65 protein-coding genes and 2 pseudogenes (2 of these 67 cut by a window edge) are annotated in these 54,431 nt (G+C 51.7%); 20 read left to right on the top strand and 47 right to left on the bottom strand.

Annotation, left to right across the window (positions count from 1 at the left end):
• The 6 genes from HPS57_RS09740 to HPS57_RS09715 all read right to left on the bottom strand — a co-directional run.
• On the bottom strand, nt 1-1,640 hold the 5' portion of the coding sequence (locus HPS57_RS09740; protein ID WP_172182615.1) for a tape measure protein. It extends 34 nt beyond the left edge of the window; only the first 1,640 of its 1,674 coding nucleotides appear in the window; it begins with the start codon at nt 1,638-1,640; its stop codon lies beyond the left edge, outside the window.
• Between the two features lie 162 nt (nt 1,641-1,802).
• The gene (locus tag HPS57_RS09735) at nt 1,803-2,087 is read right to left on the bottom strand and encodes a hypothetical protein (RefSeq protein WP_172182613.1); all 285 of its coding nucleotides are present in this window, start codon (nt 2,085-2,087) and stop codon (nt 1,803-1,805) included.
• A gap of 46 nt (nt 2,088-2,133) precedes the next feature.
• Nucleotides 2,134-2,541 (bottom strand): hypothetical protein, encoded by a 408-nt coding sequence (locus HPS57_RS09730; RefSeq protein WP_135939137.1) that lies wholly within the window; start codon nt 2,539-2,541, stop codon nt 2,134-2,136.
• A 12-nt stretch (nt 2,542-2,553) separates the two neighbouring features.
• On the bottom strand, nt 2,554-3,747 hold the full coding sequence (locus HPS57_RS09725; RefSeq protein WP_172182609.1) for a DUF2586 domain-containing protein: 1,194 nt from the start codon (nt 3,745-3,747) through the stop codon (nt 2,554-2,556).
• A gap of 19 nt (nt 3,748-3,766) precedes the next feature.
• A complete protein-coding gene (locus tag HPS57_RS09720) occupies nt 3,767-4,669 on the bottom strand; it encodes a hypothetical protein (protein ID WP_172182607.1) in 903 nt (300 codons plus the stop codon).
• An 18-nt stretch (nt 4,670-4,687) separates the two neighbouring features.
• Nucleotides 4,688-5,791 carry a head maturation protease, ClpP-related gene (locus HPS57_RS09715; protein WP_172182605.1) on the bottom strand — a complete coding sequence of 368 codons (1,104 nt, stop codon included), beginning with the start codon at nt 5,789-5,791 and terminating at the stop codon, nt 4,688-4,690.
• 174 nt (nt 5,792-5,965) lie between these two features.
• Here HPS57_RS09715 and HPS57_RS09710 point away from each other — a divergent pair, with 174 nt between their 5' ends.
• The 7 genes from HPS57_RS09710 (at nt 5,966) to HPS57_RS09680 (ending at nt 12,586) form a co-directional block, all read left to right on the top strand.
• On the top strand, nt 5,966-6,409 hold the full coding sequence (locus HPS57_RS09710; protein ID WP_135939141.1) for a YfeC-like transcriptional regulator: 444 nt from the start codon (nt 5,966-5,968) through the stop codon (nt 6,407-6,409).
• Complete coding sequence (locus HPS57_RS09705) at nt 6,406-7,935, top strand: hypothetical protein (protein ID WP_172182603.1); 1,530 nt, start codon at nt 6,406-6,408, stop codon at nt 7,933-7,935. The genes HPS57_RS09710 and HPS57_RS09705 overlap by 4 nt, the downstream gene beginning before the upstream one ends.
• A 14-nt stretch (nt 7,936-7,949) precedes the next feature.
• Nucleotides 7,950-8,390 carry a DUF1320 domain-containing protein gene (locus HPS57_RS09700; protein WP_172182601.1) on the top strand — a complete coding sequence of 147 codons (441 nt, stop codon included), beginning with the start codon at nt 7,950-7,952 and terminating at the stop codon, nt 8,388-8,390.
• Nucleotides 8,391-8,534: 144 nt separating this feature from the next.
• The gene (locus HPS57_RS09695; protein WP_172182599.1) at nt 8,535-9,881 is read left to right on the top strand and encodes a phage portal protein family protein; all 1,347 of its coding nucleotides are present in this window, start codon (nt 8,535-8,537) and stop codon (nt 9,879-9,881) included.
• Nucleotides 9,882-9,970: 89 nt separating this feature from the next.
• The gene (locus HPS57_RS09690; RefSeq protein WP_172182597.1) at nt 9,971-11,380 is read left to right on the top strand and encodes a putative phage head morphogenesis protein; all 1,410 of its coding nucleotides are present in this window, start codon (nt 9,971-9,973) and stop codon (nt 11,378-11,380) included.
• Nucleotides 11,381-11,487: 107 nt separating this feature from the next.
• Nucleotides 11,488-12,099, top strand: coding sequence for a phage virion morphogenesis family protein (locus HPS57_RS09685; protein WP_172182595.1), 612 nt, complete (start codon nt 11,488-11,490; stop codon nt 12,097-12,099).
• Nucleotides 12,080-12,586, top strand: coding sequence for a hypothetical protein (locus tag HPS57_RS09680; protein WP_172182593.1), 507 nt, complete (start codon nt 12,080-12,082; stop codon nt 12,584-12,586). The genes HPS57_RS09685 and HPS57_RS09680 overlap by 20 nt, the downstream gene beginning before the upstream one ends.
• Here HPS57_RS09680 and HPS57_RS09675 read toward each other — a convergent pair.
• The 12 genes from HPS57_RS09675 to HPS57_RS09620 all read right to left on the bottom strand — a co-directional run bounded on the left by HPS57_RS09675 (nt 12,504) and on the right by HPS57_RS09620 (nt 19,259).
• Nucleotides 12,504-12,818, bottom strand: coding sequence for a transposase (locus tag HPS57_RS09675; RefSeq protein WP_216653398.1), 315 nt, complete (start codon nt 12,816-12,818; stop codon nt 12,504-12,506). The two genes, HPS57_RS09680 and HPS57_RS09675, sit on opposite strands and share 83 nt — an antisense overlap.
• Nucleotides 12,819-12,955: 137 nt before the next feature.
• Nucleotides 12,956-13,495 (bottom strand): host-nuclease inhibitor Gam family protein, encoded by a 540-nt coding sequence (locus HPS57_RS09670; RefSeq protein WP_172182591.1) that lies wholly within the window; start codon nt 13,493-13,495, stop codon nt 12,956-12,958.
• A 12-nt stretch (nt 13,496-13,507) separates the two neighbouring features.
• On the bottom strand, nt 13,508-13,957 hold the full coding sequence (locus tag HPS57_RS09665) for a DUF4494 domain-containing protein (RefSeq protein ID WP_172182589.1): 450 nt from the start codon (nt 13,955-13,957) through the stop codon (nt 13,508-13,510).
• 21 nt (nt 13,958-13,978) lie between these two features.
• On the bottom strand, nt 13,979-14,146 hold the full coding sequence (locus tag HPS57_RS09660; protein ID WP_172182587.1) for a hypothetical protein: 168 nt from the start codon (nt 14,144-14,146) through the stop codon (nt 13,979-13,981).
• A 1-nt stretch (nt 14,147) separates the two neighbouring features.
• Nucleotides 14,148-14,639 carry a hypothetical protein gene (locus HPS57_RS09655; protein ID WP_172182585.1) on the bottom strand — a complete coding sequence of 164 codons (492 nt, stop codon included), beginning with the start codon at nt 14,637-14,639 and terminating at the stop codon, nt 14,148-14,150.
• 1 nt (nt 14,640) lies between these two features.
• Complete coding sequence (locus tag HPS57_RS09650; protein WP_172182583.1) at nt 14,641-14,901, bottom strand: hypothetical protein; 261 nt, start codon at nt 14,899-14,901, stop codon at nt 14,641-14,643.
• Between the two features lie 17 nt (nt 14,902-14,918).
• Nucleotides 14,919-15,215 carry a DUF4406 domain-containing protein gene (locus HPS57_RS09645; protein WP_172182581.1) on the bottom strand — a complete coding sequence of 99 codons (297 nt, stop codon included), beginning with the start codon at nt 15,213-15,215 and terminating at the stop codon, nt 14,919-14,921.
• A gap of 30 nt (nt 15,216-15,245) precedes the next feature.
• A complete protein-coding gene (locus HPS57_RS09640) occupies nt 15,246-15,863 on the bottom strand; it encodes a DNA repair protein RadA family protein (RefSeq protein WP_172182579.1) in 618 nt (205 codons plus the stop codon).
• A 4-nt stretch (nt 15,864-15,867) separates the two neighbouring features.
• Nucleotides 15,868-16,737, bottom strand: a complete 870-nt coding sequence (locus HPS57_RS09635) for an AAA family ATPase (RefSeq protein WP_172182577.1) — start codon at nt 16,735-16,737, stop codon at nt 15,868-15,870.
• An 18-nt stretch (nt 16,738-16,755) separates the two neighbouring features.
• On the bottom strand, nt 16,756-18,855 hold the full coding sequence (locus HPS57_RS09630; protein WP_172182575.1) for a kinase: 2,100 nt from the start codon (nt 18,853-18,855) through the stop codon (nt 16,756-16,758).
• 25 nt (nt 18,856-18,880) lie between these two features.
• Nucleotides 18,881-19,069, bottom strand: coding sequence for a hypothetical protein (locus HPS57_RS09625; RefSeq protein ID WP_172182573.1), 189 nt, complete (start codon nt 19,067-19,069; stop codon nt 18,881-18,883).
• A gap of 13 nt (nt 19,070-19,082) precedes the next feature.
• Nucleotides 19,083-19,259: an ArsR family transcriptional regulator gene (locus HPS57_RS09620; RefSeq protein ID WP_172182571.1), complete on the bottom strand. Its 177-nt coding sequence runs from the start codon at nt 19,257-19,259 to the stop codon at nt 19,083-19,085.
• A 157-nt stretch (nt 19,260-19,416) separates the two neighbouring features.
• Here HPS57_RS09620 and HPS57_RS09615 point away from each other — a divergent pair, with 157 nt between their 5' ends.
• The 10 genes and pseudogenes from HPS57_RS09615 to HPS57_RS09570 all read left to right on the top strand — a co-directional run bounded on the left by HPS57_RS09615 (nt 19,417) and on the right by HPS57_RS09570 (nt 25,525).
• On the top strand, nt 19,417-20,067 hold the full coding sequence (locus tag HPS57_RS09615) for a S24 family peptidase (RefSeq protein ID WP_172182569.1): 651 nt from the start codon (nt 19,417-19,419) through the stop codon (nt 20,065-20,067).
• A gap of 1,814 nt (nt 20,068-21,881) precedes the next feature.
• Nucleotides 21,882-22,097 (top strand): hypothetical protein, encoded by a 216-nt coding sequence (locus HPS57_RS09610; RefSeq protein WP_172182567.1) that lies wholly within the window; start codon nt 21,882-21,884, stop codon nt 22,095-22,097.
• 11 nt (nt 22,098-22,108) lie between these two features.
• Nucleotides 22,109-22,330 (top strand): hypothetical protein, encoded by a 222-nt coding sequence (locus tag HPS57_RS09605; protein ID WP_172182565.1) that lies wholly within the window; start codon nt 22,109-22,111, stop codon nt 22,328-22,330.
• A 13-nt stretch (nt 22,331-22,343) separates the two neighbouring features.
• Nucleotides 22,344-22,760, top strand: coding sequence for a PcfK-like family protein (locus tag HPS57_RS09600; RefSeq protein ID WP_172182563.1), 417 nt, complete (start codon nt 22,344-22,346; stop codon nt 22,758-22,760).
• Nucleotides 22,757-24,049, top strand: coding sequence for a PcfJ domain-containing protein (locus tag HPS57_RS09595; protein WP_172182561.1), 1,293 nt, complete (start codon nt 22,757-22,759; stop codon nt 24,047-24,049). The genes HPS57_RS09600 and HPS57_RS09595 overlap by 4 nt, the downstream gene beginning before the upstream one ends.
• A gap of 24 nt (nt 24,050-24,073) precedes the next feature.
• A complete protein-coding gene (locus HPS57_RS09590) occupies nt 24,074-24,331 on the top strand; it encodes a DUF8466 domain-containing protein (protein ID WP_172182559.1) in 258 nt (85 codons plus the stop codon).
• A 20-nt stretch (nt 24,332-24,351) separates the two neighbouring features.
• Nucleotides 24,352-24,582 (top strand): DUF3873 domain-containing protein, encoded by a 231-nt coding sequence (locus HPS57_RS09585; RefSeq protein ID WP_172182557.1) that lies wholly within the window; start codon nt 24,352-24,354, stop codon nt 24,580-24,582.
• A pseudogene (locus tag HPS57_RS09580) lies at nt 24,579-24,824 on the top strand (DUF6956 domain-containing protein). Before HPS57_RS09585 ends, HPS57_RS09580 begins: the two are co-directional and overlap by 4 nt.
• A 53-nt stretch (nt 24,825-24,877) precedes the next feature.
• Nucleotides 24,878-25,186, top strand: a complete 309-nt coding sequence (locus tag HPS57_RS09575; RefSeq protein WP_172182555.1) for a hypothetical protein — start codon at nt 24,878-24,880, stop codon at nt 25,184-25,186.
• A gap of 120 nt (nt 25,187-25,306) precedes the next feature.
• Complete coding sequence (locus HPS57_RS09570) at nt 25,307-25,525, top strand: DUF7688 family protein (RefSeq protein ID WP_172182553.1); 219 nt, start codon at nt 25,307-25,309, stop codon at nt 25,523-25,525.
• 289 nt (nt 25,526-25,814) lie between these two features.
• On the opposite strand, the gene HPS57_RS09565 is transcribed toward HPS57_RS09570, so the two are convergent.
• The 19 genes and pseudogenes from HPS57_RS09565 to HPS57_RS09475 all read right to left on the bottom strand — a co-directional run bounded on the left by HPS57_RS09565 (nt 25,815) and on the right by HPS57_RS09475 (nt 40,084).
• The gene (locus tag HPS57_RS09565) at nt 25,815-26,342 is read right to left on the bottom strand and encodes a glycoside hydrolase family protein (protein ID WP_172182551.1); all 528 of its coding nucleotides are present in this window, start codon (nt 26,340-26,342) and stop codon (nt 25,815-25,817) included.
• Nucleotides 26,339-26,842 carry a DUF3872 domain-containing protein gene (locus HPS57_RS09560; protein ID WP_172182549.1) on the bottom strand — a complete coding sequence of 168 codons (504 nt, stop codon included), beginning with the start codon at nt 26,840-26,842 and terminating at the stop codon, nt 26,339-26,341. The genes HPS57_RS09565 and HPS57_RS09560 overlap by 4 nt, the downstream gene beginning before the upstream one ends.
• Nucleotide 26,843: 1 nt before the next feature.
• Nucleotides 26,844-27,729, bottom strand: a pseudogene (locus HPS57_RS09555) (DUF8464 domain-containing protein); the annotation flags it as partial.
• Nucleotides 27,726-28,145 (bottom strand): hypothetical protein, encoded by a 420-nt coding sequence (locus HPS57_RS09550; RefSeq protein ID WP_172182545.1) that lies wholly within the window; start codon nt 28,143-28,145, stop codon nt 27,726-27,728. The pseudogene HPS57_RS09555 and the gene HPS57_RS09550, both read right to left, overlap by 4 nt.
• Before the next feature lie 4 nt (nt 28,146-28,149).
• Nucleotides 28,150-28,725, bottom strand: coding sequence for a conjugal transfer protein TraO (locus tag HPS57_RS09545; RefSeq protein WP_172182543.1), 576 nt, complete (start codon nt 28,723-28,725; stop codon nt 28,150-28,152).
• 2 nt (nt 28,726-28,727) lie between these two features.
• A complete protein-coding gene (traN, locus tag HPS57_RS09540; RefSeq protein WP_172182541.1) occupies nt 28,728-29,717 on the bottom strand; it encodes a conjugative transposon protein TraN in 990 nt (329 codons plus the stop codon).
• A 47-nt stretch (nt 29,718-29,764) separates the two neighbouring features.
• Entirely contained in the window at nt 29,765-31,108 is a 1,344-nt protein-coding gene (traM, locus tag HPS57_RS09535) for a conjugative transposon protein TraM (protein WP_172182539.1), read from the bottom strand.
• Entirely contained in the window at nt 31,089-31,367 is a 279-nt protein-coding gene (locus tag HPS57_RS09530; protein WP_172182537.1) for a TraL conjugative transposon family protein, read from the bottom strand. The genes traM and HPS57_RS09530 overlap by 20 nt, the downstream gene beginning before the upstream one ends.
• Nucleotides 31,368-31,373: 6 nt before the next feature.
• Complete coding sequence (gene traK, locus HPS57_RS09525) at nt 31,374-31,997, bottom strand: conjugative transposon protein TraK (RefSeq protein ID WP_098032204.1); 624 nt, start codon at nt 31,995-31,997, stop codon at nt 31,374-31,376.
• A gap of 33 nt (nt 31,998-32,030) precedes the next feature.
• Nucleotides 32,031-33,035, bottom strand: a complete 1,005-nt coding sequence (traJ, locus tag HPS57_RS09520) for a conjugative transposon protein TraJ (protein ID WP_172182535.1) — start codon at nt 33,033-33,035, stop codon at nt 32,031-32,033.
• A 3-nt stretch (nt 33,036-33,038) separates the two neighbouring features.
• Nucleotides 33,039-33,668, bottom strand: coding sequence for a DUF4141 domain-containing protein (locus HPS57_RS09515; RefSeq protein WP_172182533.1), 630 nt, complete (start codon nt 33,666-33,668; stop codon nt 33,039-33,041).
• A gap of 22 nt (nt 33,669-33,690) precedes the next feature.
• Nucleotides 33,691-34,083, bottom strand: coding sequence for a DUF3876 domain-containing protein (locus tag HPS57_RS09510; protein ID WP_172182531.1), 393 nt, complete (start codon nt 34,081-34,083; stop codon nt 33,691-33,693).
• 33 nt (nt 34,084-34,116) lie between these two features.
• Nucleotides 34,117-36,621 (bottom strand): TraG family conjugative transposon ATPase, encoded by a 2,505-nt coding sequence (locus HPS57_RS09505; protein ID WP_172182529.1) that lies wholly within the window; start codon nt 36,619-36,621, stop codon nt 34,117-34,119.
• Nucleotides 36,618-36,950: a DUF4133 domain-containing protein gene (locus tag HPS57_RS09500; protein WP_172182527.1), complete on the bottom strand. Its 333-nt coding sequence runs from the start codon at nt 36,948-36,950 to the stop codon at nt 36,618-36,620. Before HPS57_RS09500 ends, HPS57_RS09505 begins: the two co-directional genes overlap by 4 nt.
• An 11-nt stretch (nt 36,951-36,961) precedes the next feature.
• Nucleotides 36,962-37,279 carry a DUF4134 domain-containing protein gene (locus HPS57_RS09495; RefSeq protein WP_172182525.1) on the bottom strand — a complete coding sequence of 106 codons (318 nt, stop codon included), beginning with the start codon at nt 37,277-37,279 and terminating at the stop codon, nt 36,962-36,964.
• Nucleotides 37,280-37,491: 212 nt separating this feature from the next.
• Nucleotides 37,492-38,220: a conjugal transfer protein TraD gene (locus HPS57_RS09490; RefSeq protein WP_172182523.1), complete on the bottom strand. Its 729-nt coding sequence runs from the start codon at nt 38,218-38,220 to the stop codon at nt 37,492-37,494.
• A 16-nt stretch (nt 38,221-38,236) separates the two neighbouring features.
• On the bottom strand, nt 38,237-38,590 hold the full coding sequence (locus tag HPS57_RS09485; protein WP_172182522.1) for a DUF3408 domain-containing protein: 354 nt from the start codon (nt 38,588-38,590) through the stop codon (nt 38,237-38,239).
• Between the two features lies 1 nt (nt 38,591).
• A complete protein-coding gene (locus tag HPS57_RS09480) occupies nt 38,592-39,032 on the bottom strand; it encodes a DUF3408 domain-containing protein (RefSeq protein WP_172182521.1) in 441 nt (146 codons plus the stop codon).
• A 2-nt stretch (nt 39,033-39,034) separates the two neighbouring features.
• Nucleotides 39,035-40,084 (bottom strand): ParA family protein, encoded by a 1,050-nt coding sequence (locus tag HPS57_RS09475; RefSeq protein WP_172182520.1) that lies wholly within the window; start codon nt 40,082-40,084, stop codon nt 39,035-39,037.
• A 421-nt stretch (nt 40,085-40,505) separates the two neighbouring features.
• On the opposite strand from HPS57_RS09475, the gene mobA reads away from it, so the two are divergent.
• The 3 genes from mobA to mobC are packed head-to-tail and all read left to right on the top strand — an operon-like array spanning nt 40,506 to nt 44,209.
• Nucleotides 40,506-40,934 (top strand): conjugal transfer protein MobA, encoded by a 429-nt coding sequence (mobA, locus tag HPS57_RS09470; RefSeq protein ID WP_172182519.1) that lies wholly within the window; start codon nt 40,506-40,508, stop codon nt 40,932-40,934.
• Nucleotides 40,913-42,169: a conjugal transfer protein MobB gene (mobB, locus tag HPS57_RS09465; RefSeq protein ID WP_172182518.1), complete on the top strand. Its 1,257-nt coding sequence runs from the start codon at nt 40,913-40,915 to the stop codon at nt 42,167-42,169. The genes mobA and mobB overlap by 22 nt, the downstream gene beginning before the upstream one ends.
• Nucleotides 42,170-42,199: 30 nt before the next feature.
• Nucleotides 42,200-44,209 (top strand): conjugal transfer protein MobC, encoded by a 2,010-nt coding sequence (mobC, locus tag HPS57_RS09460; RefSeq protein WP_172182517.1) that lies wholly within the window; start codon nt 42,200-42,202, stop codon nt 44,207-44,209.
• A gap of 66 nt (nt 44,210-44,275) precedes the next feature.
• Here mobC and HPS57_RS09455 read toward each other — a convergent pair whose 3' ends face one another.
• The 10 genes from HPS57_RS09455 to HPS57_RS09410 all read right to left on the bottom strand — a co-directional run.
• On the bottom strand, nt 44,276-44,881 hold the full coding sequence (locus HPS57_RS09455; RefSeq protein WP_172182516.1) for an RteC domain-containing protein: 606 nt from the start codon (nt 44,879-44,881) through the stop codon (nt 44,276-44,278).
• Nucleotides 44,882-45,132: 251 nt separating this feature from the next.
• Nucleotides 45,133-45,546, bottom strand: coding sequence for a dihydrofolate reductase family protein (locus HPS57_RS09450; protein WP_010801778.1), 414 nt, complete (start codon nt 45,544-45,546; stop codon nt 45,133-45,135).
• A 284-nt stretch (nt 45,547-45,830) separates the two neighbouring features.
• On the bottom strand, nt 45,831-47,153 hold the full coding sequence (locus tag HPS57_RS09445; RefSeq protein ID WP_172182515.1) for a sigma-54-dependent transcriptional regulator: 1,323 nt from the start codon (nt 47,151-47,153) through the stop codon (nt 45,831-45,833).
• Entirely contained in the window at nt 47,146-49,464 is a 2,319-nt protein-coding gene (locus HPS57_RS09440) for a hybrid sensor histidine kinase/response regulator (RefSeq protein WP_172182514.1), read from the bottom strand. The genes HPS57_RS09445 and HPS57_RS09440 overlap by 8 nt, the downstream gene beginning before the upstream one ends.
• Nucleotides 49,442-50,242: a twin-arginine translocase subunit TatC gene (gene tatC, locus HPS57_RS09435; protein WP_172182513.1), complete on the bottom strand. Its 801-nt coding sequence runs from the start codon at nt 50,240-50,242 to the stop codon at nt 49,442-49,444. The genes HPS57_RS09440 and tatC overlap by 23 nt, the downstream gene beginning before the upstream one ends.
• Nucleotides 50,243-50,246: 4 nt before the next feature.
• Complete coding sequence (locus HPS57_RS09430) at nt 50,247-50,450, bottom strand: Sec-independent protein translocase subunit TatA/TatB (RefSeq protein WP_172182511.1); 204 nt, start codon at nt 50,448-50,450, stop codon at nt 50,247-50,249.
• Nucleotides 50,447-50,959, bottom strand: a complete 513-nt coding sequence (locus tag HPS57_RS09425; protein WP_172182509.1) for an ECF transporter S component — start codon at nt 50,957-50,959, stop codon at nt 50,447-50,449. The genes HPS57_RS09430 and HPS57_RS09425 overlap by 4 nt, the downstream gene beginning before the upstream one ends.
• 11 nt (nt 50,960-50,970) lie before the next feature.
• Nucleotides 50,971-52,893 carry a TonB-dependent receptor gene (locus HPS57_RS09420; RefSeq protein WP_172182507.1) on the bottom strand — a complete coding sequence of 641 codons (1,923 nt, stop codon included), beginning with the start codon at nt 52,891-52,893 and terminating at the stop codon, nt 50,971-50,973.
• On the bottom strand, nt 52,890-53,306 hold the full coding sequence (locus tag HPS57_RS09415; RefSeq protein ID WP_172182505.1) for a DUF1893 domain-containing protein: 417 nt from the start codon (nt 53,304-53,306) through the stop codon (nt 52,890-52,892). The genes HPS57_RS09420 and HPS57_RS09415 overlap by 4 nt, the downstream gene beginning before the upstream one ends.
• Nucleotides 53,303-54,431 carry the 3' portion of an aldo/keto reductase gene (locus HPS57_RS09410; RefSeq protein ID WP_172182503.1) on the bottom strand. It continues 287 nt past the right edge of the window, so the window shows 1,129 of its 1,416 coding nt (coding positions 288-1,416); its start codon lies beyond the right edge, outside the window; its stop codon occupies nt 53,303-53,305. Before HPS57_RS09410 ends, HPS57_RS09415 begins: the two co-directional genes overlap by 4 nt.

The raw sequence follows: 54,431 nt of genomic DNA, 5'->3' as shown, positions 1-54,431 counted from the left end.
TGTAAAGTGAAAGAGTTGCATTTTGTGCTGCGTGTGCCTCCGGTGGCGAGTGCCTCTGCGGTCTTGCTGTGGCTGCCTTTGCCTTTCTGCCCTTTGCCTGATGATGCGGCATTGAAGGCAAACTCGCTTGCCGCGCTGCCTTTTGCCCCCGGTGTGGCAATCGCCGCATCTTTCGCCACACTCTGCTTCTGCACCCGGCTCTGTACGGCATAGTTCTTGGCGTACTCAGCCTTCACACCTGAGACAAGTTTTCCTGCCGCAGCGCGGGCTCTCTCCGCACTTGCCTGTGCAGTCATCTCCCTGACACCGCTGACGGCACTGCGCCATGCCCCTTTGAAATCCCCGGCGAAGAGTCTGGAGAACGCGTCGGAAAGCTTGCCTATGCCGCCGACAAGCGCTGTTATACGGTCAATGGCATAGTTCCTTATGATGTCACCGAAGCCTTTCACCGTGTCCCACATGGTGAGAATGAAAGCGCGGAAGCCGGCAAACTTGTTCCAGCAGTATACGACGGCAGCGACAAGACCGGCAATCAGTGTAATCACCAAGCCGATAGGATTGGCGTTCATGGCTATGTTCACAAGCCATTGCACACCTTCCCATATTTTTGTAACAGCCGTGACCGCCTTGACTGCTCCTGCGAGCCCGAATATTGCAACAGTGTTGAGATTGAATGCAACGGTACCCACTGCAACGACAGCAGCGAGAAGCCCAAGTTCCTCCTTCCAGTCAATGAGAAAGCCTGCCACTTTGCCGGCCACCTTGAAAATATCCTGTATGGCTGACGCTGCCGGCGGCACTATCATGATGAACAGGTCAAGCAGCCCGCTTATTACCGGCTTTATCTCCCCGAACATGTCCACGGCAGCCTGCTGCACGTTGCCGGCGAGGGTCGAGAACTTGCCGCTGACGGTCCGGCTGAGCTTGTCGCTCATTCCCGCAAATGCCCCGCCTTCATCCGTGGCGTGCCGGATGGCTGCCGCCACGGCGTCAAGACCTATCTGTCCCTTGCCCATCATGTCCTGAAGCTCACTGTATGTCTTGCCGGTCATCTTTTCCAGTTCCTTGAGAGGGTTGAAGCCTGCATTGATGAACTGCAGGAGGTCCTGTCCGCTCATCTTTCCCGCACTTGCCACCTGCCCGAAGACAAGGGACAGGCTGCCGAGCTTGTTCCTGTCACCGGCTGCGATGTCTCCCAGCTGTCTCAGGTAGCCGTTGACCTTGTCCGCCTCCACGCCGAAGTTCAGCATGGTCTTGGCATTGTCCACAAGGTCAAGGTTGGAGTATGGCGTCTTTGCCGCGAAATCATTTATCTGCGCAAGGATGCCCGCCGCCTTCTCCTCGCTGCCGACAAGCGTCGTGAACGCCACTGAGGTCTGTTCCGCCTGTGCTCCGAGACTTGCGACGGCGCTTATCCCTGCACCTGCAAGAGTGTACGGGTTGGTCAGGAACTGCATGCCCGGCACGGACATCAGGGAGTTCCCGAAATTGGATATGGAGAAGGCATTGCGCAGGCGGACCCCGACAGAAGCCGCCTTGCGCGAGACAGTGTCCAGCTGCTCGGAGGTGCGCCGCGCCACGTTGAGCACGTTGCCGCCGTCCGCCTGCAGTTTGATAAGAAATTTAAGAATGTTGTCCATTTGCAGCCTTCGCCTCCATTCGTCGGATGTCTATGAGATACCGGATAGTATGTGCCCACTCTTCGTCACTCAGTGTGTCGGGGTCCATGTGCATGTAATACCTCAGCATGGTGTTCAGGAACAGCACGTCCCCGTCCTCCGCCCCCGGAACCTCCGCATCCGCTAAAGTTTTTTTATCTGTGCCTCCTTTATTTTCATGACCTCCTCCAGCTTTGGGATTACAGGGAGGAAGTACTCATCATCCTCCTGTATCGCCGTGTCACCGTCAACCCACAGCTGGCGGAGCATCGTCTCGCTCATCTTTATAAGGTCCTTTATCACACTGAGGTAGCTCAAGTCCTTGCGTGTCGGCTTGCGCACTATGCAGCTCTTGCCGCCCACTTCTATCTCAAAGATGTCCCCGTGCTTCTTCTTCCATGCGGAGACCTGTTCTTTCGTATAAACCATTTTCAATTGCTTTTTGATTGTTGTCTGAATGCCGTTCGGACAGTGTTCAGGCTGTCTTCCTGTTGGTGAAGAGGAACGGCAGCGTTTTTTCCTGGAACTTGTCGCCCTGCTTCCACTCGGTGTTGTCCTCAGTGAATTCGCAGCCGACAATCATGTCCGTCGTTATCACGTCGCCCTTTGTCGGGTTGCCATAGGAGACGACCATGTCGAAGCTCGCGTCAAGGATGTCTCCGCCGCAAGCCTGCCGCAAAGCCTCATACTCGGACTGCAGGAGCGTAATCTCGCCCTCGTAGCTCTTGTTGCCGCGCTGTATGCTGTGCGGCTTGTTGCCCTTTGCATGCAGCAGCTCCTTCTCCTGCTTCGCGCTGTATTTCACGCCGCGAAGCCCTGTTATGGGACGGCCCGCCAGAACGACGCTGACGTCCGCCCATTCGTATTCTCTTGTATTGAACATATTGCTGTCTTTTTATGATGCTGACGCCACCAGGAATCCAAGGTCGACATCTATATAGCGCGCATAGCCGTGCGGGCGCACCTTGACCTGCACTTTGATGCGTGACGTGGCGGCAATGTCCTGCTTCTCGTCGATGTGGCACTTGCAGCCTTCACCGCTTGCGTCCGCACTCAGCTCGCCGTTTGCGGTCATCTGCCTGTTAAGGGCATTCTCGAACGCCTGCTGCCAGCTCTTCACGACGCCCAGCGCCATCGTGCCGTCGTCGTTAAGCTCTATCTCGTCGAGCAGGAAATCCAATGCTGTGTCATACACGACCCTGTACGCCTTGTCTATCACGCGCCGCATGGCAAGGTGCGCATAATCGTCCGTAATGTCGCATGCCATGCAGTCGTCTGTGAAGAAATATCCGCTCCTGCCGACATATTTGCGTGGTGTGATATACCCTTTTGAGTATATCTCTGCCACGGCGCTGCCGCTCTCATCCACTTTCCTGCCGCCGATGAACATTTCCAAAGGGAAGAGGCTGCCGTCCTTTACGCGGCCGATGTTGCGGTTCACAGGCACGGAGGCAGTACGCCCCAGCAATGTGCCGACGCATGCACCCTTGCCGTCCTGCAGCGTGTCACCGATCAGCACGCATACGCGGTTATAGTCCTCCTGTGTCAAATCCTTCAGGCTCTTCGGCGAACTGTAGCTGCGCCCCTCAATAACCATGAAGAGCGGGGCATAAAGCTCTGTGGTGCTCCATTCCGCAAGCTGCTGCGCTTTGGGGAGGGCGGAGTACACATCGGCGGCAAGGCCTTCGGAACCGGCGGCACCGTCACCGACATTGGCGATGGCGATGCCGCGAAGTGCACCGTTCAGCCTTGTTATAAGGTCACGTATGAAACCCTTGCCGCTTTCGGTGTAGTCGCAGAGGGCGGCCATCGTCTCACCGGTGGAAACCGGATACAGGACAAGCCTTGTGCCGTTGCCTGCCTCGTCGTAGAACTCCCTCACATGCTTGTGCAGCGCAGCGTTGTTCCCTGCTGTCACGCCAAGGGCGGTGAGGTCATCCATGCCGCTTATGGTGTACGGCTCGTTGAGTGCCATGGTGTCCCCGACAGCCTCCGCGCCGCACACAAGGGCCATAAGCCCGTCGGGACTCTCACCGACGGTGCCCAACTGGCCGTTAAGGAATTGTATCTTTACTCTTGGAAGTTGCATGATGATTCTTTTTTTTGCGTTAACCCGCTGCCTCTACCAGTGCAGCCACACCCTTCTTGTCATAACGGCGGTACTTGCCGCCTGAACGCATCAGGAAGGAATAGATGTCGCCATAATACTGAGGGTTGTCCATGGAGTCGAACATCTTGACCTCGCCCTGCGCGCGGCTCACGCACTGCTCCTGCCATGCAAGGCCTGCGGCACACTCTTCTGCGACAGCGTCCTTCTCCCATTCAAGGAGGGTGTTGCCGTCGCCTGCCATGCGGAGAACCTGGCTGCGCTCCATGATATGGAAGCTGAACAGCTGTCCGAGGATGCCTTTCTCCGTGTCGGCGGAGTTCTGGAACGCCCAAAGCTCTTTCTCTGAAAGGTCAGCGATAAGGTCTGCATACATCACACTGTCAAGGAGGAGGTAGCGGCCGTCCTTGGCGACATTGTCCTTGTTGAAGAGTATCATCAGTTCAAGGATGTCATCCTTCGTCACCTTCTTGCGCTTGCCGCTTGCTGTCCCGCTTGTGTGCGCGTCACGCGCCTCGCCGGTGGTCTTCACGATGTTGCCGCCGGTGAACCATTTGTAGAGAAGGTTCTGCTGCGCATTGCTCCTTAACGCCTCACGGTCGTTGGCAAGCACGCTGTTGCGCTTGTCGTAGCTGAGCTCCACAGTCTCGATGTGCGGAATGTATATCGGGTCTGTCGTCAGCTCGTCAAGGTCGTAGGTGAGGTCGTTGTCCGTGCGCTTCGTCACATCCGCAGGCACCTTTGAGCGGTTTATCTGCACCTTCGAAGGCGCACCGGCGTTTGGTATGTGTACGGTGTGGCAGCTGACGAACGCCGAGTCATCGACACTCTTCACCGCGAATGAGTTGTCCGGATAGAAGTTCTCCTGTATGGCGCTGAGCCAAATCTGTCTGTTTAATGCCATTTCTCTTTATGTGTTTTGTTAGTTCTTGTATTCGATGCCGAACTTGTCCTTGTACTTGGCCGCGAACAAGGCCGGGTTCTCGGACTTGAGCGAGGCAAGCATCCCGGCACGGTCAAGCTCGTCCCAGGACTTTCCCTCGAAGCCGCTGCCGCTGCCACGGTCTATGAAGTCTGCGGCACGGCGTGTCTCCTTGCGCGCCTTCATGCTGTTTATGAACTCTTCCGCGGCGGTGCGGTCGCTTGCCATGAGCTTCTTCATCGAGGGGAGCTGCTCCTTGCCGATCTTGCCGTCGGCAACCGCCCGGTTGAGGAAATTGTCCGCATCCTTCTCCTGAAGCTCCGCAATCTGAGCCTTGTATGCCTCGTTAGCTTGCCGGAGGGCTTCAGCGCCTGTCGCCTTGCTCTCCAACGATTTGATGTGCGCCACGATGGCGCCGGCATCCGCCTTGTCTGAAAAGGACGGGATTGCCCTGATGTCGTCTATTAATGCCATTTCATTGTCGTTTTTGGGCTCAAAGCTGAGCCTGTTATTGAAATAATGATAAATCTCCTCGTCTGTCTCCGGCCTGCCTTCATCGTCCTGCATGTCGTAGATGCTGTCGGCAAGCCCCATATCCAGAGCCTCGCCGGCGGTGAGCCAGTGGTCTGAACCGTCAAAGTATTTCTCAAGGACATCCGCCGACTCCATGCCGCAGCGCCCCGCAATCATCTCCGCAAGGTCCTTCTGCAGCCGTTCCATCTGGTCGGCAGTCTGGCGGAGGACGGAAGCATTGCCCCAGGTGCCGCCGCTCACACTGTGAAGCATCAGTTTCGCGTATGGGCTCATGTGGAGGGGCTTCCCGCAAAGGGCAATGATTGCGGCGATGCTTGCCGCGAGTCCATCAACGTATATCACAATCTCACTCTTCGACCGGCGGAGGGTGTTGTATATCGCCATGCCGCTGAACACATCACCGCCACGGCTGTTGATGCGCACATCGATGCGCCTGTACCGCGACTGCAGGGAAAGCAGCTCGCTCACGATGCGCCCGCTCTCCACTTTGTCGCCTTCACCGATGTCTCCATACAGAAGGATGGTGGCGCGGTCCTCTTCCGGAATTATGTTAAAGAACTGTCTGGTCATGTCATGCTCTGTTTTGGCTGCAAAGTTCACTAAAAAAAACGACACTGCAAAACGCAGTTTCCGTCATGTGCTTCACCGTGGACATGTTGCATCTCACCGGGTCAAACAGAAAAACATGGTTTTGTTTTATCGCTGAATATTAGGAACTTTGCACCGATTTTAAGCAAAAAGCACATGACAAAGACAAACATCGACAGAAAGGACATTGCCAAGTCCCTGTACCTCAACGGCAGCTTCACGCAGGAGGAGATTGCCGGGAAGGTGGGGACGACGCGGCAGACGGTGGCAAGGTGGGTGAAGGACGGCGGATGGGAGGAACTGAAGGCGTCACGCACAATCACACCGGCACAGATACTTGCCGGGCTGAACCGGCAGATAGTGGAGATTAACAACAACATCAACGGACGTGAGGAGGGAAAGAGGTTCGCCACCGTGGCAGAGGCGGACACCCTCGCGAAACTCGCGTCAGCGATAAAGAAGATTGAGAATGATGCTGGCATCGCCGACATCGTCAACGTGGCGATACGCTTCACGAACTGGCTGCGCCCGCTTGACCTTGACATGGCAAAGAGGTTCAACGACCTCCTCGACACATTCCTTAAAGAGCAGATGAGATGACACAGGAAGAGAAAAAGGCCCTGCAACGCTGGGCGGAACACCACAAGGCGCTCGCCGCGGACATCCCCGTCGATGACGGGCTGTCGGCAAGGGACATAGAGAAGAAGCGGGCGGAGCTGGAGAAGGACCCTGTGGAATGGATAAGGTACTTTTTCCCGAAATACGCAAAATATGACTTCGCGCCGTTCCACATCCGCGCCATCAACCGCATAACAAGGAACAGCGAGTGGTATGAGGTCCTTTCATGGAGCCGTGAGCTTGCAAAGTCCACCGTGGCGATGTTCATCATCATGTACCTCACGCTGACAAGGAAAAAGCGCTTTGTCGCACTCGCCTCCGCAACAGAGGCTGCAGCGATAAGGCTTCTCGCGCCATACAAGCTGAATTTCGAGAACAACCCGCGCCTGAAGCAGTTCTACGGCAGCCAGGTGACATTGGGAGCATGGACGGAGAAGGACTTCACCACCCAATGCGGAGCGAAGTTCGTTGCCCTCGGTGCCGGCTCAGCCCCGCGCGGCGCCCGTAACGAGGAGGTGCGCCCGGACATCATCTGCATGGACGACTACGACACCGACGAGGACTGCCGCAACCCTGAGACGCTGAAAAAGAAGTGGGAATGGTTCGAGGGCGCGCTTTATCCGACACGCTCCATTTCCGAGCCGACACTCGTGCTGTGGTGCGGCAACATCATAGCAAAGGACTGCTGCATAAAACGTGCCGGAGAACACGCAAGGCACTGGGACATCATCAACATACGCGGAAAGGACGGGCGCAGCACATGGCCGCAGAAGAACACGGAGGAGCAGATTGACACCGTGCTGTCAAACATCTCGGCGCGCAGCGCGCAGGCGGAGTACTTCAACAACCCGGTGTCGGAAGGGACTGTCTTCAAGAACCTGCCGTTCGGCAAAGTCCCGCCATTGGAGAAGTTCCCGTTCCTCGTGGCATATGGCGACCCGGCATATTCCGACTCACGCAAGAAGGCGAGCTCCACAAAGGCTGTCTTCCTCATCGGCAGGCTGAAAGGGGTGTACTACATAATCAAGGGCTTCCTTGCCCGTGAGCTGAACGCAGTGTTCATATCCTGGTACTTCGACCTCGCGGACTATGTCGGAGGCAGGACAAACGTGTACTGCTACATGGAGAACAACAAGCTGCAGGACCCGTTCTTCGAGCAGGTGTTCAAGCCGCTGCTCCGTGAGGAGGCAAGGAGAAGGGGCAGGGAGCTCCATATCCGTGGCGACGAGCGCAGGAAGACGGACAAGGCGACACGCATCGAGGCGAACCTTGAGCCTGTCGACCGGAACGGAGCTTGGGTGTTCAACGAGGAGGAAAGGGACAACCCGCACATGCAGGAGCTCATCAGCCAGTTCAGGATGTTTGAGATGCACCTTCCGTACAATGCCGACGGACCTGACTGCATAGAGGGAGGAATGACCATCATCAGCCAAAAGACAGCGGAGATGCTGCCGCCTGTGACAGTCACTTACCGCGAACTTAACGAGAACAACAGATACAGGATGTGACAACATTGCAAATCATGGGAAACTTCATAACACTGACAGACTACGACGCGACAATACACCGCGAGATACTTGACGCGCTGCTGCGCAAGGACGCGCCGACCTACGACCCACAGATAGTGGAAATCTGCGAGGACCGCGCTGTCGCCGAGATGCGCTCCTACCTTAACAAGAGCTACGACTGTGACAGGATATTCGCCGCCACAGGCACAGAACGCCACCCGCTCATACTCATGTTCGCCATCGACATCACCGTCTACCACATCTTCTGCCAGCACAACCCTTACAAGATGGCGAAAATACGCCAGGACAGGTACGACCGCGCGATAGAGTGGCTTAAGGGCATCATGAAGGGCGACGTCACCATTGACGGAGCGCCGATGATTGACGATGACGAAAAGGCAGAGAACTCGCCATGGCAGATTCTCGCGGACACCGTAAGGCCGACTTTCAGATGACCATGGAGGAAGGGAAAATGAAGTGCCACCTTTCACCGTGCAAAGCGTTATCTTTCACCACATAAAACGTTACGCTTTGCAGCATAAAGTGACACCTTTTGTTTTACTGTCTAAAAGCCTTTGATTATCAATCATATACAGACAATGAAAAAGAAAAGCAAGAAACTCTCGGAAGAGAGGCACATAAAGCAGGGAGGGATGCGCACACAGCAGGGTGAGCGCATGCCCGACATCGTCCTGCAGATGCCGGAGATTTTCCTCTTCGACATGAACGCGTACATGAACGCCGTCACACAGGCGAAAAGCATAGACTGCTCATGCCGCACAAGACTCTATGACATGTATGAGTCGGCAATGCTCGACCTTCATCTCTCAGGAGTGCTCGACAAACGTCTCAGGGGCGTCACACGGCTGCCGATACAGTTCGTGCGCGACGGCGTGCCTGACGAGACAGTGAACTCACAACTCCGCTCGCCATGGTTCAAAAGACTGTGCAAAGACCTCATCATGTCTGAGTTCTGGGGATTCACGCTCGTGCAGTTCTACCTTGACGACGACGGAAGCATACAGTATGACCTCATAGACCGGAAGCATTATGACCCGGTGCGCAAGAGAATCCTCAAGTTCCAGAACGACCGGGACGGCATCCCTGCCGGGGAGTTCCCGGACATGATGTTCGTAGGCTCGGAAAGAGGGCTGGGAATATTCGCGGAACTGATGCCGGCTGTCCTCTACAAGCGCGGGAACATGGCGGACTGGGCGCAGTTCTGCAACATCTTCGGCATGCCGATACGTGAGTACACATACGACGCCGGGGACGAAATGGCACGACGCAGGCTCCTCGCTGACGCAAGAAGCCAGGGAACCAACGCGGTGTACATCCATCCGAAGGACTCCGACCTCACGCTCATTGAGTCGGGGAACAAGACCGGCTCCTCAGACCTCTACAAGACTTTCGCCGACTACTGGGACAGCAAGATTTCCATACGCGTGCTCGGCAACACACTGACGACAGATGCCAGAGACACAGGGACACAGGCTCTGGGGACAGTCCACAAGGAAGAGGAGGACGACATGAAGGCGGACGACCGCAACTTTATCCTTGATGTGCTCAACTATGACATGAGACCAATCTTTGCAGACCTCGGCTTCAACGTTGACGGCGGAGAGTTCGTCTATATCGAAAAAGAGAAGATGGACCCGGCACAACGGCTGGAAATAGTGCAAGGGCTGAAAAACATGGGGCTGCCGATGGATGACGACTGGCTGTATGAGACATTCAGCATCGAGAAGCCGAAAGACTATGACCGGCAGAAAGCGGAAGAGGCTGAGCGCAGGGACATGCTCCGCAAGGCTCTTGAGGACAACGGCAATGAGAACGGGACGGAAGGGAAAGGCCGTTTGAACAGTAATCGGACACCGTTCAAAAACCTCCTGAACCGTTTTTTCGGAGTCGCCCCGGAACCTTACGGGGCGGACACCGAATTCTGATTGACACGCTCTACAATGACGAGGGCAATGGTGCGCGGTTCCAAAACTCCGCACCGCTGCGCTTCGACGGCAACGTGCTCAGGATGTTCATGGAGAGGCTGTACCGCGAAGAGGGTGCGGAATCCGCCGTTGACAAGGGACTGTGGCATGAAATACTACGGATAATCAACGAAGGCACAGTGGAAGGACTGTCACAGGCTGCCGCACCGCCTGCTCATGACGAGCTGTTCTGCCGTGAGCTGCGCCACTCCAACGAGGTGTTCGCGGCATTCAAGGCGCACACCATGGCGGACGAAATGGCAGCGAAACTCTATGATGCCGGCGGCCACCTGAAACCTTTCCGCATTTGGGAAAGGGATGTAAGTTCCATAAAGAGCCATCAGGTGGGCTCATGGCTGCGCACGGAGTATGACACAGCAGTAATCCGCGCGCACAACGCCGCCGACTGGAGGGAGTTCGAGCGCAACAAGGATGTCATGCCTAACCTCCGGTGGATGCCTACGACATCGCCGGAACCGGACAGCATACACAGCCGGTATTGGAAGGCAAGGCTCACACTGCCTGTCGGTCATCCGTTCTGGGACATGCACCGCCCGGGTGACCGATGGAACTGCAAGTGCTCACTCGAGGCGACGGACGAGCCGGCAAACCCGGAGGCTCTGGACAGTATGGAGGATGTGAAGCCGCAGCGCGGACTGGAGAACAATCCGGGAAAGGACGGGCATACGTTCTCGGACTCGCACCCGTATTTCCCGAAGGACTGCAGGCACTGCTTCGCATACAGGAACAGCGGATTCAAAAACAGGCTCAAAGGATGGTTCAAGAACCAACAGAAGGACTGCTACAACTGCCCTTATATCAATGAATGTATGCCTAAAACCGAAGAATACAAAACTCTCCCGAAAACAGAGAAAGAACGGAAAAAAGCTAATAAGGCTGAATACAACCGCCTAAAGAGGGATGCCAACTATACAGACGTGCATTTTGACAAGGAAACAGGCGGGCTAAAGGCTACCCATGTCGGTCATCAAGTTCATTCGGCTGAAAAAGAAGATATATTTTTCGGGAAATATACATCAACACAATTGGAAAACCGCTGTGTTGACCAACTTTACAGGATGGGGCACAAGATTATCCTGTGTGATGAAAGCAAAAGGTCTCCGGAGGGAAACTTATACACAGCCCTTGACATCAGGCTCAACGGCATCATAATGGATATACGTTCAATAACAACGGAGAACAAACATTATGGCGGTGCGTTGATAGCAAAGAACATTCAGCTGAAGAAATACAATGCAAGACCGGATGTGCCGGAACCTGCCGACTCCGTGTGCCTTTATTTTGAAGAACCATCTTTGTTTGAGGAAAGGAAAGTCATAAAAGCAATCAACTACTTTACTTATTTCCGGAACAATAAGGGAAATCTTCTTAGAAAAGTCCTGAAGGATGTCTATGTTGTTGTCAGAGGTGAAGATTCCGTAAGGAAATATACTATATAAAAAAGTGTTCGGCTTCAATCCGAAGACTGTCGCCGAACAAGCGGGGATCACCCGAAATGCCTCCTCGCTGCTGCAAAGGTACAAAAATATTTTTTAATTCCAAATAAATGGACGCAAAAAACATAGAAAAGCACATTCAGCATGCCAAAAAGGACATCGAGAAGGAGGTTTGCGACCGCCTTCCGCGCAAAGTGGGCACGATAGCCGTCAACCATTTCAAGCAGAACTTCCGCGACGGAGGATGGCTTGACGGCGGCCTGCACCCATGGAGGCGGACAAAGAGGCAGGACGGCAGCACCTCCGATGTAAAATACGGACCGCTGACATCAAGGCAGAACCACCTCATGCGCTCCATACAGGCGCGCCCGTCTCCCGGCATGGTGTCCATAGAGAACCCTGTGCCGTATGCCGCAATGCACAACGACGGCGGAGACATACAGACAACCGTCACAAAGAAAATGCGCAAGTACGCATGGCACATGGTCTATTCCCTTGCAGGAGTGAAAGGCAAAGGCAGGAAGCTTCCGAAGGAACTGCCCCGGGAGGCGGAAAAATGGAAAGGGCTTGCGCTGACAAGGAAGAAGCGTCTTGCCGTGCATATCCCGCAGCGACGGTTCATGGGCGACTCGCAGGAGCTGCGCATGAAAATCAACAAGACTATCAATGAATCACTGGACAAAATAAAAAGCAAACTGACAAATGGAACACCTTCTTCATAAACTTGCAAGCCACATAAAGGAGAGCATGCCGTCGCTCTCCCTTGTGGACGAGGACTACGGACAGCTGGAGGCGCTTGACAAGGACAACATCGACATGTACCCTCTGACCTTCCCCGCCGTCCTCATCGATGCGCCGGAGTGCGACTGGTCAGGCATCGCCGGCAAAAGCCAGAAAGGAACGGCAAAGGTCGGCGTGAAGCTCATCATCGACTGCTACGACGACACGCATTATGCGTCAGGGACAACGGACGCCATACTCGCACGCGCCGGAATGGTGGCGGAGCTCCACAGGCTGCTGCAAGGCTTCCGCCCTGCCGATGAAGGGGGACTGGACCGCGAGAAGTCACGGTTCTACACATGGAACCATGGCATAAAGGTCTATGAGGCGGTCTACTCCGTGCCCGTCACTGAGGAAATCCGGGAAACAGGGGCATATCAGGGGCAGGAGCGTCTGAAGGTGTCGCTTTCCGCCGGGCTGTGCCCTTGAAGCCTGTGAACAGGGGCTTCTCTATCTGCCTGCCCTCGACTGTGGCACCCTCCTGTATCATCCTGCGGACAACCTGCATGACACGCCCCTCCGAGACGAAGAACTCCTCCTCGCTCAGCTTCCTTATAGCGTCATCAAAACGCAGGCGGCGGACTTCCGTCCAATAAAAGTACCTTTCAAACATCCTGCGGTCACGCGCGGCGACCAGCACCTTGCTTCTTCCTCGTGTCATGACTGCAAAGATAGCAAAAATAATACATACCGGCAAACATAAAATGAGGCACTCCGCAAGGAATGCCTCATTTTATGTTAACAGTTTATACAAAAGTTTCTACATGCCCACCTTTACCGGCTTTTTCACCTTCTGAATCATAACTGTGTGTCCTCCTTCTTAGGGTCCACATAAAATGTCTCGTCCTGTACTACCTGAATGCCACACTCAGCCATACGCGCGGACATCGTGGGGACACCTTCGCCAAAAACATACTCCTTGTCTGCCAAAAGCCTGTCCTTCGCAATCTCCTCCGTATGGCGGATATAGTCGGGAAGGAATTTCCTTACCAGCTGCAACGCACTCGCCCATGTGAAGCCCTTCAGGGTCTTCAGCTTCGGCGTGCCTGTCCTGAAGCCTATAACGCCGTGGGTCATGTCAAGGCTCTTCTTCTTTGCGAACAGCTCCGCCTGGTTCTCTGTGGCAAAAGCCTGCAGGGTGTCGAAAGCGGCAGCCTTCTCCTCCTCCAGTTCCGCCAGACGGCCGGCATGCTTCTCACGGATTCTCGCACACTGCAACTCAATGTCCGCTTTAATTTTCGAACTCCGGGCCTCTGCCTTCGCATAGCTTGCGAATGCGTCCTCGGCAATCTCCCTGCTAACGCCTGTCACCAGGACTTTCTTTGCTCTTTTTGCCATAATGTTGTCTGTTTATTTGTTAGTATCTTCAAAAACATCAAGTATAGGGGGCTCGGTGATGGAGACTATTGAATAATCCGTCATCGCTCCCACAATAAAATTGCGTACATACTGAATCGCCAGTTCCGGCGTTGCAGCCTGTATGAGATGATGCACGGTCAAGCGCTTCTCTTTGTCAGTCTTCTCATCAAGTTTGTTGATGTGCAGCTTCACCTTGTACCAATGCTCGTCAGGTCCTCTGTCAGAGTAGAATATCTCCTTGTACGATGCAGGGAATATTCCTGCAACCTCAAACTCGCCGTTTATGCAACAGGCCATCTCTTCCGCAATGCGTGCCTCCGCTTCCGTGTGGCTCGATGCTTCCACGACATAATGCTCTGCTGCCTTCTTTACCCGGCCGTCCTCCAGCGTCTTCTCATAACGCACCTTTGTCTGGTACCAGTCTGATTTCCTGATTCTCATGATTCTTGTTCTTGTCTGTTGTTAATACTCTTCTTCATTTATCCCTTGGGTGTATTGTGTCAGTTCTATGTGGCACTCGATCTCATGCTCAAGCTCCTCAAGCAGTTCAAGGTACCGCTCGCCGTCAAGCCGCTTTGCCTCCGCAGTGTCAAAGATGTACTGCATTATGCGTTTTACTGTTTCTTTCATGTCAGTTACTGTATTTGTTGTCAATATTTATCGGTATGATGAATGCCACGCCACCTCCCTGCACGCGGTCCTGCTTCTGAGGCTTGAAACCGCCCTTGCGCTCTATGCTGCGCAGCTTCGCGCACAAGGCGTCAAGCTCCTCCACGGTCAGAGGATAAAAGTCCTTGCCGCATATCCTCGGGTCGCGGCACAGGGCGTTCACCCTTGACCAGTCCGCAGTGTTGACGCCCAACTTCTGCATCAGATGCAGGCAGGCGCTGCGCTTCCGTCTCAGCCTGTGTTTCAGGGATACCTCATCAAAGATGCCAAGCTCACGCTCAAGGCTTGCACACAACGCCTCATATTCCGACTCCCTGATATATCTCAGCTCATCAGTCCTGCCGTTCGTGTACCGGCTTACAAGCACTTTCCGCAACTCATCACGGTCACCAACATAAGCCAGACGCTTGAAAAGACCGAAAAAACGCTTGAAATCAAAAACTTCCTGCTCCATATCATTTGTTACTAAGAAGAATGTCGCATTCTATTGTCTTTGCACTGACACGACAAACATGTTTAACCGGAAGAATATCTTTATAGTTATCTTCAAACCGCTTGAAATACAACTTCTTGAGCTCCTTTTTTGCTACAGAAAGCGCCTTTTTGTTATATTCCCCGGCAAACCCGACACGAGTAGTAAAAGTCTCACGGATTGTCCCTATATAATATGTAGAGGTCAAAGTGAGAACCACTACACCGGATTTCATTTTTTCCATATCGTTGTTTTTTATGGTTATTCAAACAATACCTTTATCCCGCAAGAGCTCGCCACATCAAGCTCCAGCTTCGCGCCCTTTGACAGCTCCCAGCCTTTCAGCATATAGATTGCGTCGCAGTCCAGAAGCATGCGCAGGTCGACTCTCATGTGCTCACGCCAGTCACCCGGCTGAGGGAGACCGTTCCGGAAAGGGTTCACAGGCAGACAGCCCGCCCTTAGAATCCTTTCCTCAGCAGAGGCGAATGCGCCCATACGTTCCTCAATGTCATGGTGCGAAATCGCCCCACTGATGTAGATTTTTTCCTTCTCCATATTTTATAATTTTTATATGATTGATAACTGTCATTGCTTTCCCCAATACTTCTCCGCGCCCTCACCCCAGATGGTGTACTCGCCGGTATCTCCGATGAAGCGCCCTTTAGAGAACGCCTTGAAGCCTTCCACCCATATTTTCAGGGTGGCGTCATACATCACGCTCTCCGCCGCGCTGCCGCGAGGGGCGCGCCCCTTGGAGTGGCTGATGAATATCAGGAGCTTGTCCTTGCAGCGCCTCTTCAACGCCTTGTAGCCTTCATACGTGAGACCGGTGTACTGGAAGGAGTCGATGACCACGATGTTCCAGCTCTTGCGCCTTGACAGGCGCTCCATGAGTTCCTCGATGTCCTCGTCATCCAAAAGGCTGAACCGGCGCCCTGCCTCGCCCATGCCATGCCTGACAAGGCTCTGGCGCATCGTGAGGCTCGCGCCTTCCTCCATGCTGTCATAAAGGACACGGTCGTACCTGCAAAGTTCCTTGCACAGCTGCATAAGGAAGCTGCTTTTGCCGTTGCCTGAATTGCCCCAGATGAACCACACTCCTGTCCTCTCGGGCTGACCGAAGGCGGAAGCCCAGGCTCCCTCGAAAGGGAACACCTCGCGCTTTCTGCCAAGCACCTCACTGACTGTCAACGCTCTGCCCATAACATCACTTCTTCTTTCTCCTCATTACCCTGTGGACACTCTTCTTCACCCTGCGGAGGTCAAAGTCGCACTGCTCCGCATCACGCATGACCTCGTCAATGTCCTTCCGGTCTGACAGCCCGTTGGCGGCACAGATGGCATAGACATCGCCCGGAGTGGTGTCGTCCAGTTCAAAATATTTCCTGCCTATCCTGCTGTAAAACTCCTTGTAGCCCGGCTTCTCGCACCTGAGCCCCCGCTTGATGCGCTTCTTGATGTAGTCGGTGCTCAGGAAAACGACACCGCACCTGTCCTCAAGCTTGTTGTAAAGGCTGATGAAGTAGTGGAAGACGCTCTCGGTCAGCTTGTCGGCCTCGTCGAAGATGAGCAGCGGGGCATCCATCTGTATCAGGCTGTCGAGGATGGCCTTCCACAACTCCCTCACGGTGCAGCCCTCGCCCCTGATGCCGACAAGGCGGGCAATCTCCCTCACGAACTCGCCCTTGTGGATGTCTTCCGAGCATTGCAGGTAGAACACTTCCCTGTGCTCTGAGGCGTACAGCTTCGAGGCGGTGGTCTTGCCGCAGCCTGCCTCGCCGACAACCCACATGACGTTCTTCCAGCGCTGCGCATCGTCAAGTGCGAAGGTTATCTCCTGGTATGCGCCCGTCTCCACAATCTGCCATCCGTTGTCGCTCCTGACGCCAATCTGGTCGGCGATGATGCGCCACATGTCATCGCTGATGAGCTCCCACTTGCCGTTCAGGATGCTGCTGACAGTGCCGGCACTGGTGCCGCGCAGGCTGCTGGCGGCTTTCGCCTGGCTCGGGTATTTCTTTACGTATTCTCTCAAGCGTGAGCTTATGCGCTCCTTCTCATTCATTGTAAGTTCCATATCTTTTTGCTATAGGGTTTATAACTTGCCACTGATGGCTTTCATGTCTTTCTTCTGGGGCATTGGTATTACAATGCCATTTTCATTTGGTGAACATTCTGCATCCAGCATGTCCATGTTGCTGATGTTTTTCTCCATGCGACCAAGACTCAACTCAACAGGCTCATGACTGTATTTGCGTGTCCTGCGCTCTATCTGGCGGCGAACCTCGGCACGCACTCCCTTAAGTTCCGGTGTGACAAGGCCATGCTGCTCGGGCGCGACACCTTCGGCAAACTCTATTTCTTTCGCCTCCACCTGGCGCTCTATGCGGTTATGTTCCGTGGCTGACTGTTGCGCCCTGATGAAGAGTGCCTCACCTTCTGTCTGCTCTTGTATTGCGCGGTGGATGACAATGTATGGCTCTGCAACACGCTCAAAGCGGAGTCCTCCGGCCTTGTCCTTCCAATACAGGCGGATGCTGGAAAAGTCGTAAGGGTCGTATTTCACGACAAATCTCTGGTAGGTGTGCTTCCTGCGCCATTCCAAATCGGGAACACCCGGACTGCTCATGACCTCATATATCCTCTTCTTGCCCTTCACCGTGATTTCTATGCCACTGCTCGTGAACGTGCTCATTCTGTCACATGTCACCCAGAACATTTCCACCATGTCACTCGCTGTTACAACCGGTGTCTCGGTATTGACGCTCGCCTCATACATCTTTATGCGTGGCTCGCCGGTGGCAGGGTGAGGCATCTCGTTCCAATCAGTCCTTGCCTTGACGTAGGCAGCCTTCAGCTCTTCAAGGGTGTAAAGCCGGTCCTTGTTGGCTTCCACAAACTCAATGTTCGCATGGCTGCTTGACTTTACGGCCGTAACGTTCTGGCCTGTGAACCGCCAGTCCTTATGCAGCACCTGCTGCTGGAACCTTCCAAAGACGCTTTCAATGGTCTTCGACGCTCCGTTGTATGGCGCGGTGGTTCTGTGCACATGGCACAACTTTTCAAAGAACTGCTGGTTCTGGAGCTTCTTGTGCCCGCCTTGGTTGTCATGGACAATCTCGTAAGGCTTGTGGCCGCTGACCTGTATAGCCATCCTGTATGCCATATATTGTGCCTCGTAGTCTTCATTGTCGCTGATGTGGAAACCAAGGAACACCTCAGTGGCTGCGTCGATGACCTCGTAGACACTCGTCGTCCTCACCTTGCCGTCCTCATCCTTATAATAAAGGTTCAGCTTCGTGCCGTCACCGTACCATAGCGCATCCCTCAGCGTAGGCAGCTGCGTCTTGTGCCTGCGGTCAAACTTCTGGTGGGAGCTCATCTCGCCAAACACAGCGTCGTGCCACAACGGTTCCACCGCCGGACTGTTGAGCCATGCCTTCATGCCGCTAAGGCTCTTCAACGGCTTCCAGCCCTTCGCCTCCGCCTCCTTGTTGAACGCGGCGAAAATCTGGCTGTCGGTATAGACCGGGACACGGCTGCGCTTCAGGGCAATCAGCCTCCTGCCGGCTTCCTCGGTTATCTTGATGGTGTTCCTGTTGCCGACCTTGCCGCTGATGACGGACCGGTAGCCGTCTGCCTTGAACCTCTTCATCTTGTCCTTCAGCCTCGCAAGGTGACCGGGCAGGGTGTGGCCTGACACCTCCCTCAGCCTCTCGCTTTCATTGAAGACGATGTCCCAAAGGTCGCCGCGCCGCCCATTGCAGAGGGCGTGGCTCGTGGAGACCAACCGGTTCATCCGGTCCCACAGCATAGCCATGACACTGGCATTAATGGTATACTCCTGTATCAGCTTCTCGCTCAAACGGGTTTGAACACCGTTCAGACTGTATTCGAACGACTCGTAATACTCGCGGGCTTCACCGCTCATAAGGACTGTGGCGGCGCTCGCTGCCTCCTTCTCCTTCATTATCTCCTCGGGATTCCCGTACTTCTCCTCGAAACGCTGGCGGTACTTTGGAGGGAGTGAAGAATATACATAGAGGGCATAGTTGCCTTCACCCTTGCCTTGACGGGCATTCTGGATACTGCCACGGTCAACCCTACTGAACAAGGTCTTTTTCTTAATAACAGGTTCATCCCCCGTAGTAAGTTCCTCAAAGGTAACGCACAACATTTGCTTGTAATATTCCATATACTTCCTCACTAATTAGGTTTAATTACTCTGCAAGGCTTCTGCCAAATGCTTTGATGCCGCAATAGATTGGTACCATAGTCACTGAATAGATGATGCCGACGACTTTCTCTGCCATTGACATATCCTCATAGCTCCATTTGAAACTCAGGACAAACCATATCCAGATAAGCCCGAGAGTCAAAGCCAAGACCATTTTTAATAATGTCTTCATAATGCGTTCCTCCTTATTCATTGCCAACTTCAACGCCTCCGAACTGGGTTTTTGCGACATGGCGAATCTTCCGTGCCAGAAAACTGTTCTTCTTGTAGTTAAGCGCATGGCTTACCATCACAGGCGTACAATTCATAGCCTTTGCTATCTTGCTCGCATTACCATATTCTACAATAATTCTTCTTTTCATTTTCGTTTTTCCTATTTTTGTTTTTATATTTTTCGTTTTTCTCGATAGAATTTTGTACCTTTGTCAGGTGTTTAATATTTAAATGTGCTGCAAAGATATAGAGAATATCTCTAATAACAAAATTATTTAGAGTTTTTTTCTAATTTATTTATAAAAGATGACGGTTAAAGATAGGATCAAGACATTTTGCAAGGCAGAAAAGACAACTGTTTCTGCCTTTGAGGCATCAATAGGGGTTGCTAATGGCTATGTCAATGCCATTAGTAAAAGTATAGGTATTGATAAAGTTCAAACTATTTTAGAGAAATTCCCTAATCTAAATCTGGAATGGCTTTTGGTTGGCAAAGGAAATATGTATAAAGAGGGGACTTTGCAAGACACTTTGCCAATAGCTATACACACCGAAAAGCCAAATGAGGGAATACCATTAATACCAATATCTGCAATGGCTGGAGCATTTCAAGGAGAACTGTCTGTCCTTGAATATGAGTGTGAACGTTACATTGTACCGTCATTCAAAGGAGCGGATTTCCTTATACCGGTCACAGGCGATAGCATGATACCAACATTTCAGTCTGGCGATATTGTCGCATGTCGCAAGGTTGATATGTCAAAACTTTTCTTTCAATGGAACAAATCTTATGTTCTTGACACAAACCAGGGACCAATAATTAAGCGTGTAAAGCCTGGTAGTGACAATGAACATGTCTTAATTGTGTCAGATAATCAAGACTATTATCCTTTTGAACTTGAATATAATGACATATATAATATTGCACTTGTTGTCGGTCTCATCAGGCTTGAATAAAACGAAAAGTGTGCGTTTTTCTCACCTGTTTTTAGTTAAATGCCTGATATTTGGAACTTTGATGTGAAAAGTACCCATCGAAAACGGTTGTTTAATGTACATTCTGCCCATCGAATAATTAAAAAACAGCCGTTTTCAGCCTTATTTTATCCCGTCTGCCCCACGAATCCACTTTTATTTGTGTTAAAAATGCAGACCTAAATGCAGACCTAAATGCAGACCTAACCCAAAATTCAGCAAAAAAAGTAGGAAAAGACAGGCTACAAAGAAAAGGGCAAAAAAGCCTCCTCAGAGCCTCAAAAAGAGAGTGATAACAGCCCATATAACACACCGCAGCGACAAGCCCTCCACAGCCAAAGGAAAATAATCAAAACACGAAAGAAAAGAGAACTGTCTAATCCATGGAAACCTCTGAAAACAAAGGGAATACGTCCCACAGCATCCCAAAACAGCAATGACAACCAAAGCCACGACAGAGAGAGCAATTTCCCCACAGAACCGCCCTAAAACAAAAAAGGCAGCCCATTAAGCCGCCATGTTACATTTCACCTATAAAATCCCCCTCAAATCCCCTCTGAATGTAACACAAATGTAAAGTACATGTTACATTTCGTTTTTGAATTTTGTCCCGCACTTTCGTTTATTTTTAACGCGCAAGTCGTTCATTAACAACGAATTGAACGTTTTGAGTCGTTTTGCCGCTTTTATACATTTCGTTTTACCGCCCTTACATTTGTTCCCGTTTTGCAAATTTACGACAATTATTTCATATAATGCGGCAAAAACACCGATTATTTTTTGTAACTTTGTTTCTTGAAGTTACGAAAAGAGTGTAATTTATTGGAAATGAGCGTAGGTTAGTCGCTCTTGATAGTAATAGGTTACGAATTAGTTAGTTATCTACTGCATTATTCCTCTGCGCGTTGCGTAACCTTCAAAGAACTCTTTGTATGCAAAAGTAGCTATTTAATCCGAGATTTTGAAATAAACTCCCAGATTTTTTATTCCCTCATTCATAAGTTTTTCCGTAAAAGCGGTTTTATCCGTCGGTACATAATCGCAGCGGACAAGTCCTAACGAATATGTGCCGACTACCGCATAGCCGGAGAAAAGGGCATTGCCTCACGCCTAAACGATGTTTAGACTGAGATGCAATGCCCCTTTCTTTTGTGGCTATGCCAAGAGGTGCTTTTACGGGTTTTCAGATGATTTTTCTTTTTTCGCTGTCCATTTGTGCCGGAAACGGAAAGGACGCAGAGTGTGTCAGCCTGCCCCATGAATGAAACAAGCGGCCACACACAGCCGGGCAAACCGGGAATAAAGACTGTTTCCGCCCGGCTGGACAAGTGCAGTCGGATCGGAAACATTCATACTTCCTTGTTGATGGTTTGCCCTTTTCACGCTTCCGGTGATGTCTTTTATCTTTCAGCCGGTTCTTCTTTTTTTTACGGATTTTCTCTGAAGTTTTTCTATTCCAATCTGCCTCTGTTTTCGTTTACCTCCATCCTGCGCCTTTCAGTAGAATCGCATCAGGCAGTCATTTCCGTTTAGGGCGCAAAGGTACTTCGGGATTGTACGGAATCTCAAAATTTTTCTGAAAAAATCTCCAGCCCTGCGGGTAGTATTTTTCCCGAAAGATTTTGCTTATCCGCATCCCGACCTTTTAAGCCCCCGAAACGAAAACGACCGATGCGACCGAAAGACGCATAAAAAAATGTCGGATAAACGAGAGGCAGATAAGATAGTTTGAAACTCAACTCCCTCAGCTCTTGAATCCGCATTAAAAAACAAAAAAACTCAAAAACAGCGAAGATATGACAGCAACGGCAGATTTCAGACACACAGCGCAAAACATCGGGCTTGCTATATGCGGTTTGATAATGCGCACCGCCTTCGGGGTGTTCGGCATCCTTTGGGGCATCATCAGAGAGATTGTAAACGGAGTGTTCCGAGTGGCAATAGGTGTAATCGTGGCTATCCTTTCCACCATTGCCTTCTTCGGCTTCATCCTTTGGTTATTCACCCTTTAACCCTTACCGATATGGCAAAGAGAAACAGCAGGACGGCAGCGCAGCAGTGCAGATATTACGAGGTGGACAACATTTTCGTGTATATGGTGGAAACGTACATCAACGGCAATTTCAGCACATTCCGTGAACTCTACCACGAACTGAACAAGGACACACGAAGGGATTTCATTGACTTTCTACTCAGCGAGGTGGAGCCGACCTATTGGAGAGAGATACTGAAACAGACAATCTAAAAACGAAAGCAACATGAAAGGAACAGACCATTTCAAGAGAACGATACAGATGTATTTGGAACAGCGGGCGGAGGAAGATGCGCTCTTTGCGAAGAACTACCGCAACCCAGCCAAGAACATAGACGATTGTGTTACCTACATTCTGAACTATGTGCATAAAAGCGGTTGCAACGGCTTCACGGACGGAGAGATATTCGGGCAAGCCATCCACTACTATGACGAGAACGAGATAGAGGTGGGCAAGCCGATGAACTGCCAAGTGGTTGTGAACCACGTTGTGGAACTCACGGCAGAAGAAAAGGCGGAGGCACGGCAGAACGCAGTCCGCAGATACCAAGAGGAGGAACTCCGCAAGTTGCAGAACCGCCACAGACCGTCAGCGAAAAAAGAAACCCAACCCCAACCCTCATTATTTGATTTAGGCTTATGAAACCGAGAACACGCATACAGCAGGAAGTCGCAGGACTAAGCAAGCGACTACCGATATTGACCGAAGCACAGAAGGCATACGCTTTCCGCCATTGCTTCAAGCATTACGCAGTCAAAAGGGCAAACGGCATGAACATCTGCACCGAGTGCGGACATTCGTGGAAGAGCGGACACGACCTTGCGGACACCATTTGCGGATGCACCTGCCCCCGTTGCGGTATGGAGTTGGAAGTGTTGCGCACCCGAAAGAGGGTAATCAGCGATATGGAGTATTTCTCCATTATCACCACCTGCAAGCAGTACCAAGTGATACGCTTCTTTTTCGTCAAGTCCCGATACAAAGTAGGACAGACAGCCAAGTATTCCATCTTTGAGGTGGTACAGAGGTGGATTGCCCCAAACGGCAAGACAACAACCGTTGCCCGACTGCGTGGTATGTCGCTTTTCTACTATGACCAGTGGACGGAATACAGCGACATGGAGGTGCGCAAGAACCAAGAACTCAGGGCATACGACATCGCCCCGATATGCACCTACCCCAGACAGCGTTTTATCCCCGAAGTGAAACGCAACGGCTTCAAAGGTGAATATCACAATATACTGTCTTACGACCTTTTCAAAGCCATTCTAACCGACTGCCGTGCGGAAACGCTTTTGAAGGCAGGGCAATACCCTATGTTGCGCCACTATCTGCGCTACTCATTCAACATCGGAGAGTATTGGGCATCAATAAAAATCTGCATCCGCAACGGCTACACCATTGCAGACGGCTCTATGTGGCGTGATATGATAGAACTCCTGCGACACTTCGGGAAGGACACGAACAGCCCGAAGTATGTCTGCCCCCAAGACCTCAACGCCGAACACGACAAGTGGGTGGAAAAGCGCAACCGCCAAAGGGAACGGCAGCAGTTGAGGGAACGGCAGCAGGAAGCGAGAAAGCACGAAAAGGAATACCGCAGGCTCAAAGGCAAGTTCTTTGGCATCGCCTTTACAGACGGCACACTGAACATCCGTGTATTGGAGAGCGTAGCCGAGTTTGCGGAAGAAGGAACGAAAATGCGCCATTGTGTGTGGTCTAACTCCTACTACCTCAAAAAACACTCCCTTATCCTTTCGGCTACCATAGACGGAGTGCGCATTGAAACGATAGAGGTGTCGTTAAAGACATTCAAAGTGGTGCAGAGCCGTGGCGTATGTAACAGCAACACCGAGTATCACGACCGCATCATCGCTCTTGTGGACAGCAATATGAACCTAATCCGCAAGCGAATGAGAAAAGCGGCATAGCATAACCCCTAAAACGATATTGATATGGAAGTAAGAATTGAAAGTATGATTTGTGTGTGGGATGATGCAATCCCCACCATGTTCCTTGAATTTGTAAACCTCCTCACTCTCGCAACGAGTGAGGAGGGGTTAAGAAAAGGTGTAAGGGAATTTGCCGAGAAGCATGAACTTGACAAATTCTTCCATTATGGCTTCGGCTCACACCATTTCTACCTGCACCAACGCTACACGAGCAACCCCGAAATGGTGATGAAGAACAGACTTTTATCAGTACATTTTTAACATCTAAAAGAGCAATGATTATGGCAACACGAATGACCATTAACGGAGTAAGCACCTGCACGGAAGCAGGTACGGAGAAATACGAGCGTTTCCAATCGGGTATCGGCAGACGCAGGCGGACACTTGTGCAATACGACTACCGCCACACGGACGGAGAGTTGTTCGCTTGTGTAAAACCCACATTGAACGAATGTCGGGAAGCACGGGACAAGTGGCTGAACGAAAAAGCAGGAAAGGAGGACAGAGTATGAACGCAACCTACCAAACGCTGATTGTCAAGTTCAAAGAGCCGATTACGGCATTGGACGGCATATTTAACGATGCCTAAATGTGGGGAACTGACACCCTCAAAGGGTGGATAGATGATTACGAAAGCACACGCTTCACAGCCACCGACAGCCATACGGCAGTCATCACGAGCGAGTATAATATGGAGTGCGTGAAGGAATGGCTACAATGTCAGACACCCATTGCCGAGATGATAGAATTTTGAACGAGTTGGCGGTGCGAACACCGCCAACACTTAAAACCCTAAGAACAACGGATATGATAGCAAAGACGATATTACAGCAGATAGGAGGAAGACGCTTCGCCACCATGACAGGAAGCCGTGATTTCATAGATATGGGCAACGGCTTACGGATGAGCCTTGCGAGGAACAAGACAAGCGCAAACCGCCTTGACATCATCTATGATGCAGGGGCAGACCTCTACAATATGCGTTTCTACCGCAGGACATTCAGCAAGAAGACATTTGACTGCAAGGAAAAGGACATTGCCGTACACGAGGGTATATATTTTGATATGCTGGAGGATATGTTCACGATGGTTACTGGACTTTACACACGCTTTTGAGTGGTGGGGCGGCGAGAGCCGCCCTACTTTCTTTCAGTGAGCAGGATGGCGGACAAAGAAAGTAGCAAAGAAACCGCTGTACAATCTGCGATACCATTCACCTAAAAACAAGTTTTAATTATGGAAGCAATCAGACAGAACGGAAAAATCATCTTGCACAGCAACAACGGCATAAGCATAAAGATGATTTTCAAAAACCTTACGGGAAAAAATTTTCAAGGTCAGGAGTATGCAGACTATATCCGTCACATTGCAATCGGAAGCATGGGGTTTACGCCCGGCATCATAGAGCATTGCAGGAACGGTGATATTGTTGATGTTGGTTGTATAACGCTATAAATCAAAGGAGGTGTGTCCCTTGCGGAACACACCTCCTCACTTTTACCATAGTAGCCCTGCAACAAATGCCAGAACTACCTCAATAACCCTGGCAAACTCATTTTCTGAAAATTCTATTTTCATACTTCTAAATTTGAAGGTTATGTTTAATATCGGACTTCTCCGGCTCACGAATCTATACTCAGACGCTTAGTGAGCCTACACGCCTGAAATGTTGCCCCTTTTTCATTATAGCAAAAGACGTGCCAAATTGAATTCCGCACGTCTTTTGTCAGTTTTGTCAGTCGTTTTATGGGATATACAGCAACGCAAACTCCGCCTTTCTCCGTTTGAGCAACATTGCGTGGCGTTTACCTTTGTAGTTGCAGAAGGCGATATACTCACGGTAGATGTTCCTGTCGCCCGCTTCCAACTTTTTGATTAAGGTGCTTTTGGGGATTGTCTTACTACCCAAAAGCCGGTATGGTCCGACATTGTAGGCAAGCGTGGCAAGCAGAAGACTGTCCTTTCCGAACTGCCGGAACATCGCGCAGAACTTCCGCAGGTCTTTCCTTAGGAGCGCGTCCGCCTGCCTTTTCGTCATGGTTCGTGCCGAGTACCTTTCGCTCGGCAACAAGCGGTGTCCGTACCCGACATACGGATGGTGTTTCTCCGAGTGCCAGCCCTCAAAATACTTCGTGCAACGCACAGCCCTCTCGAAAATCGGCAGTCGGTAGATTTCCGCCTGCCCGTCCGTTCCCTCTTGGCGGCTGATCTGTGCCGACACAGAACAGACCGCCAGAAGCGAACAGAGCATCATCATCCACACACGCATCATTTCTGCAAAGGTCTGAAGTTGCCGATGGGTACGATGGTGAAGCCGTCATCCTTGATGTTGCGGTTGTTGAAGTCAAATTCCAGCTCGAAGGTGTTGCCAAAATTATCCTCCACCACCACGATGAAGTTGTGCGCCTCTTCGCCCTCCGCCGTGTAATACAGGCGGAACTTTTCGTTCTCCAGCAGGTAGCGGTCATTGGGCAGAAAGGTGATGCCGTTGTCCATCTTCAACTTGCCGCTTCCCTCGAACTGGAAATAGCGGATGGTGTAGAGCGTGTTGGCGAAGTCGCCCTCCTTTTTCAGCTCACATCGGATTTCCACCGTCTGCCCCTTCGTCACCTTGTTCGGCACGGGCATTACCTCCACTGTAAAAGGATAGGACTGTTGGATGTCCATGTCGTCGTCGCACGACACGAGGGTGAATGACACGGCGGCAATCAGGCACAACGCCACCGCCTTTAAGATTGATGTTCTCTTGTTTCTGTTGTTCAGTATGCTCATATTCTTCGATTTTTAGATGGTTGTTTTTTTATTTTTGTTGTCTGTTGCAGGTGTTCATTCAAATCCTTGCAACCGTCATAGAGGATGGAACGGTCGGCGACACGTTCCCCGTAACATTTGGTGAGTGCGACAAGCGTCCGTCGTCCGGCTTCGTCACGGTCGAGGAAGCAGTCGATGCGCCCGTAGCCGTCCAGCAGTTCCTTCGCTTTCTTCACGTTGGCGACGGAGTTCAGCACAAGGCAGTCCGCGTTACCGGTTACTTGGAGCGTTTCAGCCGAAAGGAAGTCCATGAAGCCCTCGAACACAAGGCACTCATTAGACGGAGCATCTTCCGATTTTACCAGCGATACGGACTTTGGTGGGATGCACCCTTTGAAAAATCGGCTTCTGACTTCATAGCCACCTGCCATGTTCGGGAAGCCGACGGCAAAATACCGTTTTCCACGAACACCGTAATTCAGACGGCAGCAATGGCGGGATGCGATGCCGTAAGGGATGCCCCGTTCCGACAGATACTCCGTCAGCGGTGAGCGGAGCAGCGGGGCGACCTCCACATCCTCAAAGACGGGTTCGGTCGGCTTCGGGAGATAGGTCGGCTTTTCCCATCCGGCAACCGTCATATTGGCGGCTTCCGCTATGAACCTCGCCTGCACCATGAAGTCGTCGCTTTGCAGCAACTCCCCGGCAAGCGTGAAGATGTCGCCACCCTTGCCAAGCCCGAAGTCGTACCAGAGTTGTTTCGCCACGTTCACACGGAAAGAGGGTGTGCGCTCGCCCCTGTACGGGGCGAGATACCACAACTCGTTTCCGCTCCTTCTGACAGGCTCATATCCCAACCGTGCGAGGAAGTCCGCCAGCGGGATTGTTCGGAGTTCGTCAATGTTCATAGGCGCATACCCCGCTTTCGTTTGGGTGGTTCCGGCTTCGGCTGGTTGGCGTTCCTGACGGGCGAAGCCACGACAATGTTTCCGTCTACCTCCTTGCCGTTTGCCGTGACGCCGTACATCTTCACCTCACGCACCTTTTTCATTTCGGATGCGATGAACAGGTTGAGTTCCGAGCGGTTGGCACTTCCGGTAATCTCATAGGCGAGATCGTAAATGCCGCCATACAGTTTTTCGGGTTGTACCGTGTCGTACCAACCGTTAGCATCAGTATCAACAACTATATTCCCTTTTGCCGAGTACGGCGACTTGAATGTAAGCTGGTTAGCATTTCTATTGACAGGCTCGTAGCCCATAGCCTTCATAAAATCTTCAAGGGGAAGATTTTTGATGTCAAGGTCAATCACAGTCAGTCCCATAGGCTCATCCGATTATGAATTTTACACCGAACCCGAACTGCGTGTGAAACTTCCTTGTGTCGCCACCCCACAGGCAACGCTCCCGCAGGTTGGCAAGCAGGGCGATACGGTCTGCCACATAGCACTCCACATCGAGCGTCAGCGCACCGCCGTAGATGAAGGCGTCCCGGTCGTGCAGCGTGGAGCCGTCATGCAGCACCTTCTTCCCCCAGTTCACCGACTCATATCCGGCGAGAGCCGAAGCCCCGGCATAGACGAACACGATTTTTCGGGCGTCCGACAGTATCTTGAAGTAATAGCCGCCCTCCGCCGTGAACTGCGCCACGGGTATCTTGGTATCCTTGTAGGGGTTGTTCTTCAAGAGGTATTCACCACCGAACACCCACTTGTTCCCCTTCTTCGTGTAGGTGGAGAGAGCCGCCCCGAAACTGTACCCGCCGTACTTGCCGCCGGGATTGAAGCCGTCCGCCATGTTCGCCCTCACCTCGATGCCCTGCATCTTCGGCAGGCATCGCTGGGCGTGCGCCTGCCCCGTGAAAAGGGCAAGCGACGCGATGATTATTGCGATGTACTTTCTCATGGTCAGCGCACTTGAAGTTCGTTGATGGTATTGGCGCGTACCAGATCCTCGTTCTCAATCACGAAGGACTGGTGACGACCGCCGTTCTTCTCGTTCAGCTCCACCACGAGGCACTTGTCGTCAGGAATGGTGAACTTCGCCATCGTGAAGACCGTGCGCTCACTCTTCTTGCCCGACACGAGTGTGGCGTAGTTCTGCGCACGGAGCGGCAGGATGATCTGCTCCTGCACGGCGGTGCGCTTCGCCACCTTCTTGTCCACGATTTTCCAAGTGATGTAGTCCACATCGAAGGGCACGTTGCTCTGGTTCTTTATCTCCGTGTGGAAATAGAGCAAGCCGTTGTGTGTGTAGATGCCTTTCAACAGGTACTGGATGCCGAAACGCTTGCAGCCGATATGCTTCACCTCGCGCCTGTTCTGCTTGTGGATGGACTTCATGATAAGGCGCACCAGCATCGGACTTTCGCTGCCCAGCTCCTTCAGATAGATTTCCTGCGCGTTGTTCGGGCGGTTCACCGTGCTGCCGTCATGGATGAAGTCACACATCTCCACGTTGAGCAACAGCGGTTCGGCGGCGTACTTCACATTGAAGGTGTAGAAACTGCCATCCTCCGTGATGACGGACATATTGGTTTCGTTGGGGAAGTTACGCACGGTAGCCTTCACGCGGATGATGTTCTCCGCTCCGTCGGCTTTCCCGGCAATCAGGTCGGGCGAGCCTAAATCGACATAGCGCACCTCCGCCGGAAAAATGACGTGGACGGTCTTGTCGTAGGTCACTTCCAGACCGTGCGGCGGTATCATGCGGTCGAAGGTCAGCTTGCGCGACAGACCGTGATACAGGTCGCCGTCCGCCTCCTTCTGCGGATAGACCTCTTTGGTCAAGGTCGGTTGTTCATTACTTCCGTTGTTCTGTTCAACGGTTACATTCTCCTGCGCGTTGGCAGTTGCGATGCCCATAGCGAGGGCAAACATGATGATTACTTTTCTCATTACTTTTGGATTTTAGTGGTAAATGTTTTTTTGATTGATAGTTGTTTTCAGTCCTTTTCTTGGTAGAGCATGACCCTGTACCCGGCTTTCAGATACACCTTGACGGTGCGCATCTTCTTGGCGATATACTGGCTCGTGCCCTGTATCAGCCCCTTGCCCAAGTCGGAGGCAAGTTGCGCCCCTGCGTTGGTGGAGATGTTGATGCTGCTCCCTAACGAGCCGCCCATGTTGGCGGCTACCTCCCTGACGGCGTTCATCTCCATCGAGTTCGGGATGAAGATGCCAGACTGCCCGTCCGTGTCATAGACCGCAAGCTCCACGGGGATAATCGTGCCGTCGTATTCCAGTGAGGTAATCTCAATGTCGAGCCGCTCTCCCTGTATCTTTCCCGTGCCGACCACCACCGCATTGCGGGGGATTGTCCTGCCCGCCACCGCCATCGGCTCTAATAAGCGCAGCCTTACCGTCTGCCCGTCCGTCACGCTCTGCGCCCCATGCACACACGCCGGTATGGTGTTCCTGTCCGATACCTCCGCCGTGCCGACTGCCGTGTTGAAACCACGGTTGCGCTCCTGCGAGAATGTGGCGACAAACTCAGCGTTGCTCATGGGCTGTGATAGTGAGGAAACCACTTGGCGGCTCACTTGCTTTACGGGTGTCGCCGTGTTCTTCTTTCCTTTCTGCACGGTGGAAGGTTGTTCTGCCGTCTGTTCCGGCTTTCCTCCGTTCTGACCGCCCATATACTTTGCAGCCAGTTCGTAGGACTTCTCCATAAGAGCCACTTGGTCGTCCATCGGGGAAGCCTTGCCTTTCTCGCTTTCCAGTTCCGACTCCAGCGAGGCGATGCGCTCCAGCAGCTCGTCCATTTCGGCATTGTCATTCTTCGGCTGTTCATAGAAGTTGCCGAGTGTGGCGTTCAGGTCACGGTAGGCGGCAGCCGATGATTGGATGGTCTGCGGAGTGGCGGGCTGTGCCGCTTCCTCCTTGCCGCCCGGATGGGCGAGGTCGAAGTCCGTTCCGTCCTCCGTCTGCGCCACCTCACGGTCGAACATATCGCCCAACTGCCCGATGGCACGGTTACGGCTCTCCAAACGTTCTTCCATCTCCCCATGCTCGTAGGCTTTCAGCTTGTCACCGATAATCTGCCCGTTGTTGGCATCCGGCATTTCGGTGTTGTAGCCGTCCGTCCCCGGTTTCTGTTCCTTACCGGAGGACGGGGCGAATATCAGCCACATCGCCCCGATGAATACCAGCACCATAGCGGGCAGGACTATCATCTTCTGCCGTTTCAGCCGTTGCGCCTCGGTCAGTGGTTCGCGCTCCTTTTTCGGCTTTCCCGTGTCGGGAGCGGTTTTGTTTTCTTTTGTCGGTTCATTCTTCTTCTGTTCCATATAAATAAGGTATTAAGTGATTGTCTGTTTCTGCCGGGGTCGGCAGTTCCACCTGTCCGGCGTGTCCCGTTTCCATGCGTGAGCCGTCGTTCCTGCCGATGTCATAGACGGCTCTGCCAAAAGTGTAGAGGGCAAGTACCGCGAAGGCGGCAAGCATCCCCAGCACGATGCGGCGGCGTGTTTCCGGCGGCAAGCCGTCAAGATAGCCTTTGACGTTTGCCACGATTTGTTTTCTCTTGTCTCGAAGTTTCCATTTCATAATCCGTTACCTTTTGATTGTCTGTAAATCCTTGTTCTCGATGATGGTGAACCCCTCGATGGTGAAGCCGTTGGGATTGTCGTCCGACCGTGAGGCGTTCAGCAGGCGGCAGGTGGTCACGAGGCTGCGCTCGGTGACGTTGCTCTGCCGGATGATTTTCTGCGTGGCGTAGGTCACGGCACGGTATGGATAGGCGTTGAAGTCGCACACCACGCTGTCCACCTTCAGCACTTGGTTGATGTTCCCGGCGATGACGCGGTTGTAGTATCCCTTCTCGGCGAAGTCCGAATAATAGTGGTACACGCTCTTGTCCGCCAGCAGCAAGGCACGCTTCACGTTGTGTTCAATCGCGCTCTTTTCGGGCGAGAGCGTGAAGAACAGCTCGTGGAAGCGGCGTATATGCTCCCGTGCCTCCGCCGGGCGGTTCTGCGACAGGTCCTGCGACAGCGCAAGCATCAGCGACTTGCCGTTGTCCAGCACATAGATCTTCTCCCGTTGCTTCTCGGCGAAGCGGTAGGAACTCCATACGCTCCACACCGTCACCACGGCGCACAGCGAGAGGAAGACGATACCGAACAGGCGTATCTGCCTGAACGACGATTCGATGTTTCTGAGTGATTTGAATTCCATTTTGCTTTTTCCGTTTTAATTATTACACATTGGTTATTTCAGCAGCTTGCCGATGCGACCGACCGCGTTTCCTGCCGTTGCCCCGGCGACTCCGCCCGCCATGCCTCCGGCACGTCCCGCCATCTGGTTCATGGTGCGGTTGTAGCTGCCCATGCCTCCGGCTTGGATGATCCAGCCCGCCACGGTGGGGATGGTGAAGTATCCGATGATGCCGATGCAGAGGAACACGATATACACCCCGTCGCTCGAATCCAGCGAAAAGTTCGGGTCTGCCTGCATCCGCTCGATGTCGCTTTGCAGCATCAGCACCTGTATCTTAGCCAGTATGGTGCTGAACATATCCGATACCGGAAGCCACAGATAGACCTGTATGTAGCGGCATATCCACTGCGTGAGCGTGCTTTGGAATCCATCCCACACCGATATGGCGAAGGCTATCGGACCGAGTATCGCCAGCACCACGATGAAGAAGGTGCGGACGGTGTCTATCACGAGGGCGGCGGCTTGGAACAGCAGTTCCAGTATCTCGCGGAAGAAGTCGCGGATGCCCTTCTTCATGCTGTACATCCCCCGGTCAATATACATTCCAGCCATCGTCACCATGTCGGCGGGCGACCAGCCGAGTTCCTCCAGCTGTTTGTCAAACTCCTCGTTGGACACCAAGTAGGCGGTTTCGGGGTTGCGCATCATCGCCTCGTATTCCAGCCTGTCCTTCTGTTCGCGGTAGGTGTTCATGTCGAGCGTTTCCGCCTCCAGCATCTTCGCCGTGCCCTGCACCACGGGCGAGAGGATGCTGTTGATAGTGCCAAGCACCACCGTGGGGAAGAACATGATGCAAAGCCCGATGGCGAAGGGGCGGAGCATCGGGAACACGTCTATCGGTTCGGCTCTCGCCAGCGATTGCCACACCCGGTAGGCGACATAGAACAGCGCGCCCAGCCCGGCGATGCCTTTCGCCACGCCCGCCATGTCCTCGCACAGCGGCATCATCTGCTCATATAGGGAGCGGAGTATCTGGTGAAGGTTGTCGAATTCCATAGGCTACCAGTATCTTTCGTTCATGTTCCCGTACAGCCCCATGATGCGGTCGAGGTCGTTTTTCTTCTTCGCGCGGAGGTAGGACACCGATATGTTCTTGTTGGTGTAGTAGCTCACGAGGTTGCGGTAACGCCGCATCTTCGAGTAACAGCGTTCCACCACGTCCATGCGCTCCTTGTCGGTCATGGATAGCGTGGTGATGTTCACCACATTCTTCAGTTCGGTCAGTACGTCGTTGCTCTCTTCCAACAGCTTCGTGTAGCCGAAGGCGATGGCTCCCAATTCCTCCACCGTGAAGTTGTCGTCACGCATCATACGCTGGAAGTTGGTCACATAGATGTCGGTGATGTCGCCCACCATCAGGATGGTCTGCTGCACCTTGCGGGCGTCCCGGACAAGGTTGTTCACCGATTTCAGAGCGTCGTAATACTTCTTTCCTTGCTCATAAATCTTTACGGTTTCCTGAAAGTTCTTCACCATGTTCTGAGCCGTCGTCGAGGTATGCACCACGTTCTTTGAGGTGTTCACGATGCTCTGCGCGATGTTGGACGGGTCTATCACCGCCCACTGTGCGCTTGCCCTGCCCGCGAGAAGCAGACACAGGCAGACAATCATTGTCATTCTTGTTCTCATGTTACTTTGGATTTTAGTGGTTTCAATTTTGTTCTTGTTCCTCAATCGGGGTTTCCGTCTGCGGCTTCACCCGCACATAATCCCCGTTGGGCGAGAAAGTCAGCACGTCCGTAGCCTCGTTGTAAGCCACGTCGATGCGGAATCCGGTGTTCATGAACAGGTTGCCGTTCTCTTCCTGCAAGAGATAGGTTTCCGGTTTCAGCTTGCGGCGCAGACCGCTCCGGCGGAACACCGTCACCTTGTAGGCTTCGCCCTCCTTGTAGATAAGCACGTCGGGCTTCCCCTCCACGCTCTCCCAGTTCCCGCAAAGCAGTTCACGGCGGTTTTCCTCCACGTCACAGGATTGCAGCATCACGACCGCCAATCCGATAAGACACTTGCTGACTTGCAGCATTTTCACTTTTGATAAACTCATACGCATTTTTGTTTTTAGTTGGTGATTAAATGATTAACTGTTGTTTCTCCGCCTTTCGGCAAGTTGCCGGATGGCGGCTTCGATGTCGCCGCCCAACTTCTCCGCCAGACGGTAAACCTCCACTTTCTCCGTTTCCTCGGTGGTATACGCCAGATACTCTTCAGCACTGACCTCTGTGGCATAGACCGCCGACTGTATGCCGCCCAAGCCTATCCACACCTCCTTGTAGAGCCGTGAGGGGTTGTTCGCCATATTGATACTCAATATCTGCCCCTTCTCCTTTTCCGTAAGTCCGAGCAACGCCTGTATCTGGTCAAACTTGTTCATATATTTCCTTTGGTCAAGCAGGATTTTACAATCCGAGTTGTTGATGATGCTCTCCTTGACAACCGGGGAGCTGATGATGTCGTCCACCTCCTGCGTCACCACGATCGCCTCGCCGTAATACTTCCTGACGGTCTTATACATATACCTCAGATATTCAGCCATGTTCGCCGAAGAGAGAGCCTTCCAAGCCTCTTCCACGATGAGCTGTTTGCGCACGCCTTTCAGCCGTCGCATCTTGTTGATGAAAGCCTCCATGATGATGATTGTCACCACCGGGAACAGTTCGCGGTTTTCTTTTATACTGTCAATCTCGAAGACGATGAACCGCTTGCTGAGCAGGTCTATGTTCTCCGTGGAGTTGAGCAGGAAGTCGTAGCGTCCGCCCCGGTAATACTGCCGCATGGTGGTGAGCATATTGTCGATGTTGAAGTCGGACTTCTCCACCTTGATGTCACGCTCAGCCAGCTCACGGCGGTAGTCGTCACGCATATACTCATAGAAGGTGTTGAACGACGGCACGATGCCACGGTCGGTCTTGATGCGCTCGATGTAGGCACTTACGGCACTGCCCAGCTCGCCGCTCTCGGTCTTCGTCACCTTGTCGTCCTCCGACTTCCAGAGCGTCAGCAGCAAGGTCTTGATGCTGTCTTTCTTCTCCACGTCGAAGACATAATCGTCGGTGTAGAACGGGTTGAAGCTGATGGGCTTTTCTTCCGTATAAGTGAAATACACCCCGTCCTCTCCGCCCGTCTTGCGCTGTATCATCCCGCACAATCCCTGATAGGAGTTTCCCGTGTCCACCAGCACGACGTGCGTACCTTGCTCATAATATTGGCGGACTAAGTGGTTCATAAAGAAAGATTTGCCGCTGCCTGACGGTCCTAACACAAATTTATTCCTGTTCGTAGTGATGCCCCGCTTCATCGGCAGGTCGCTGATGTCGAGGTGCAGCGGTTTACCCGTGAGCCTGTCCACCATCTTGATGCCGAAGGGCGAGAGCGAACTGCGGTAGTTGGTTTCCTCCGTGAATAGGCACACCGCCTGCTCGATGAAGGTGTGGAAACTCTCTTCTGCCGGGAAGTCCGCCGCATTGCCGGGTATCGCCGCCCAGTAGAGTGTCGGGCAGTCGATGGTGTTGTGGCGCGGCACGCACTCCATGCTTGCCAACTGACTGCCCACGTCGTTCCTTATGTGCTTCAGCTCTTCCGCGTCATCGCTCCACGCCATGACATTGAAGTGCGCCCGTACCGAGGTCAGCCCGTATGAATGGGCTTCGTTCAGGTACTGGTCTATCCACTCGCGGTTGATGCTGTTGCTTCTTGAATAGCGGGACAGCGACTGCATGTTGCGGGCGGACTTCTCGAACTTCTGCAAGGCTTCCTCGCTGTTGTCTATCAGCACATACTGGTTGTATATGTGGTTGCAGGAGAGCAGCAGCCCCACGGGGGAGGCGAATGACAGGCGGCAGTCGCTCCGGTCGGTGGAGAGTTTCTCGTAACGGGTGTCGGTAGCCACCTTGCCCGGCAGGTCTTCCGCGTCGGAGAGGGTGTGCAGACACAGGCAGTTGTCGCCGATGCGCATCTCCCTTGCCGAAAGCTCGATGTCCTGCAAGGTGGTGTCACCCTCCGGCATGAGCGAGAAGTAACGCTCTATCAGTCCGATGGACTTTTCCGTCCCCACAATCTCGTCGGTGGTGAGGCGGCGCAGTTTTACCAATCCGCTGTCGTTCATGATGCGCTCGAACTGTTCGCAGGCTTCCAAGAATTTGGTCGTGGTTTCCTTGTCCAGCTCCTTCGGGATGATATGCCCGCGGCACAAGGTGCTGAAGTTGCTCTGCATCCGGTTACGCTCCTTTGTCGTCTTGGTCAGATAGAGATAGCAGGTGTGTTTCAGGTACGGACGCTCGTTGAAGTGACGCTCGAAGGAGCGGCTTAAAAAGCTAATGTCGTCTTTTTGAAGCTCCGGCTTGTAGCGTTCCTTGATGAACCAGTCCTGTTTGTGGACGACGGAGTAGTCCGGCAGCACCTTGATCGCCTTGCACCAGCAGCCGTGGACAGCCTCGTACTCCGCGCCCGTCACGGTATAAAGCTCCGGCAGTTCCACCTCGAAAGCCACCGTGATGTCGGCGTCCTTTGAGATGATGCAGCCATGCTCCACCGCAAGCAGGGGGAACTTGTTTTCCAGTGTTGTCATTTTCGATGTATTCCTCATTGTCTTTCTTCCTTTCGTTGTCGTTTGAACAGTCGGGTTATCCGCCGCCGGTTGATAAGGTATCGGGGATGGCTCCGTGCCGCTCCCATTTTCATCAGCCCGTGTTCGCCGTACCGGGCGTTCAGCGCGAAGGTCTGCCACACAAGGAGGGACGCCGATGCCGCGCCGAAGCCGATACATACCCACTGGTCGATGCCGACCATGTAGAGGATGACGAACAGGACGAAGAGAGCCAGCAGACCTCCGCAGAAGATGAAGAGGTACTGAGCCTTCAAGCCCTTGAACTCTACCGGGCGGCCGATACCCTTGTTGATCGGGTATTCAGCCATACATTATTTTATTAAAGGAAGAATGAGCGCAGGATGGTGGCGGCTACGATCAAAAATATACACGCGCCGAACCACGAGGCGGCAGTCTTGCTGGTGTCGGGGTCGCCCGATGAAAACTTGCCATAGACTTTCACGCCTCCGATAAGCCCGACGACCGCGCCGATGGCGTATATCAGTTTCGTGCCGGGGTCGAAATACGAAGTGACCATTGAGGTGGCTTCGGTGATGCCCGCGATGCCGTTTCCCTGCGCGAAGGCGGAGGCGGTTGCGGCGATTACGAGTGCCGCAGAGAGGATTGCTTTTCTGTTTTTCAAAATGTTCTTGTTCATAAACTGTTCTTTTTTGTGCCGTCGAAAGGGTGGATGGTCCTTTGTCGGGCGGTTGATACTTGGTTACTTTACTTTGGTTTTAGTGGTCGCCCGTTTGTTTCCACGGACTTGGGCTGTCCGTTGCGTACCGGATGCGCCTTGCGCATCTTCGCCGCGTGGGTTGGTTGTCACTTCTTTGTTTTCATCATTTATGTTACAGTACGGTTTTGTTGTCATACATAGTTGCGGATGTCGAACTCTTCGATGTTGTCCGGCACGACGAACACCTTTTTAGGCTTTTTCAGCCGGATTTCGATAAGCCCCCTGATGCGGATGGCTATCTCCGAAGAGCCTTCCATCATTTTGTCGTACAGCTCCGTGCCTTCCATGTCGGCGAACACCTTTGCCGCCTTTTCACGTTCCACCAGTGTCGCGTCCGGGTTCTTGGCGGTCTTGCAGGCGTCGTCAATCTCGTCAAAGCTGTTGCCCGAAGCCTGCGGTGTATCCGAAGCGTCCTCCTCCGGTTCATCCTCGCCGAACTTCAGTTCCTCCGGCGGTATGCTCGTGAAGGTTTCTTCGAGTTTTTCCTCCGGGACTTGTGCCGTTCGGGATGCGCTTTCCGGGTTTCCGTCGTCAAAAGTAGTGTCTTCCTCCGACAGCTCAATGCCTTTTTCCGAAGTGGCGGCTTGTTGCGTCGGTATGGCAGCGGTTGTCCGGGTTGAAGCCATCCTGAAACGGCTCTTGCCGATGATGCCCGCCTTTTCCGCAGGGACTTCCTCTTGCGCTGTTTCTTGCTTTATCTCCGTGCCGCCCGACAACCGCCACAATCCGGCGATGCCCTTGAAAAAGCGGACAATCCGCGTGTCCATGATGCGCTCGTAAAGGAGCAGGAACAGAAACCACAGGTTGCATCCGACCGATACGGTCAGCAAAATGTCTGTTATGCTTATTGTTTCATTCATACGCTTCCTGTCTGGGTTAAAATACCGGGTTGTAATTCTTGGCGTAAAGGCTTCTTATGGCATCCTCGCACTGGTCAAAATGCTGCGTCAGCACATGGTCGATGTAGGCGGACAGGTTGAGCCTGTCATGCCCGATTACGCGGATGATGCGCATGATGCGGTCGTGGTACTCCGGGCGCACATACGCCATCTTCCCCTCACGCGCCTTTACTTCGGGTTCACGGATGAACAGACGTTCATAGTCCTTCTCACTGCATTTGCAGATTACCGTGGCAAACGATATGATTTCCACGCTCGTCTGCATCTGGGCAACCATGCCCTTGCCGTCTTGTTGCGGCACTCTTCTTTTCTGGTTCTTTTCCTTTTTCATGTCAAATTAAATCTTCTCGTTGTTTTTTATACAGTTCGTTAATTCTCTCCTTGTGCTGCTCCAGATGTTGGCGTAGCACGGTATCCACATAGCCGCCCACCGAGATTTCACCTCCGGCAATGTCGTTCACGATTCTGAGGATTTTGCCGTGGACATCGCGGCTGATATAGACACACTGGCGGGTCTTTATCTCATTGCGGCGCAGGAACAGCTCGTTATAGTCCTCGTCCTGCCTTTTCCGGCGGTTGCCCTCCCTCTGTGCCTTCTCCCGTGTGGCGGGTTGCATAGGAGGCGGTTCCGGCGCGGCGGTGCTTTCTTCGGTCGGTGCGGCTGTCGGAACTTCCTGCGCCGGGCGCGGTGTCCCGTCCTGAGTACGTCGCCCGATGGAGGCTAACAACAGTTCCTCGTCTATGCCTTCCGTGTTCACTTTCCTGCTGCCCATGCTCACTGCGGTCTGATGATGTCGCTTATCTCTTCGGAAAACTCACGGATGCCGCTACCTTTCAACAAGGCAGTGTCCATCGGGAAGATGGTCGAGCGGAACACGCTCCTGCGCTCTTCCGAAAGGTCACGGCGGAACTTCTTGCTGTCGGGCAGACGGGTGGAAAGCACCGGGAAGCCCATTTCGGCGATCACTTCCTCGTAGATGCCGTACAGGTTGTTCCTCTCCCTGCCGTCCACCATCGTCCAGAACAGATAAAGCCCCATTGTTTTCGCTTGTCCGGTCGTCATCAGCCTGTCGCGGAACATCGTGACGAATTTCAGGGTACTTTCCACTACAAAGCGGTCAGCACTCAAGGGCGTGAAGATGTAGTCCATCTGCGAGAGCGTCTTTATCACGCCGTTGCTTCGGAGTGTGCCGGGCATATCGAAGAACACCACATCAGGTTTCACATCTTCGGTGGCGATCATCCTCTCGGCATCATCGAGGGCGTCCGCTGCGTTGCTTTTGACGATGGTGTAGGCGTTCTTCTTTATCTTGCGGAAATGGTCGCAGGCGAGAGCCTTGAAGTAGGTGCTGCTGTCTATAAGACCCATTTCGTGTTCACGAAGTCCGTGGATGCTGTGCTGCGGGTCGTCGCAGTCCACGACGGCGACATTGTAGCCTTTCACGTTGTGGAGGTAGCTGGCGGCAAGTGCCGTTACGGTGGATTTGCCGATGCCTCCTTTTTGTGTTGCGAATGCAACGAAGATTTCCTTACTCATAGTTCTATATATTTTAATTGTTGATGATTTTATTTTCTGTTTCCATGCGGACTTGGCTGTCGCATTATCCGCTTCCGTGATTACACGCATAGGCGGGTCATCGCGTATCCGGTTCTGTGGTGAAGCGGTGCAGCGGATAAATGATGAATGACGACATTGCGTCATGAAGTCATTGAATCCATACGTCACCGAATTGTCGGATAACCGGGTTTCCGACGGTTCGGATATCCGCTTCGGCAAGTATCCGCAGAAGCGGTTTTCCGGGTATTTGAATGTTCCGTTTCTCATATCTTCAAATCGTTCGTTTCTTGAATCATGCTGCAAATAAACAAGTATATTCTGGAACTTGTATCACTTCTCCGGCAAGTGGCAGCACGTTGCGCCGGTTGGCAGTCATTGACCGGATCAAACATCTGTCCGATACCGCATTAAGGGTGTAACTTTGCCCCCGGACAGCAGGGTTCGCCGATGGTGGCGCAGCCGGAGTCCTGAAAGGTATCTTCCTATCCGTCCCCTGACGGATTTTTATGTTCACCTGAACATAGCAAGATGTCTTTTCAGCCGCTCAAAATATTTTGAGCAGCCACGAAAAGCACTTGCCCTTGCAGGGGGCGGGCTTCCCCTCCGAAGTCGGGCAGCCTTTCAGACCTACGGTGTCTGTGCCTTGAAGCGGCGGCTTATGCCGTCAATCCGCTAAATCCAAAGTAATATGAAAGAGAAAAGGAAAAGCAAAGCAGGGAGAAATCCCAAACTGGATCCGGCGGTGTACCGCTACACCGTCCGTTTCAACGAGGAGGAACACAACCGTTTCCTCGCCATGTTCGGAAAATCGGGTGTCTATGCACGGTCGGTTTTCCTCAAGGCGCACTTCTTCGGACAGCCGTTCAAGGTGCTGAAGGTGGACAAGACGCTGGTGGACTACTACACCAAGCTGTCGGATTTTCACGCGCAGTTCCGAGCCGTGGGAACGAACTACAACCAAGTCGTGAAGGAACTGAGGCTGCATTTCTCCGAGAAAAAGGCGATGGCGTTGCTCTACAAACTGGAGCAACACACCATCGAACTCGTGAAACTGAGCCGTCAGATTGTGGAATTATCGAGAGAAATGGAGGCGAAATGGTCGCAAAAATCAGTGTAGGCAGCTCGTTGTACGGCGCGATCGCTTACAACGGTGAGAAGATTAACGAGGCGCAAGGGCGGTTGCTCACCACCAACCGCATCTACAATGACGGTTCGGGAAAGGTGGACATCAACAAGGCAATGGAAGGTTTCCACACCTTCCTGCCGCCGCAGATGAAGGTGGAGAAGCCGGTGGTACATATCTCGCTTAACCCGCACCCGGAGGATGTGCTGACCGATGCGGAATTACAGAATATCGCCCGCGATTATCTGGAAAAACTCGGCTTCGGAAATCAGCCTTACCTTGTTTTCAAGCACGAGGATATTGACCGCCACCATCTGCATATCGTGACGGTTAATGTGGACGAGAACGGGAAACGGCTCAACCGGGATTTCCTTTACCGTCGCAGCGACCGTATCCGCAAGGAACTGGAACAGAAGTACGGCTTGCATCCGGCTGAACGTAAAAATCCGAGATTGGATAACCCGCTGCGCAAGGTGTACGCTTCGGCAGGCGATGTGAAGAAGCAGGTGGGTAACACCGTGAAGGCTTTGAACGGGCAGTACCGCTTTCAGACGATGGGCGAATACCGTGCGCTCCTTTCCCTCTATAACCTGACGGTGGAGGAAGCGAGGGGCAACGTGCGCGGACGGGAGTATCACGGGCTGGTCTATTCCGTCACGGACGACAAGGGCGACAAGGTGGGCAACCCGTTCAAATCCTCGCTTTTCGGGAAGTCCGCAGGCTATGAAGCCGTGCAAAAAAAGTTCGCACGTTCCAAGCAGGAGATTAAGGACAGGAAACTCGCCGACACGACGAAACGCACCGTCCTTTCCGTGCTGCAAGGCACTTATGACAAGGACAAATTCGTGTCCCGGCTCAAAGAGAAGGGCATCGACACCGTGTTGCGCCATACGGAGGAAGGGCGCATTTACGGGGCTACCTTCATCGACCACCGCACAGGATGCGTGCTGAACGGCTCGCGCATGGGCAAGGAACTTTCGGCGAATGCCTTGCAGGAACACTTCACCCTGCCATACGCAGGACAGCCGCCGATACCGCTATCCATTCCGGTGGATGTTGCGGACGATGCACACAAGACACAAGGTCAGACCGCATACGACCGTGAAGACGTGTCGGGCGGTATGGGCTTGCTCACTCCCGAAGGTCCGGCGGTCAATGCCGAGGAAGAGGCTTTCATCCGGGCGATGCAGCGCAGAAAGAAGAAAAAGCGCAAGGGCTTGGGAATGTAATCAGAGTATCAACAATCAAAAAATCAATGTATGTCACAACAAGAAGACGATTTGAGGGCATTGGCGAAAATCATGGATTTTCTGCGTGCCGTGAGTATTATTTTAGTGGTAATGAACGTGTACTGGTTCTGCTATGAAGCCATCCGGCTGTGGGGCGTGGACATCGGCGTGGTGGACCGGATACTGATGAACTTCGACCGCACGGCGGGGCTGTTCCATTCCATACTGTACACGAAGCTGTTTGCCGTCCTGCTACTTGCCCTGTCCTGTCTGGGGACGAAAGGGGTCAAGGGTGAGAAAATCACTTGGCGGAAAATATGGACGGTGCTTGCCGTCGGTTTTGTGCTGTTCTTCCTCAACTGGTGGATACTGGCTCTGCCGCTTCCGGTTGAAGCGGTCACGGCTCTCTATATCCTTACCATCGGCACGGGCTATGTCTGCCTTTTGATGGGCGGTTTGTGGATGAGCCGCTTGTTGAAGCACAATCTGATGGATGATGTTTTCAACAACGAGAACGAGAGCTTCATGCAGGAAACGAGGCTTATCGAAAGTGAGTATTCGGTCAATCTGCCCACACGTTTCTATTACAAGAAGCGTTGGAACAACGGCTGGATAAATGTGGTAAACCCGTTCCGTGCTTCCATCGTGTTGGGTACGCCGGGCAGTGGCAAGTCATACGCTGTGGTGAACAGCTTTATCAAGCAACAGATTGAGAAGGGCTTTAGTCAATACATCTATGATTTCAAGTACCCCGACCTCTCAACCATCGCTTACAACCACCTGATGAACCATCCAGAGGGCTACAAGGTGAAGCCGAAGTTCTATGTGATCAACTTCGACGACCCGCGACGCTCACACCGTTGCAATCCTATTCACCCGGATTTCATGGAGGACATTACGGACGCTTACGAGAGTGCCTATACCATTATGCTCAACCTCAATAAAAGTTGGGTGCAAAAGCAGGGCGACTTCTTTGTGGAATCACCAATTATTTTGTTTGCCGCAATCATCTGGTATCTTAAAATTTTTCAGGGTGGAAAGTATTGCACGTTCCCCCATGCCATCGAGTTTTTGAACCGCAGGTACGAGGATATTTTCCCGATACTGACCTCCTATCCCGAACTGGAGAACTACCTTTCCCCGTTCATGGATGCTTGGCTCGGAGGGGCGGCTGAACAGTTAATGGGGCAGATAGCATCGGCGAAAATTCCGCTTTCGAGGATGATTTCCCCGCAGCTCTATTGGGTGATGTCGGACAGCGAGTTTACGCTGGACATCAACAATCCCGAAGAGCCGAAAATCCTCTGCGTGGGCAATAATCCCGACCGCCAGAACATCTACGGGGCGGCTCTCGGTCTGTATAACTCCCGTATTGTGAAACTCATTAACAAGAAGGGGATGTTGAAGTCGTCGGTCATTATAGACGAGCTACCCACGATATACTTCAAGGGGCTTGATAATTTGATTGCCACCGCGCGAAGCAACAAGGTTGCCGTGTGTCTGGGCTTTCAGGATTTCAGCCAGTTGGTGCGCGACTACGGAGATAAAGAAGCGAAGGTTGTGATGAATACGGTCGGTAACATTTTCTCCGGGCAGGTGGTCGGGGAAACAGCTAAGACGTTATCCGAGCGGTTCGGTAAGGTATTGCAGAAACGGCAGTCCATTTCCATCAACAGGCAGGATGTTTCCACCTCCATCAACACGCAGATGGACGCGCTCATACCGCCAAGCAAGATTTCCGGGCTGACGCAGGGAATGTTTGTCGGTTCGGTGTCCGATAACTTCAACGAGCGCATCGAGCAGAAGATTTTTCACTGTGAGATTGTGGTGGATGCCGAGAAGGTGAAACGGGAGGAAAGGGCTTACAAGCCTATCCCCGTCATTACCGACTTTACGGACGAGGACGGCAACGACTGCATGAAGGAAACGGTGCAGGCGAATTACCGACGCATCAAGGAAGAGGTGAAGCAGATTGTTCAGGAAGAGCTGGAGCGCATCGCAAACGATGATAATCTGAAACATCTGTTGCAGCAGAAGTAGAGCCTATTGGCAATAATGGAAACAAGCGGAACAAGTTGCAAAACCTGTCCCGCTTGTTTTTTGATGTCATTTTCTCATGCGTTCCAACTCTTCGTCGCGCAACATTCTCTCGTTCAGTTTTTCCTGCATCCTGTCAAGGAAGTAGGTGCGGCTTTCGTTCTTCCGGCGTTTGATGTCAATATAGAAACGATAGCAGTCCTTTGATTCAATACCGAATATCTTGTAGAGAAGCGGGGCGAGTTGTTTGAGCGGCATTTTGCCGTTGTTTATGCACCCCATCTCGTCTATGCCGTAGATAAGTTCCACGAGGTCGATGGCGTTGCCCGTCCATTGCAGGAGGTTGGCAGTGTTATCGGTTGTAGTGTTGGCGGATATTAGTGGTGGCACTTGGGGCATTGCAAGGAACTTCTGCATCTTCCTGACGAAAGAGAGAGCCTTGCTGACGTATGCGGCAATCTCTTTCCTTTCTTCGGAAAGGTTGCGCACGGGATGGTGCTGCAATTCAATCTCTATGTAAGCTAATGCGATGATGGTGCGATTCGCATCCATGTTACCGTTGCATAGCTCAATCACTTGGGTGGCGAAAGCCGTGTATGCCGTTTCCATATTGCAGTCGCCGGCTTCGTTTATCAGGCGGAAAAAGTCGGTTTCCGCTAATAAAAAGTAGTTCATGTTCCTGTCAATTTTGAAGTTTTACACTCTGTTTTTCGGTATGCGCACATGAATATTATTGGCAATAAGCGTGGCAGAAAACAGAAAATCCAACGCTCAATTTTACAAAGCACTGGATTTCAACTGTATAAAACTCGATATTTTTTATCGGGAATAAATTGACAGATACTTAATTTGACTGGAAATTAGACATTTATATAATTTTTTACAAGTTAAAATGTATGACCGGCATACATTTCGGGTGTTCTTATTTATCTGTCAAGGGCATATATGGAACGGCATACACCGTTGGGATAGCTTTTCAGCGAAGCAAGTGTCCAGTGTTTTTCATAGAGTGCCGACTTGAAGAAATGCCGTCCGGTTCCAGCAATGAAAGGAATGGTGTACAGTATGATTTCATCTACCGCCTGCATACGCAGCAGCCCGTTGATATAGTCCGCCGTGTCCGGTGTCGCTTCCGCAAGATAGCAGGTGTTTGTGCCATCTTCTCGCCATTCATGCAGCATGGAGATGGAATAGTCAGGCGTGACACGGTAAAGGGCGTTTTTTCTGATTTCATCAAGACCGCAACGGTCAAGACGCAAATCCTTATGCGCTTTGCCATATAACTCGGAAGAAAGACATCCGTCTATTGTAAGGACGGCAAGAATCTGAACTTTTCCCATAATCGTATCCTTTCGTTAGGCAAGGTGCAAAAAAAAGTAGCGTGCAATCCACACTACTTCAAGCGTAGGCTCTGGTAAAGCCCCTGAAAGAAACGCGTGAATGCACGCTATGCGTAGGCATAGCATAAGCATCACGCAATTAGCTTCTTTCAGTTTCAATTTACCAGATTTACGCCTGAAACTCCTTGCGGTCTTATTCTATATGTCGGCGGCGAAAAGCTCCTGCCAATCGCCGTTATTTCTCAAATGTTTTGCAAAGATAGCGAAATTCAGCGAATTACGGGCTATGGTTGCTTGAATTTATATTTAAGTCCATACTCTTCAAGTTTACTATAAAGTGTAGCTCTGCTTATTCCCAACAGTTCGGCGGCGGCACTCCTGTTGCCGTTTGTCTGCTTTAACGCACGCATTATCCGCTCCTTATCCTCCGCGTCATTGCGCAGGGCGAAGCTGACGGGTGAGGTCGGTTTCGGTACGGCAAGTTCAAGATGCTCTTTCGAGACCACACCCTCCTGAGCCTGCAATACCGCTCCCATGATTTTCTGCCGAAGCTCCCGCACGTTGCCCGACCATGCGTGGGTCAGCAACGCTTTACGGGCTTCGGAAGTGAAACCGCCCACATTACACTCCAGTTCCTTATTGGCTACCTCACGGAAGAACTCCGCCAGCGGCATGATGTCATCCTGACAGTCACGCAAGGGCGGAACGGTTATCTCGAAGTCGCGCAGACGGTAGAGTAAATCCTGCCGGAAACGCTTCTCGCTCACTGCCGCCTCCAGATCCTCGTTTGTGGCGGCGATGATGCGGACGTTGAAACTTCTGTCCGATTTGTCACCGACCGGACGATAACGTCTTTCCTGTATGGCACGGAGCAACATCTGTTGTGTTTCCAATGCAAGGTTGCCCACTTCATCCAAGAACAGCGTGCCTCCTTCCGCCTCATGGAAATATCCTTTCTTTGTGCTGTCCGCACCTGTGAACGCTCCTTTGACGTGTCCAAAGAAAGCCGACGGCGCAAGTTCTTTTGAGAGTGAACCGCAGTCCACCGCCACGAAGGGCTTGCCCACCCGTTTGCTCTTGTCGTGCAGGTGGTGGGCGATATGCTCCTTGCCCGTGCCGTTCTCTCCGAATATCATCACGCTCATGTCGGTGGCAGCTACCAACTTTATCCTGTGCATGATTTTCTGAAAAGCGGAGCCGTCACGGGCAAACACAGGCATCCGGTTGTGTCCTGACTGCCGCTCTTTCTGTATGGAGCGGATAAGCGGGACGAGTTTATCCTCTATCAGTTTTTTAGGGATATAGTCTATCGAACCGAGTTTCATACTTTCGACTGCCGTATGCACTTCGGCGTAGTCGGTCATGATGATGAACGGTTGTATCTTGCCTTCCTTGCGCATCCAACGCAGCAGGTCTATTCCATTGCCATCGTTTAGGCGCAGGTCAGAAACTACTATATCATCATCCGTCGCCTGTTGCAGATGTTTTTTCGCTGTCGAGAGGTGGTAAGCCTTCACGGTACTGTATCCCTCCCGTGCCAGCAGGTTGCAGATATACTCGCAATACACGATGTTATCCTCAACTACGATTATTCTTGTCTTATTCATTTTCGTATTTTCTCCTTTCTTCTTTTGCCTGTCGGATTATTCCCGCTCCCTTATCCAACACTGCGGACACGGCATTACTTAACGCTTCGTTATCAGACTTATCCTTACCATGAAGCACTCCATAAAGTACCCTCAGCGGTTGGTCAGCACGGAGTATCTCCCACGAACTGCGCAAGTGGTGTGTCAAGGCATCAAGTTCTTGCAGGTCGTTTCGCGTTGCCGCATCCCGAACCGCCTGCATTTCCTTCTCTGTTTCCGTTATCAGCTTTTCCAGCATGACGGCTTCATTGCCGTAGGATAACAAGGCTGAAAAATCCAGTTTACCGTCCTTTGTCGCTTTAATGGCGCACTTGTCGGAAACCTCCATCAGCTCCGATATGGAGAACGGCTTGAACAGGCATCCGGCAAAGCCCCGTTCCAAAAGTTCCTCCGCATTGCAACTGCCCGAAGCGGTTGCCACGACCACGGGGATTGTCTGTGAATTGCCCACGTTGGACGAGCGCAGAAGTTCCAGCAGTTCAAAACCATTTATATGGGGCATATTCAAGTCTGTCAGCAGCAGGCTGTATTCTTTCCGGCGTATCATTTCCATCAGTTCCGACACATCGGTGCAGGTATCGCAGTGTATTCCTTCTTGTGCATACATTTCTTTCAGCATCAGGAGCAGTACCTCGTCATTGTCGATGGCGACAACATTAAGGTTTCTGTCTTTTCGGTGGATGTAAGTCTGTATCTCTTTTTCCGGCACTTCTTCGGCTTTCGACATGGGTATTTCCACCGTGAAACGGCTTCCTTTCCCTTTCTTGCTTTCCAAACGGATTTTGCCACCAAGCATCGTCACTATATTCTTCACAATGGCAAGCCCAAGTCCGAAGCCGTCTTTTGTGGCGGCGTTTGAAAGGCGTTCAAACGCACCGAATACACGATACTGTTCCTCTACGGTCATACCTGTACCTGTATCTTCAACAGTAATTGTTAGAACTCCGTCAGCATAATAGGTAGTCAGCGACACGCCGCCTTTTTCCGTGAACTTGATAGCGTTTGACAGCAGGTTGTTCCCGATTTGGATTATCCGCTCTTTATCGGTCAGTACAACGGCATCGTTTACGTTCTTCATTATCAGCGACAGACCTTTGTTCATGGCAACGGGCATGAACTCCGTTTCGAGTGTATGCACTATGGTTGAAATGCGGCAGGGCGACAGTTTGGGTTGTTCCTTGCCGTTGTCCAAACGGAAGAAGTCCAACAAAGCGTTGAGCATATCCCGCATACGGTTGGAAGATTGCTGTATGCTTTTGATGTATTGTTCATTATTATTGTTGTTACCTTCTTTTTGCAACAGTTCGGTATAACCTGTTATTGCCGCCAGCGGTGTACGCAATTCGTGGGTGATGGTATGCACCGCTTTTTTCCGTGAGGCTATCAGAACATCGTTTTGTTCAACGCTAAGATTCAGTTCATTTATGAGCCGTTCCCTTTCTTCCCTTACCTGTACCTTCTTCTTTATATCCCGTTGTATGATGAGATAAAAGACAACCAGCATGATGATAGAGAACATAATCAGACCGGAAATGATAACTGTCGAATGCTCGTAGGATGCTTTCAGACGCATCTTCTTGTTCCGAAAAGCGAGCCATGTCTGTTCGTCCAGATTTGTAATCAGCATACGCATTTTCCTGTTGAGTTCCTTGTTACATAACCGCAAGCTGTCTGTATAGGCTTCTATATCACGTTGCTGTCTGTTTATCTGAGAAATTAGTTTTTTATCCAATGTGGTTTGCCGGGTCGTAACAGGTAGCTGCACGGTTTCCTTGCCTCCGAAAAATCCGGCTATGCCTTTCTTCTTGCGGGTAACGGTCTTTGTTGTCGTGTGTGTGGTAACAGTCGGTTTCTGGTTGAACAGAAGACTGTCGGTCTGCCTTTGTTTCCGTGAGGCTTCCATGATTTGAAACAGATGCGCTTCTTTGGCGGCTAACAATGTACGGAGCGAATCAATCTGAGTGGGTCGTATGAAATCTTCACATTGCATGCGTAAGACTTGCAGCATGGAATCGGTCTGTACACGGCGTTTCCTATAAGCCTGAGTGTCCTCATTATCCCATACCAAGACGGATTCTCCATAAGTTGCCAATGCGGTCACATATCGGTGGGCGGTGTTGATGTCATGCTGGGTCTGGAAAATGGTAATTGATTCGTCTTCTATCTTCTGCACCCGGTTACGCTCATGGAGAACAATGGCGACCATGCTGCCGATGATCGCCATCAAAAGGAAATATCCTATGAATATCTTATGCTGTAAAAGTATTTTCATTCATCTTTGAGTTTTTTACAATCCATATACTCACTTCATAAAGTACCCACATCGGCAGTGCGACCAACGAAAGCGTGAACACATCCGATGTCGGTGTAATAATGGCTGCAACTACAAGGATAATCACAATGGCGTGTTTTCGATAGCGACGCATGAAGTCTGCCGAGAGAAATCCCAGTTTGGCAAACAGCCACGAGAGTATTGGTATCTCGAAGACGATGCCCATTGCAAGGCACATCATTACAAGTGTAGAGATATACGATTCAAGCGAGATGAGATTATCCACATCACCACTAACCTGATAAGTTCCCAAGAAACGGAATGTCAGAGGAAATATCAGAAAATAACTGATAATTACACCTAATGCGAACATAGCGTATCCGCCTCCGACAATCCGTGTGACATATCGCCGTTCATTGTCATAAAGAGCTGGAGAAACAAATCGGAACAACTGATAAAGGATATAAGGCGAAGCACACAACACTCCGGCGCACAACGCTGTCTTCATGTGGATGATAAACTGTTGTGCCAATCCGGTATTAATAAGCCGGACGGAGAACGGTTCTACTGTACCACCAGCCCATGCCGCCATACGGTCAAGTAACCGATAAGTAATGAATTCATCCTCTTTTGGTGCAAGTACAATGGAGAATAGTTCTTCCTTGAAAAAGAATGCCGCGATACCGAACACAACGGCTACGGCGACAATCTTCATGATTGCCGTCCGCAGCACGTCCAGATGCTCCCAAAAGGATTGTGTGTTCGTTTCGTTTGCCATACAGTTATTCCTTTCGTTCAGAGTCCCTGATTTCGTCAATCTCTTTTTCTACATTGTTCATTCCTTCTTTGAAAGAACGCACACCCTTGCCGAGCCCTTTCATCAGTTCGGGAATTTTCTTGCCGCCGAAAAACAGCAGCACGACCAATACAATGAGCAGCACTTCTTGCATACCCAGACCGCCTATAAATAGTGGTGTCATAATCATTTTCGAATTATATGGTTAATAAACAACCATCCTCCGAATATCTGAAACAGCATACCCGGAATACCGATTCTGAAATCCTGTATGGCAAGCCAAAAATCACCATTCATAGCCCATTCACCTAATGTGCCTACAAACTGGTAAGCCAACACAACTCCGACGAGCAAACCAAGTGATGCTCTTTTGAAATGCGAAGCCACATATCCGGCAGCTATGGCTAACAGTACAGATTTTAGCAAGATGGCAGGGAGTACCGCCACAGCCGGCATTCCGAAAAGAGCGGAGTTTGCCAATGGGGATAAAACAGCAGTCAGAAGTCCCACCTTCCAGCCATATTTGTAGGCTCCTACAAGAGTGAAGAAGTAGATTGGCAACCAAATCATTCCGCCTTGCGGTATGAGATGAAAGAGCTGTGGCATAACCAAGTTTCCCAAGACGAAGAGAGAAGCTGCCAAATAGGTTTTTACGTTGTTGTATGACAGCGCATACAATTTTACAGTTGTTGTTTGCATATCACTTATTATTAAAATTTTAGATTTATACCTACCATTACCGTAGCTCTCGGCATCGGGTATCCGGCGTTTATTTCATAGCGTTGTGCCAACAGGTTCTCTCCCCGTGCCCAGATGTCAAGCCATTTCAGGACACGGAATTGTCCGCGCAAATTCCAAAGCACGAAGTCTTCAGTTTTTTCGGTTCCGTGACCGTTTGTGATAACCGAAGTATAGAGTCCGGCTACATATTGCACTCCTGTCGATACAGACCAACGCCCTTGTGTGAAATTCGCCCCGGCATAAAGCTTATGTTCGGGAGCGGCTATCACAGGATTTTCCATGTGCAGGAAACTGTAATTGGCATCCACTGACCACGATTCGCTGATACGGTAAGCCATTTGTGTTTCAACTCCGGCGTTGTCTATCTTGCCTGAATTTTGGTTAAGCATACCGCTACCATTCGGGTTGGGCAAAGTCATAATCAGATTCTTGCCGTCGATGTAGAACAGATTGACTCCATAAAATAGTTTTCCGCCAAACAGTCTTTGTGAAAAGGCTATCTCGTAGTTCCACATTGATTCCGGTTTCAGAGCAGGATTCTGTGGCGGGAACATATACATTTCTCGGAGTATCGGATAACGGAAACCTTTCGAGGCGGATGCTTTCAGTTCAATGGAATGCGGCAGATGGAATGCCAATCCTGCCTGTGGCACCCATTCCGTGCCGACGCGGGAATGATGATCTATACGCACACCGGCATTAAGCGTCAGCCAAGAACCTATATCTTGACGGAAATCCACATAACCAGCGAACTCATCTTCGTGCTTATTTACCAAGTCCCGGCGTGCCCCGGCTTGTTCTCCGCTTACAAACTCAGTCCATGCTTTGCCTCCATAACGAAACCAGTCGAATCCTGCCGTGACACGGTTTCCGTTGAAGAAGCGGGCACTTTGGTACAGGGAAATCCCCATCATATCATCGAATGAGTTGAACCTGCCATCTTGCGGTCCTTCTCCGGCAGAGGGTGTATAGCCGTCGTTAATCCAATGATCGCCCCAGTTGTAGAAGAAACTCAATGCACCGGAAGTTTTTTCATACTCGTTCTCCACGGCAAAGGAAGTCATACCTCGTGTAATACGCTGGTCGCCGTCTAAAAGCGCGGCAGATACCGGACCGGGATAAGAGGCATTGAAGTGGGTCACGTTCACATCTGCCCGCAGATTCCAATTGTCGGTTACTTCATAACCGATCCTGCCATAACCGCCGTATTGTTCAAATCCCATATCGGCACGATGTCCGTCCGTGCGGTTATACGAGCCACTGACAACACTTGAAAAACGTCCTTTGCGAATACGGTTTGTCAGTTCGGTTTCCACGGTGTTGTAAGAGCCATATCCGGCGTGCAGGTTGGTACTGATGCCATCCTCGTGCATTTTACGGGTAACGATGTTCACCACACCACCCATCGCGTTTGAACCATACAGCACGGATGCCGGACCACGCAACACTTCCACACGGTCAGCCAAAAGTGTCTGGTAAGCATCGGATATCGGATGCCCGAAAATACCGGCATATTGCGGATGTCCGTCAATCAGTACCATCAGGCGGGCATTGCCACCACTCAGTCCGCGCAGCGAAATGCCTCCTGCCGCACCGTTCGATACTCCGTAGCCCATCACGCCACGCGAAGTGGTGAATAGTCCCGGCACCTGTTCTGTCAGCACTGGCAGCAGGGAGGGTTGCATCGCTTGTTCCAACTTGTTCCGGTTCACGACCGAAACCGTTTGTGACAAATGGCGAATGTCTGTCTGGTTACGGGTTCCCGTAACCACTACTTCACCAATCACAATCGGTGTTTTCATTGACAGGCTGTCCGCATCGGGTGTATTAGCAGAAACGGTAATACCTCCCGCCAATACCAATGTGGCAAATAGTGAATATCGTTTCCTCATTTATCACTTTGTAATTTTATAAATTCTTCAATCCGGCAAAGACAATCCTGTGGAGTTTGGCAGTCATGGCAACGGGTTTCCAAAGGACACCAACCGGTCTGTGTTCGATTGATGATATGAGGAACCACAGTAACGTAACTGACACTTATTTTGCTTCCGGCAAACAAGTCAAGAGCCAACTGACTGATAACATCAGTATGCACCTCTTTTATCTCTGCCAGAATCATCAATGCCGCAGCCGCTTTGCCTACAATCTTATCTACAATAGAAGCTCCTTTCAGAAAGCCGGGATCTTCTTTGAAAAGACTGTACAAATCACTCACGCCATGCCCGTTAAATGTACAGACATCGCCATTGGCAACAACCAAAGAATGGTTACCGGAATGAAGCAGTTTTATTAAATCATCCGTCATAGAGTCCCTTGTTTCAGCTGTTCCACAAAATTGTCAATACGGTGTAGTTCCTCCGGGATTTTTATACCTTGAGGACAATGCGGAGCACATTGGTTACAACCTATACAGTGGTTTGCCTGACGAAGTTTCGGCACACTTCGGTCATACCCAACGAGGAAAGCCCGGCGTGCCTCCCGGTAATTTTCCGCCTGCTGACTTTCCTGTACATTACCCTCATTGATGCACTTGTTGTAATGCAACAGAATAGCAGGAATATCCAGCCCATATGGACACGGCATACAGTATTTGCAATCGTTGCACGGGATTGTAGGAAACTGCATCATCAAATCTGCGGTGGAATACAGAAATTTCTCATCATCTTCCGAAAGCGGTGTGAGAGGACAGAATGAACGCAGGTTATCTTGAAGATGCTCCATGAACGTCATACCGCTCAGTACAGTCAGCACCCCCGGCTTGCTTCCGGCGAAACGGAAAGCCCACGATGCCACACTACGCTCAGGTTCACGCTGTTTCAGTCGAGCAACAATATTGTCGGGCAACTTCGACAAACGCCCTCCTAACAAAGGTTCCATGATTATAGCCGGAATGCCTCGTTTTTCTAATTCTCCATACAGATATTCAGCGTCCGTGTTACGTGGATTAATCTCTTTGGCGTGGTGCCAGTCAAGGTAATTGAGCTGAATCTGCACAAAATCCCACTTATAAATATCGTGTTTGGAAAGCAGGTCATCAAATACACTTATATCGCCGTGGTATGAAAAACCGAGATTACGAATCCGTCCAGCTTCCCGTTCTGACACAAGAAAATCAAGGACACCGTTATCAATGTATCTTGCCTTGAACTCTGCCGGACCATCGGAACCCATACCGATGCCGTGCAGAAGCATATAGTCGATATGGTCAGTCTGAAGTTCCTTCAGTGAGTTGTGATACATGGCAAGCGATGCTTCTCGACTCCATGTAGATGGAGCGAAGTTCGACAGTTTGGTTGCGATAAAGTATTTGTCACGCGGATGGCGGCTGAGGGCTATCCCTGTAGCATGTTCCGACTGTCCTTTACAATAAGCGGGAGATGTGTCGAAATAATTCACGCCATGCTCTAATGCGTAATCCACAAGACGGTTC

This window comes from Palleniella intestinalis (assembly GCF_013166595.1).
GTDB classification, from domain to species: domain Bacteria; phylum Bacteroidota; class Bacteroidia; order Bacteroidales; family Bacteroidaceae; genus Prevotella; species Prevotella intestinalis.
The sequence above is the reverse complement of the archived record's forward strand: the minus strand, read 5'-3'. Positions and strand labels throughout refer to the sequence as shown.

Excerpts from the sequence above, each read along its gene's own strand:
- traM (WP_172182539.1), bottom strand. The coding sequence starts at position 31,108 with ATGGAACAGAAGAAGAATGAACCGACAAAAGAAAACAAAACCGCTCCC.
- HPS57_RS09480 (WP_172182521.1), bottom strand. The coding sequence starts at position 39,032 with ATGGGCAGCAGGAAAGTGAACACGGAAGGCATAGACGAGGAACTGTTG.
- HPS57_RS09510 (WP_172182531.1), bottom strand. The coding sequence starts at position 34,083 with ATGAGTTTATCAAAAGTGAAAATGCTGCAAGTCAGCAAGTGTCTTATC.
- mobB (WP_172182518.1), top strand. The coding sequence starts at position 40,913 with ATGGTCGCAAAAATCAGTGTAGGCAGCTCGTTGTACGGCGCGATCGCT.
- HPS57_RS09565 (WP_172182551.1), bottom strand. The coding sequence starts at position 26,342 with ATGATGCGTGTGTGGATGATGATGCTCTGTTCGCTTCTGGCGGTCTGT.
- HPS57_RS09705 (WP_172182603.1), top strand. The coding sequence starts at position 6,406 with ATGACACAGGAAGAGAAAAAGGCCCTGCAACGCTGGGCGGAACACCAC.
- HPS57_RS09620 (WP_172182571.1), bottom strand. The coding sequence starts at position 19,259 with ATGAAAAGAAGAATTATTGTAGAATATGGTAATGCGAGCAAGATAGCA.
- HPS57_RS09500 (WP_172182527.1), bottom strand. The coding sequence starts at position 36,950 with ATGGCTGAATACCCGATCAACAAGGGTATCGGCCGCCCGGTAGAGTTC.
- mobC (WP_172182517.1), top strand. The coding sequence starts at position 42,200 with ATGTCACAACAAGAAGACGATTTGAGGGCATTGGCGAAAATCATGGAT.
- HPS57_RS09595 (WP_172182561.1), top strand. The coding sequence starts at position 22,757 with ATGAAACCGAGAACACGCATACAGCAGGAAGTCGCAGGACTAAGCAAG.
- HPS57_RS09720 (WP_172182607.1), bottom strand. The coding sequence starts at position 4,669 with ATGGCATTAAACAGACAGATTTGGCTCAGCGCCATACAGGAGAACTTC.
- HPS57_RS09645 (WP_172182581.1), bottom strand. The coding sequence starts at position 15,215 with ATGGAGAAGGAAAAAATCTACATCAGTGGGGCGATTTCGCACCATGAC.
- HPS57_RS09635 (WP_172182577.1), bottom strand. The coding sequence starts at position 16,737 with ATGGAACTTACAATGAATGAGAAGGAGCGCATAAGCTCACGCTTGAGA.
- traK (WP_098032204.1), bottom strand. The coding sequence starts at position 31,997 with ATGGAATTCAAATCACTCAGAAACATCGAATCGTCGTTCAGGCAGATA.
- HPS57_RS09570 (WP_172182553.1), top strand. The coding sequence starts at position 25,307 with ATGGAAGCAATCAGACAGAACGGAAAAATCATCTTGCACAGCAACAAC.
- HPS57_RS09735 (WP_172182613.1), bottom strand. The coding sequence starts at position 2,087 with ATGGTTTATACGAAAGAACAGGTCTCCGCATGGAAGAAGAAGCACGGG.
- HPS57_RS09715 (WP_172182605.1), bottom strand. The coding sequence starts at position 5,791 with ATGACCAGACAGTTCTTTAACATAATTCCGGAAGAGGACCGCGCCACC.
- HPS57_RS09585 (WP_172182557.1), top strand. The coding sequence starts at position 24,352 with ATGGCAACACGAATGACCATTAACGGAGTAAGCACCTGCACGGAAGCA.
- HPS57_RS09420 (WP_172182507.1), bottom strand. The coding sequence starts at position 52,893 with ATGAGGAAACGATATTCACTATTTGCCACATTGGTATTGGCGGGAGGT.
- HPS57_RS09475 (WP_172182520.1), bottom strand. The coding sequence starts at position 40,084 with ATGAGAAACGGAACATTCAAATACCCGGAAAACCGCTTCTGCGGATAC.
- HPS57_RS09515 (WP_172182533.1), bottom strand. The coding sequence starts at position 33,668 with ATGAGAACAAGAATGACAATGATTGTCTGCCTGTGTCTGCTTCTCGCG.
- HPS57_RS09725 (WP_172182609.1), bottom strand. The coding sequence starts at position 3,747 with ATGCAACTTCCAAGAGTAAAGATACAATTCCTTAACGGCCAGTTGGGC.
- HPS57_RS09675 (WP_216653398.1), bottom strand. The coding sequence starts at position 12,818 with ATGACACGAGGAAGAAGCAAGGTGCTGGTCGCCGCGCGTGACCGCAGG.
- HPS57_RS09615 (WP_172182569.1), top strand. The coding sequence starts at position 19,417 with ATGACGGTTAAAGATAGGATCAAGACATTTTGCAAGGCAGAAAAGACA.
- HPS57_RS09680 (WP_172182593.1), top strand. The coding sequence starts at position 12,080 with ATGGAACACCTTCTTCATAAACTTGCAAGCCACATAAAGGAGAGCATG.
- HPS57_RS09445 (WP_172182515.1), bottom strand. The coding sequence starts at position 47,153 with ATGAATAAGACAAGAATAATCGTAGTTGAGGATAACATCGTGTATTGC.
- HPS57_RS09440 (WP_172182514.1), bottom strand. The coding sequence starts at position 49,464 with ATGAAAATACTTTTACAGCATAAGATATTCATAGGATATTTCCTTTTG.
- HPS57_RS09590 (WP_172182559.1), top strand. The coding sequence starts at position 24,074 with ATGGAAGTAAGAATTGAAAGTATGATTTGTGTGTGGGATGATGCAATC.
- HPS57_RS09700 (WP_172182601.1), top strand. The coding sequence starts at position 7,950 with ATGGGAAACTTCATAACACTGACAGACTACGACGCGACAATACACCGC.
- HPS57_RS09430 (WP_172182511.1), bottom strand. The coding sequence starts at position 50,450 with ATGATTATGACACCACTATTTATAGGCGGTCTGGGTATGCAAGAAGTG.
- HPS57_RS09655 (WP_172182585.1), bottom strand. The coding sequence starts at position 14,639 with ATGGAGCAGGAAGTTTTTGATTTCAAGCGTTTTTTCGGTCTTTTCAAG.
- HPS57_RS09605 (WP_172182565.1), top strand. The coding sequence starts at position 22,109 with ATGGCAAAGAGAAACAGCAGGACGGCAGCGCAGCAGTGCAGATATTAC.
- HPS57_RS09730 (WP_135939137.1), bottom strand. The coding sequence starts at position 2,541 with ATGTTCAATACAAGAGAATACGAATGGGCGGACGTCAGCGTCGTTCTG.
- HPS57_RS09495 (WP_172182525.1), bottom strand. The coding sequence starts at position 37,279 with ATGAACAAGAACATTTTGAAAAACAGAAAAGCAATCCTCTCTGCGGCA.
- HPS57_RS09560 (WP_172182549.1), bottom strand. The coding sequence starts at position 26,842 with ATGAGCATACTGAACAACAGAAACAAGAGAACATCAATCTTAAAGGCG.
- HPS57_RS09530 (WP_172182537.1), bottom strand. The coding sequence starts at position 31,367 with ATGAAATGGAAACTTCGAGACAAGAGAAAACAAATCGTGGCAAACGTC.
- traN (WP_172182541.1), bottom strand. The coding sequence starts at position 29,717 with ATGAGAAAAGTAATCATCATGTTTGCCCTCGCTATGGGCATCGCAACT.
- HPS57_RS09665 (WP_172182589.1), bottom strand. The coding sequence starts at position 13,957 with ATGAGAATCAGGAAATCAGACTGGTACCAGACAAAGGTGCGTTATGAG.
- HPS57_RS09600 (WP_172182563.1), top strand. The coding sequence starts at position 22,344 with ATGAAAGGAACAGACCATTTCAAGAGAACGATACAGATGTATTTGGAA.
- mobA (WP_172182519.1), top strand. The coding sequence starts at position 40,506 with ATGAAAGAGAAAAGGAAAAGCAAAGCAGGGAGAAATCCCAAACTGGAT.
- HPS57_RS09425 (WP_172182509.1), bottom strand. The coding sequence starts at position 50,959 with ATGCAAACAACAACTGTAAAATTGTATGCGCTGTCATACAACAACGTA.
- HPS57_RS09610 (WP_172182567.1), top strand. The coding sequence starts at position 21,882 with ATGACAGCAACGGCAGATTTCAGACACACAGCGCAAAACATCGGGCTT.
- HPS57_RS09640 (WP_172182579.1), bottom strand. The coding sequence starts at position 15,863 with ATGGGCAGAGCGTTGACAGTCAGTGAGGTGCTTGGCAGAAAGCGCGAG.
- HPS57_RS09505 (WP_172182529.1), bottom strand. The coding sequence starts at position 36,621 with ATGAGGAATACATCGAAAATGACAACACTGGAAAACAAGTTCCCCCTG.
- HPS57_RS09490 (WP_172182523.1), bottom strand. The coding sequence starts at position 38,220 with ATGAATGAAACAATAAGCATAACAGACATTTTGCTGACCGTATCGGTC.
- HPS57_RS09660 (WP_172182587.1), bottom strand. The coding sequence starts at position 14,146 with ATGAAAGAAACAGTAAAACGCATAATGCAGTACATCTTTGACACTGCG.
- HPS57_RS09415 (WP_172182505.1), bottom strand. The coding sequence starts at position 53,306 with ATGACGGATGATTTAATAAAACTGCTTCATTCCGGTAACCATTCTTTG.
- tatC (WP_172182513.1), bottom strand. The coding sequence starts at position 50,242 with ATGGCAAACGAAACGAACACACAATCCTTTTGGGAGCATCTGGACGTG.
- HPS57_RS09485 (WP_172182522.1), bottom strand. The coding sequence starts at position 38,590 with ATGAAAAAGGAAAAGAACCAGAAAAGAAGAGTGCCGCAACAAGACGGC.
- HPS57_RS09710 (WP_135939141.1), top strand. The coding sequence starts at position 5,966 with ATGACAAAGACAAACATCGACAGAAAGGACATTGCCAAGTCCCTGTAC.
- HPS57_RS09545 (WP_172182543.1), bottom strand. The coding sequence starts at position 28,725 with ATGAGAAAGTACATCGCAATAATCATCGCGTCGCTTGCCCTTTTCACG.
- HPS57_RS09670 (WP_172182591.1), bottom strand. The coding sequence starts at position 13,495 with ATGGCAAAAAGAGCAAAGAAAGTCCTGGTGACAGGCGTTAGCAGGGAG.
- HPS57_RS09650 (WP_172182583.1), bottom strand. The coding sequence starts at position 14,901 with ATGGAAAAAATGAAATCCGGTGTAGTGGTTCTCACTTTGACCTCTACA.
- HPS57_RS09455 (WP_172182516.1), bottom strand. The coding sequence starts at position 44,881 with ATGAACTACTTTTTATTAGCGGAAACCGACTTTTTCCGCCTGATAAAC.
- HPS57_RS09625 (WP_172182573.1), bottom strand. The coding sequence starts at position 19,069 with ATGAAGACATTATTAAAAATGGTCTTGGCTTTGACTCTCGGGCTTATC.
- HPS57_RS09450 (WP_010801778.1), bottom strand. The coding sequence starts at position 45,546 with ATGGGAAAAGTTCAGATTCTTGCCGTCCTTACAATAGACGGATGTCTT.
- traJ (WP_172182535.1), bottom strand. The coding sequence starts at position 33,035 with ATGGAATTCGACAACCTTCACCAGATACTCCGCTCCCTATATGAGCAG.
- HPS57_RS09695 (WP_172182599.1), top strand. The coding sequence starts at position 8,535 with ATGAAAAAGAAAAGCAAGAAACTCTCGGAAGAGAGGCACATAAAGCAG.
- HPS57_RS09690 (WP_172182597.1), top strand. The coding sequence starts at position 9,971 with ATGGAGAGGCTGTACCGCGAAGAGGGTGCGGAATCCGCCGTTGACAAG.
- HPS57_RS09630 (WP_172182575.1), bottom strand. The coding sequence starts at position 18,855 with ATGGAATATTACAAGCAAATGTTGTGCGTTACCTTTGAGGAACTTACT.
- HPS57_RS09685 (WP_172182595.1), top strand. The coding sequence starts at position 11,488 with ATGGACGCAAAAAACATAGAAAAGCACATTCAGCATGCCAAAAAGGAC.
- HPS57_RS09575 (WP_172182555.1), top strand. The coding sequence starts at position 24,878 with ATGATAGCAAAGACGATATTACAGCAGATAGGAGGAAGACGCTTCGCC.
- HPS57_RS09550 (WP_172182545.1), bottom strand. The coding sequence starts at position 28,145 with ATGGGACTGACTGTGATTGACCTTGACATCAAAAATCTTCCCCTTGAA.